Annotated in this window: 64 protein-coding genes, 2 tRNA genes and 1 pseudogene; 12 read left to right on the top strand and 55 right to left on the bottom strand. The window is 57.0% G+C overall.

Annotation, left to right across the window (positions count from 1 at the left end; genetic code table 11):
- Nucleotides 1-19 precede the first annotated feature (19 nt).
- The 15 genes from FN828_RS07820 to rpmC form a co-directional block, all read right to left on the bottom strand.
- Nucleotides 20-595, bottom strand: coding sequence for an adenylate kinase (locus FN828_RS07820; protein ID WP_142492851.1), 576 nt, complete (start codon nt 593-595; stop codon nt 20-22).
- Nucleotides 592-1953, bottom strand: coding sequence for a preprotein translocase subunit SecY (secY, locus tag FN828_RS07815; RefSeq protein WP_142492850.1), 1362 nt, complete (start codon nt 1951-1953; stop codon nt 592-594). The genes FN828_RS07820 and secY overlap by 4 nt, the downstream gene beginning before the upstream one ends.
- Nucleotides 1954-2062: 109 nt before the next feature.
- Entirely contained in the window at nt 2063-2530 is a 468-nt protein-coding gene (gene rplO, locus FN828_RS07810) for a 50S ribosomal protein L15 (protein WP_142492849.1), read from the bottom strand.
- 210 nt (nt 2531-2740) lie between these two features.
- Nucleotides 2741-2866: a hypothetical protein gene (locus FN828_RS20990; protein ID WP_268987205.1), complete on the bottom strand. Its 126-nt coding sequence runs from the start codon at nt 2864-2866 to the stop codon at nt 2741-2743.
- Nucleotides 2867-3077: 211 nt separating this feature from the next.
- Entirely contained in the window at nt 3078-3266 is a 189-nt protein-coding gene (rpmD, locus tag FN828_RS07805; RefSeq protein ID WP_142492848.1) for a 50S ribosomal protein L30, read from the bottom strand.
- 12 nt (nt 3267-3278) lie between these two features.
- Nucleotides 3279-3833, bottom strand: a complete 555-nt coding sequence (gene rpsE, locus FN828_RS07800) for a 30S ribosomal protein S5 (RefSeq protein ID WP_142492847.1) — start codon at nt 3831-3833, stop codon at nt 3279-3281.
- 120 nt (nt 3834-3953) lie between these two features.
- Entirely contained in the window at nt 3954-4313 is a 360-nt protein-coding gene (rplR, locus tag FN828_RS07795) for a 50S ribosomal protein L18 (protein WP_142492846.1), read from the bottom strand.
- Nucleotides 4314-4324: 11 nt separating this feature from the next.
- Nucleotides 4325-4858 carry a 50S ribosomal protein L6 gene (gene rplF, locus FN828_RS07790; protein WP_142492845.1) on the bottom strand — a complete coding sequence of 178 codons (534 nt, stop codon included), beginning with the start codon at nt 4856-4858 and terminating at the stop codon, nt 4325-4327.
- 11 nt (nt 4859-4869) lie between these two features.
- Nucleotides 4870-5262, bottom strand: coding sequence for a 30S ribosomal protein S8 (gene rpsH / locus FN828_RS07785; RefSeq protein WP_142492844.1), 393 nt, complete (start codon nt 5260-5262; stop codon nt 4870-4872).
- A 13-nt stretch (nt 5263-5275) separates the two neighbouring features.
- Nucleotides 5276-5581 carry a 30S ribosomal protein S14 gene (gene rpsN, locus FN828_RS07780; RefSeq protein WP_142492843.1) on the bottom strand — a complete coding sequence of 102 codons (306 nt, stop codon included), beginning with the start codon at nt 5579-5581 and terminating at the stop codon, nt 5276-5278.
- Between the two features lie 18 nt (nt 5582-5599).
- Nucleotides 5600-6163, bottom strand: coding sequence for a 50S ribosomal protein L5 (rplE, locus tag FN828_RS07775; RefSeq protein WP_142492929.1), 564 nt, complete (start codon nt 6161-6163; stop codon nt 5600-5602).
- Nucleotides 6156-6467: a 50S ribosomal protein L24 gene (gene rplX, locus FN828_RS07770; protein ID WP_142492842.1), complete on the bottom strand. Its 312-nt coding sequence runs from the start codon at nt 6465-6467 to the stop codon at nt 6156-6158. The genes rplE and rplX overlap by 8 nt, the downstream gene beginning before the upstream one ends.
- Nucleotides 6467-6835 (bottom strand): 50S ribosomal protein L14, encoded by a 369-nt coding sequence (gene rplN, locus FN828_RS07765; RefSeq protein WP_007427594.1) that lies wholly within the window; start codon nt 6833-6835, stop codon nt 6467-6469. Before rplN ends, rplX begins: the two co-directional genes overlap by 1 nt.
- An 88-nt stretch (nt 6836-6923) precedes the next feature.
- Nucleotides 6924-7151 carry a 30S ribosomal protein S17 gene (gene rpsQ / locus FN828_RS07760; protein WP_136338411.1) on the bottom strand — a complete coding sequence of 76 codons (228 nt, stop codon included), beginning with the start codon at nt 7149-7151 and terminating at the stop codon, nt 6924-6926.
- A 12-nt stretch (nt 7152-7163) separates the two neighbouring features.
- Nucleotides 7164-7364 (bottom strand): 50S ribosomal protein L29, encoded by a 201-nt coding sequence (gene rpmC, locus FN828_RS07755; RefSeq protein WP_142492841.1) that lies wholly within the window; start codon nt 7362-7364, stop codon nt 7164-7166.
- A 285-nt stretch (nt 7365-7649) separates the two neighbouring features.
- Here rpmC and FN828_RS07750 point away from each other — a divergent pair, with 285 nt between their 5' ends.
- The 3 genes from FN828_RS07750 to FN828_RS07740 all read left to right on the top strand — a co-directional run bounded on the left by FN828_RS07750 (nt 7650) and on the right by FN828_RS07740 (nt 10493).
- Entirely contained in the window at nt 7650-8546 is an 897-nt protein-coding gene (locus FN828_RS07750; RefSeq protein WP_142492840.1) for a hypothetical protein, read from the top strand.
- A gap of 252 nt (nt 8547-8798) precedes the next feature.
- Nucleotides 8799-9824: a calcium-binding protein gene (locus FN828_RS07745; protein ID WP_142492839.1), complete on the top strand. Its 1026-nt coding sequence runs from the start codon at nt 8799-8801 to the stop codon at nt 9822-9824.
- Nucleotides 9825-9872: 48 nt separating this feature from the next.
- Nucleotides 9873-10493 (top strand): 2OG-Fe(II) oxygenase family protein, encoded by a 621-nt coding sequence (locus FN828_RS07740; protein ID WP_142492838.1) that lies wholly within the window; start codon nt 9873-9875, stop codon nt 10491-10493.
- Between the two features lie 95 nt (nt 10494-10588).
- Here the strand turns inward: FN828_RS07740 and rplP are convergent, their stop codons facing one another.
- The 5 genes from rplP to rplB are packed head-to-tail and all read right to left on the bottom strand — an operon-like array spanning nt 10589 to nt 13231.
- Nucleotides 10589-11002 (bottom strand): 50S ribosomal protein L16, encoded by a 414-nt coding sequence (rplP, locus tag FN828_RS07735; RefSeq protein ID WP_142492837.1) that lies wholly within the window; start codon nt 11000-11002, stop codon nt 10589-10591.
- A gap of 13 nt (nt 11003-11015) precedes the next feature.
- A complete protein-coding gene (gene rpsC / locus FN828_RS07730) occupies nt 11016-11723 on the bottom strand; it encodes a 30S ribosomal protein S3 (RefSeq protein ID WP_142492836.1) in 708 nt (235 codons plus the stop codon).
- Nucleotides 11723-12103: a 50S ribosomal protein L22 gene (gene rplV / locus FN828_RS07725; RefSeq protein ID WP_142492835.1), complete on the bottom strand. Its 381-nt coding sequence runs from the start codon at nt 12101-12103 to the stop codon at nt 11723-11725. Before rplV ends, rpsC begins: the two co-directional genes overlap by 1 nt.
- 3 nt (nt 12104-12106) lie before the next feature.
- Entirely contained in the window at nt 12107-12385 is a 279-nt protein-coding gene (gene rpsS, locus FN828_RS07720) for a 30S ribosomal protein S19 (protein WP_142492834.1), read from the bottom strand.
- Between the two features lie 3 nt (nt 12386-12388).
- Nucleotides 12389-13231: a 50S ribosomal protein L2 gene (gene rplB / locus FN828_RS07715; protein WP_142492833.1), complete on the bottom strand. Its 843-nt coding sequence runs from the start codon at nt 13229-13231 to the stop codon at nt 12389-12391.
- A gap of 328 nt (nt 13232-13559) precedes the next feature.
- Here rplB and FN828_RS07710 point away from each other — a divergent pair, with 328 nt between their 5' ends.
- Nucleotides 13560-13802, top strand: a complete 243-nt coding sequence (locus FN828_RS07710; protein WP_142492832.1) for a type II toxin-antitoxin system ParD family antitoxin — start codon at nt 13560-13562, stop codon at nt 13800-13802.
- The gene (locus FN828_RS07705) at nt 13795-14100 is read left to right on the top strand and encodes a type II toxin-antitoxin system RelE/ParE family toxin (protein WP_142492831.1); all 306 of its coding nucleotides are present in this window, start codon (nt 13795-13797) and stop codon (nt 14098-14100) included. The genes FN828_RS07710 and FN828_RS07705 overlap by 8 nt, the downstream gene beginning before the upstream one ends.
- A 51-nt stretch (nt 14101-14151) precedes the next feature.
- Here the strand turns inward: FN828_RS07705 and FN828_RS07700 are convergent, their stop codons facing one another.
- The 22 genes from FN828_RS07700 to FN828_RS07600 form a co-directional block, all read right to left on the bottom strand.
- The gene (locus FN828_RS07700; protein ID WP_142492830.1) at nt 14152-14448 is read right to left on the bottom strand and encodes a 50S ribosomal protein L23; all 297 of its coding nucleotides are present in this window, start codon (nt 14446-14448) and stop codon (nt 14152-14154) included.
- Nucleotides 14445-15062 (bottom strand): 50S ribosomal protein L4, encoded by a 618-nt coding sequence (rplD, locus tag FN828_RS07695; RefSeq protein ID WP_142492829.1) that lies wholly within the window; start codon nt 15060-15062, stop codon nt 14445-14447. The genes FN828_RS07700 and rplD overlap by 4 nt, the downstream gene beginning before the upstream one ends.
- Complete coding sequence (rplC, locus tag FN828_RS07690) at nt 15059-15787, bottom strand: 50S ribosomal protein L3 (RefSeq protein WP_142492828.1); 729 nt, start codon at nt 15785-15787, stop codon at nt 15059-15061. The genes rplD and rplC overlap by 4 nt, the downstream gene beginning before the upstream one ends.
- A gap of 18 nt (nt 15788-15805) precedes the next feature.
- The gene (rpsJ, locus tag FN828_RS07685) at nt 15806-16120 is read right to left on the bottom strand and encodes a 30S ribosomal protein S10 (protein ID WP_058262002.1); all 315 of its coding nucleotides are present in this window, start codon (nt 16118-16120) and stop codon (nt 15806-15808) included.
- A 240-nt stretch (nt 16121-16360) separates the two neighbouring features.
- Nucleotides 16361-17536 (bottom strand): elongation factor Tu, encoded by a 1176-nt coding sequence (gene tuf, locus FN828_RS07680; protein ID WP_142492816.1) that lies wholly within the window; start codon nt 17534-17536, stop codon nt 16361-16363.
- 81 nt (nt 17537-17617) lie between these two features.
- A complete protein-coding gene (fusA, locus tag FN828_RS07675) occupies nt 17618-19735 on the bottom strand; it encodes an elongation factor G (protein ID WP_142492827.1) in 2118 nt (705 codons plus the stop codon).
- 21 nt (nt 19736-19756) lie between these two features.
- Nucleotides 19757-20227: a 30S ribosomal protein S7 gene (gene rpsG / locus FN828_RS07670; RefSeq protein ID WP_136338425.1), complete on the bottom strand. Its 471-nt coding sequence runs from the start codon at nt 20225-20227 to the stop codon at nt 19757-19759.
- Between the two features lie 12 nt (nt 20228-20239).
- Entirely contained in the window at nt 20240-20611 is a 372-nt protein-coding gene (gene rpsL / locus FN828_RS07665) for a 30S ribosomal protein S12 (protein WP_005980675.1), read from the bottom strand.
- A gap of 305 nt (nt 20612-20916) precedes the next feature.
- Complete coding sequence (locus tag FN828_RS20745; protein WP_221930537.1) at nt 20917-21048, bottom strand: putative rhamnosyl transferase; 132 nt, start codon at nt 21046-21048, stop codon at nt 20917-20919.
- Nucleotides 21048-21944 carry a DMT family transporter gene (locus FN828_RS07660; protein ID WP_142492826.1) on the bottom strand — a complete coding sequence of 299 codons (897 nt, stop codon included), beginning with the start codon at nt 21942-21944 and terminating at the stop codon, nt 21048-21050. The genes FN828_RS20745 and FN828_RS07660 overlap by 1 nt, the downstream gene beginning before the upstream one ends.
- Nucleotides 21945-22136: 192 nt before the next feature.
- Nucleotides 22137-26378, bottom strand: coding sequence for a DNA-directed RNA polymerase subunit beta' (rpoC, locus tag FN828_RS07655; protein ID WP_142492825.1), 4242 nt, complete (start codon nt 26376-26378; stop codon nt 22137-22139).
- 51 nt (nt 26379-26429) lie between these two features.
- Nucleotides 26430-30566: a DNA-directed RNA polymerase subunit beta gene (rpoB, locus tag FN828_RS07650; protein ID WP_142492824.1), complete on the bottom strand. Its 4137-nt coding sequence runs from the start codon at nt 30564-30566 to the stop codon at nt 26430-26432.
- 240 nt (nt 30567-30806) lie between these two features.
- A complete protein-coding gene (gene rplL / locus FN828_RS07645) occupies nt 30807-31184 on the bottom strand; it encodes a 50S ribosomal protein L7/L12 (RefSeq protein WP_142492823.1) in 378 nt (125 codons plus the stop codon).
- A 73-nt stretch (nt 31185-31257) separates the two neighbouring features.
- Nucleotides 31258-31773 carry a 50S ribosomal protein L10 gene (gene rplJ, locus FN828_RS07640; RefSeq protein ID WP_142492822.1) on the bottom strand — a complete coding sequence of 172 codons (516 nt, stop codon included), beginning with the start codon at nt 31771-31773 and terminating at the stop codon, nt 31258-31260.
- 242 nt (nt 31774-32015) lie between these two features.
- Entirely contained in the window at nt 32016-32714 is a 699-nt protein-coding gene (gene rplA / locus FN828_RS07635) for a 50S ribosomal protein L1 (RefSeq protein ID WP_142492821.1), read from the bottom strand.
- A 1-nt stretch (nt 32715) separates the two neighbouring features.
- Nucleotides 32716-33165 carry a 50S ribosomal protein L11 gene (rplK, locus tag FN828_RS07630; protein WP_142492820.1) on the bottom strand — a complete coding sequence of 150 codons (450 nt, stop codon included), beginning with the start codon at nt 33163-33165 and terminating at the stop codon, nt 32716-32718.
- Between the two features lie 103 nt (nt 33166-33268).
- Nucleotides 33269-33802, bottom strand: coding sequence for a transcription termination/antitermination protein NusG (gene nusG / locus FN828_RS07625; protein ID WP_142492819.1), 534 nt, complete (start codon nt 33800-33802; stop codon nt 33269-33271).
- A 191-nt stretch (nt 33803-33993) separates the two neighbouring features.
- The gene (gene secE, locus FN828_RS07620; RefSeq protein ID WP_142492818.1) at nt 33994-34191 is read right to left on the bottom strand and encodes a preprotein translocase subunit SecE; all 198 of its coding nucleotides are present in this window, start codon (nt 34189-34191) and stop codon (nt 33994-33996) included.
- Between the two features lie 142 nt (nt 34192-34333).
- Nucleotides 34334-34409, bottom strand: a tRNA-Trp gene (locus FN828_RS07615).
- Between the two features lie 104 nt (nt 34410-34513).
- Nucleotides 34514-35503, bottom strand: a complete 990-nt coding sequence (locus tag FN828_RS07610) for a zinc transporter ZntB (RefSeq protein ID WP_142492817.1) — start codon at nt 35501-35503, stop codon at nt 34514-34516.
- Nucleotides 35504-35636: 133 nt separating this feature from the next.
- Nucleotides 35637-36812 carry an elongation factor Tu gene (gene tuf / locus FN828_RS07605; RefSeq protein ID WP_142492816.1) on the bottom strand — a complete coding sequence of 392 codons (1176 nt, stop codon included), beginning with the start codon at nt 36810-36812 and terminating at the stop codon, nt 35637-35639.
- A gap of 156 nt (nt 36813-36968) precedes the next feature.
- Entirely contained in the window at nt 36969-37553 is a 585-nt protein-coding gene (locus FN828_RS07600) for a hypothetical protein (protein ID WP_142492815.1), read from the bottom strand.
- Nucleotides 37554-37700: 147 nt separating this feature from the next.
- Between FN828_RS07600 and FN828_RS07595 the strand changes: the two genes are divergently transcribed.
- Nucleotides 37701-39056, top strand: coding sequence for a cytochrome P450 (locus FN828_RS07595; RefSeq protein WP_142492814.1), 1356 nt, complete (start codon nt 37701-37703; stop codon nt 39054-39056).
- Between the two features lie 88 nt (nt 39057-39144).
- On the opposite strand, the gene FN828_RS07590 is transcribed toward FN828_RS07595, so the two are convergent.
- The 4 genes from FN828_RS07590 to hisA all read right to left on the bottom strand — a co-directional run bounded on the left by FN828_RS07590 (nt 39145) and on the right by hisA (nt 41308).
- The gene (locus FN828_RS07590) at nt 39145-39432 is read right to left on the bottom strand and encodes a Dabb family protein (RefSeq protein ID WP_142492813.1); all 288 of its coding nucleotides are present in this window, start codon (nt 39430-39432) and stop codon (nt 39145-39147) included.
- Complete coding sequence (locus FN828_RS07585) at nt 39429-39737, bottom strand: phosphoribosyl-ATP diphosphatase (RefSeq protein ID WP_142492812.1); 309 nt, start codon at nt 39735-39737, stop codon at nt 39429-39431. Before FN828_RS07585 ends, FN828_RS07590 begins: the two co-directional genes overlap by 4 nt.
- Nucleotides 39734-40495 carry an imidazole glycerol phosphate synthase subunit HisF gene (hisF, locus tag FN828_RS07580; protein ID WP_142492811.1) on the bottom strand — a complete coding sequence of 254 codons (762 nt, stop codon included), beginning with the start codon at nt 40493-40495 and terminating at the stop codon, nt 39734-39736. The genes FN828_RS07585 and hisF overlap by 4 nt, the downstream gene beginning before the upstream one ends.
- Nucleotides 40496-40585: 90 nt before the next feature.
- Complete coding sequence (hisA, locus tag FN828_RS07575) at nt 40586-41308, bottom strand: 1-(5-phosphoribosyl)-5-[(5-phosphoribosylamino)methylideneamino]imidazole-4-carboxamide isomerase (protein ID WP_142492810.1); 723 nt, start codon at nt 41306-41308, stop codon at nt 40586-40588.
- A gap of 159 nt (nt 41309-41467) precedes the next feature.
- Between hisA and FN828_RS07570 the strand changes: the two genes are divergently transcribed.
- Both FN828_RS07570 and FN828_RS07565 read left to right on the top strand, forming a co-directional pair.
- Entirely contained in the window at nt 41468-41851 is a 384-nt protein-coding gene (locus FN828_RS07570; protein WP_142492809.1) for a DUF2147 domain-containing protein, read from the top strand.
- A 104-nt stretch (nt 41852-41955) separates the two neighbouring features.
- On the top strand, nt 41956-42345 hold the full coding sequence (locus FN828_RS07565) for a DUF2147 domain-containing protein (protein ID WP_142492808.1): 390 nt from the start codon (nt 41956-41958) through the stop codon (nt 42343-42345).
- 93 nt (nt 42346-42438) lie between these two features.
- Here the strand turns inward: FN828_RS07565 and hisH are convergent, their stop codons facing one another.
- Both hisH and hisB read right to left on the bottom strand, forming a co-directional pair.
- Nucleotides 42439-43077 (bottom strand): imidazole glycerol phosphate synthase subunit HisH, encoded by a 639-nt coding sequence (gene hisH / locus FN828_RS07560; protein WP_142492807.1) that lies wholly within the window; start codon nt 43075-43077, stop codon nt 42439-42441.
- Between the two features lie 4 nt (nt 43078-43081).
- Nucleotides 43082-43669: an imidazoleglycerol-phosphate dehydratase HisB gene (gene hisB / locus FN828_RS07555; RefSeq protein ID WP_142492806.1), complete on the bottom strand. Its 588-nt coding sequence runs from the start codon at nt 43667-43669 to the stop codon at nt 43082-43084.
- Nucleotides 43670-43797: 128 nt separating this feature from the next.
- On the opposite strand from hisB, the gene FN828_RS07550 reads away from it, so the two are divergent.
- On the top strand, nt 43798-44037 hold the full coding sequence (locus tag FN828_RS07550; RefSeq protein ID WP_142492805.1) for an Lrp/AsnC ligand binding domain-containing protein: 240 nt from the start codon (nt 43798-43800) through the stop codon (nt 44035-44037).
- A gap of 176 nt (nt 44038-44213) precedes the next feature.
- On the opposite strand, the pseudogene FN828_RS07545 reads toward FN828_RS07550, so the two are convergent.
- The 4 genes and pseudogenes from FN828_RS07545 to rlmB all read right to left on the bottom strand — a co-directional run bounded on the left by FN828_RS07545 (nt 44214) and on the right by rlmB (nt 47589).
- Nucleotides 44214-44655 (bottom strand): annotated as a pseudogene (locus FN828_RS07545) (methylated-DNA--[protein]-cysteine S-methyltransferase).
- 148 nt (nt 44656-44803) lie between these two features.
- Complete coding sequence (locus FN828_RS07540; protein ID WP_142492804.1) at nt 44804-46012, bottom strand: hypothetical protein; 1209 nt, start codon at nt 46010-46012, stop codon at nt 44804-44806.
- A 117-nt stretch (nt 46013-46129) separates the two neighbouring features.
- Nucleotides 46130-46603 (bottom strand): CoA-binding protein, encoded by a 474-nt coding sequence (locus FN828_RS07535; protein ID WP_142492803.1) that lies wholly within the window; start codon nt 46601-46603, stop codon nt 46130-46132.
- 206 nt (nt 46604-46809) lie between these two features.
- Nucleotides 46810-47589 carry a 23S rRNA (guanosine(2251)-2'-O)-methyltransferase RlmB gene (gene rlmB, locus FN828_RS07530; protein WP_142492802.1) on the bottom strand — a complete coding sequence of 260 codons (780 nt, stop codon included), beginning with the start codon at nt 47587-47589 and terminating at the stop codon, nt 46810-46812.
- 135 nt (nt 47590-47724) lie between these two features.
- On the opposite strand from rlmB, the gene FN828_RS20475 reads away from it, so the two are divergent.
- Nucleotides 47725-47808: transfer RNA gene (locus FN828_RS20475), tRNA-Tyr, on the top strand.
- Between the two features lie 711 nt (nt 47809-48519).
- A complete protein-coding gene (locus FN828_RS07525; protein ID WP_142492801.1) occupies nt 48520-49719 on the top strand; it encodes a DNA polymerase Y family protein in 1200 nt (399 codons plus the stop codon).
- A gap of 187 nt (nt 49720-49906) precedes the next feature.
- Here FN828_RS07525 and FN828_RS07520 read toward each other — a convergent pair whose 3' ends face one another.
- Nucleotides 49907-51439 (bottom strand): hypothetical protein, encoded by a 1533-nt coding sequence (locus tag FN828_RS07520; RefSeq protein WP_142492800.1) that lies wholly within the window; start codon nt 51437-51439, stop codon nt 49907-49909.
- A 195-nt stretch (nt 51440-51634) separates the two neighbouring features.
- On the bottom strand, nt 51635-52234 hold the full coding sequence (locus tag FN828_RS07515; protein WP_142492799.1) for a hypothetical protein: 600 nt from the start codon (nt 52232-52234) through the stop codon (nt 51635-51637).
- Nucleotides 52235-52458: 224 nt separating this feature from the next.
- Between FN828_RS07515 and FN828_RS07510 the strand changes: the two genes are divergently transcribed.
- A complete protein-coding gene (locus tag FN828_RS07510) occupies nt 52459-52692 on the top strand; it encodes a hypothetical protein (RefSeq protein ID WP_142492798.1) in 234 nt (77 codons plus the stop codon).
- Between the two features lie 105 nt (nt 52693-52797).
- On the opposite strand, the gene FN828_RS07505 is transcribed toward FN828_RS07510, so the two are convergent.
- The gene (locus tag FN828_RS07505) at nt 52798-53514 is read right to left on the bottom strand and encodes a DUF3800 domain-containing protein (protein WP_142492797.1); all 717 of its coding nucleotides are present in this window, start codon (nt 53512-53514) and stop codon (nt 52798-52800) included.
- Nucleotides 53515-54033 lie beyond the last annotated feature (519 nt).

Below are 54033 nucleotides of genomic sequence, written 5' to 3'. Positions count from 1 at the left end.
TTCTGAATGCGTGTTGTTTTTAGTCCAGTATCGCAGCAATCGCTGCCTGAACTTCGTCGATCGCGCCCAGACCGTCGATCGAGGTCAAATTACCCTTTGCGTGGTAATACCCGATCAGCGGGGCGGTCTTTTTGTAATATTCCATCAACCGGAAACGAACGCTTTCTTCGTTATCATCGGCCCGGACAGGTTTGCCTGCGGCTGCTGCCTCTGCAGCGCGATTGACGATCCGCTTGACCAGCGTTTCGTCATCGACCTGCATTTCGATCACGGCATCAAGCTTTTCGCCCTTCTCTTCCAGCAGAGCCGCCAGCGCATCCGCCTGCCCCAACGTGCGGGGGAACCCGTCAAAGATGAAGCCGCCCTTTTTGTCGCCTTCCAGCTTTTCCCGGATCAGGCCGATCACGATTTCGTCGGTCACAAGACCGCCCGCATCCATGACCGCGGCCACACGCTTGCCCATTTCCGAGCCGCTGGCCTTCGCCTCGCGCAACATGTCACCAGTGCTCAACTGGATCATATCGCGGCTTTCAACCAGATGACTGGCTTGCGTTCCTTTGCCCGCCCCCGGCGGTCCAAGCAGAATAATATTCATCGACGTGACGGTCCCTTGCGTGCGCGTTTCTTACCTTTGCCGCGAAGCTGCGACTTTTCGATCAGACCTTCGTACTGGTGCGCCAAAAGATGGCTTTGCACCTGCTGGATCGTATCCATCGTCACCGAAACAACGATCAGCACCGAAGTCCCGCCAAAATAGAAGGGGATGGCGAATTGGCTACGCAGAACTTCCGGCAAGAGACAAACTGCCGCAAGGTAAGCAGACCCCAACACCAGAATCCGGTTCGTGACGTATTCCAGATATTCGGCGGTTTTCTTACCCGGACGGATACCCGGCACGAAACCATTCTGGTTCTTCAGATTGTCGGCCACCTCGTCCGGTTTGAACGACACGTTGAACGTATAGAAATACGCGAAGAACACGATCATCCCGATAAAGAAAGCCAGATACAGCGGTTGCCCCGGTCCGAAATAGGCCAACAGCGTCGACATGACCGGCCCCGTTTGCGAACCCGAAAACGTGCTGATCGTCGTCGGCAACAGCAACAGAGAGCTGGCAAAGATAGCCGGAATCACGCCTGCCGGGTTTACCTTGATCGGCAGGTGCGACGAGCCGCCGTCATAGACCTTCATCCCCACCTGACGGCGCGGGTATTGGATATGGATCTTGCGCAGCGCGCGTTCCATGAACACCACAAAGGCAATCACCAGCGCCACCATGATGAACACGCCAACGATCACTGCCGGGCTGATCGCGCCCGAACGCCCTTGGCTCAGGAACTGGGCCAGCGCGGCGGGGATTTCAGCGATAATCCCCACGAAAATGATCAAAGAGATACCGTTCCCAATGCCCCGGCTGGTGATCTGATCGCCCAGCCACATCATGAACATCGTACCACCAACCAGCGTAATCACACAGGACACCCGGAAATACAGCCCCGGATCGGTAACCAATTCCCCGGCTTCCAGCGACGCGGCCAGCCCATAGGCCTGAAGCGTAGCCAATGCCACGGTGCCGTAGCGGGTGTATTGGTTGATTTTCTTACGGCCTGCGTCCCCCTCTTTCTTCAACTGTTCCAACGAAGGAACCATCGAAGTCAAAAGCTGTACGATAATGGACGCCGAGATATAGGGCATGATGCCAAGGGCAAAAATCCCCATCCGGCCCAATGCGCCCCCGGTGAACATCGACAGGATGCCGCCCAGCCCCGATGCCGCGCCTTCCATGAAGTCGCGCAACGCGGTGCCGTCGATCCCCGGCACGGGAATAAAGGTGCCCAGACGGCAGACGATCAGAAGCCCTAGGGTGAACAGGATGCGGCTGCGCAGGTCCGAGGCTTTCGCCAACTGGGCCCAGCTTGTGTTCGCCGCCATTTGTTCTACTGCGGATACCATATGCGGTCTCTCTTATGTAGCAACGCCGCCCAGAGCGTTTTCCAGCTCAGGCGGCGTTCTTGGGAAAACTGGGTTGTATCTAAGCGGCCTGATCGCCGCCCACAACCTGTTATTCAGCCGCGGCGGCGACCTTCAGCGAGCCACCTGCTTTTTCCACTGCTTCGACGGCCGATTTCGAGGCGCCGGTCACTTCCAGATTTACGGCAGTGCTGATTTCGCCTTTGGCCAGAACGCGGATACCGTCCAGCTTGCGGCGCACCAAACCGGATGCAACCAGTGCATCCTCGGTGATGGCTGCCGAAGCGTCCAGTTTGCCAGCTTCGATGAACTTGGCAATCAGGCCCAGGTTCACAACGGCAAATTTCTTCTGGTTCGGTTTGTTGAAGCCGCGCTTGGGAAGGCGCTGGTACAGCGGCATCTGGCCACCTTCGTAGCCGTTGATCGCCACACCCGAACGCGATTTCTGACCTTTGATACCACGGCCAGCGGTTTTACCTTTGCCCGAACCGGGGCCGCGCGCTACGCGCTTTTTCTTTTGTGCGGCGCCAGCGTTGTCGCGCAGTTCATGCAATTTCATGTCGCTTCTCCTTTGCCGGAACTGCCCTCCAGCGACGGAGCGGGCAAACACGGCGTTTCTTGGTTGATTCTTTGTGCGGCCAACAGGCCACCGTGGGCGTATAGACCCCCAATTCCGGTGAATCAAGTGGGCAGCACATTTCCCTTAGCCAAAAGAAAAAGCGCCCCAGTGTCACTGTGGCGCCTTTCTCATAATCCCAAAAGATCGGGCTTAGCGGGTTTGCCGCAAGTAATCCGCCCAGCAGGGAACCGGGTTCATAACCGCGTCGGCGGTCAGCTTGCCAAAATTCCGCGCGGCTTTGCCGATGAAGCCCATGCTGCGTTTTGCCAGTGCCATGTCACATATCCATCTAATCAGTGTTTTCGTCTTGGGGCGGTGAATATGCTGCACTGCAGCTTTTTGCTATGCACAAAGAAGAAACCCCGCATTGCGTTTTCCGCATAACTTTTAGGCGGCGCGAAAACACCCGACACAAAAGCAAAACGCCCCGCAGACAACTGCGGGGCGTTTCGGAACTCATAGCGGCGCTTGAAAACGCCTTGGCTGATTAGCCGCGCTCTTCGATGATTTCGACCAGATGCGGGATCTTTGCGATCATGCCGCGGATCGAAGGAGTATCCTCCAGTTCGCGGGTCTTGTGCATCTTGTTCAGGCCCAGACCAACCAGGGTCTGACGCTGAATGGCGGGGCGACGGATCGGGCTGCCGATCTGTTTCACAACGATGGTTTTAGCCATGACTCGCGCTCCTTACGCTTCGGCGGCTGCCGGTTCATCCTTGCGCAGGATGTCGGCAACTTTCTTACCACGACGTGCGGCAACCGAACGCGGGCTGGCTTCTTTTTTCAGCCCGTCCAGAGTGGCGCGGATCATGTTGTAGGGGTTCTGAGAACCGATCGACTTGGAAACCACGTCTTTCACGCCCAGCATTTCGAAAACGGCACGCATCGGACCACCGGCGATGATCCCGGTCCCTTCCGGTGCGGTGCGCATGACGACTTTACCAGCGCCGTGACGGCCTTCCATGTCGTGATGCAGGGTACGGCCTTCGCGCAGCGGTACGCGGATCATGTTGCGCTTGGCTTGCTCGGTGGCTTTGCGGATGGCCTCGGGGACCTCTTTCGCTTTACCTTTGCCGAAACCAACACGGCCTTTTTGATCGCCGACAACCACCAGAGCGGCGAAGCCAAAGCGCTTACCACCTTTCACGGTTTTCGACACGCGGTTGATCGCAACCAGACGATCAGCGAATTCCGGGGCTTCTTCGCGCTCACGGCGATCCCGGCGGTTTTCACGTTCTGCCATAAGGACAGTCCTTTTCTTGGTGGCGCGGCATTGCGCCGTTCGTATCAATCCAAGTGAAAAGCCCGCCGCAGCGGGCTGATCCCGGATCATCGGGGGGGCAAGACTGCCCCCCGCAGGGTCTTAGAACTTCAGCCCGCCTTCACGCGCGGCGTCGGCCAGAGCCTTCACCTTGCCGTGGAACAGGAAGCCGCCACGGTCGAAGTAGCACTCTTCGACACCGGCTTTCTTGGCACGCTCGGCGATAGCCGCGCCCACCTTGGCTGCTGCATCGACGTTGTTCTTGCCAACCACGCCCAGATCCTTCTCCAGAGAGGAGGCGGCGGCCAGGGTGATGCCCTTCACGTCGTCGATCAGCTGAACGCTGATGTTCTTGTTGGAGCGGTGAACCGACAGGCGCAGTTTGCCGACGTTCACTTTCCGCTGCTTGTTCCGAACGCGCAGACGGCGCTTCAGAAACAGGGTACGTTTGCTGTTTGCCATTTTGCTCGTCCTTACTTCTTCTTACCTTCCTTGCGGAAGATATATTCGTTCTTGTACTTGATCCCTTTGCCTTTGTACGGCTCGGGGCGGCGCCATTCACGAATGTTTGCTGCAACCTGACCGACCAGTTGGGCATCGTCGCCCTCGATCACGATCTCGGTCGGCTTCGGTGCGGTCACGGTTACACCGGCCGGCACGTCGAAGTTAACCTCGTGCGAGTAGCCCAGGTTCAGCTTCAGGGTGTTGCCCTGCATCTGAGCCCGGTAACCCACACCAGTGATCTCCAGCTCTTTTTTGAAGCCGGTGGTCACACCTTTGACCATGTTCGACACCATGGTGCGCGACATGCCCCACTGCTGACGGGCGCGTTTGGATTTGCCGCGCGGCGTCACAGAAACAACATTGCCGTCCACGGTGATCGTAACATCATCGGTGGCGGTGAAGCTTTGGGTCGCTTTCGGACCTTTCACTTCGATGGTCTGGCCGGATACCGAAGCGGATACACCGCTGGGCAGTTCGACCGGTTTCTTACCAATACGAGACATTGCAGACCTCCTTAGAAGACGGTGCAGAGCACTTCGCCGCCAACGTTCTGGCTGCGGGCGCTTGCGTCCGACATCACACCTTTCGGAGTGCTGACAATCGACACACCCAAGCCCTGACGGACCGACGGGATGTCCTTGACGCCCATGTACACGCGACGACCGGGTTTAGAAACCCGCTTCAGTTCGCGAATGACCGGGGTGCCTTCGTAGTATTTCAAAGCGATTTCAAGGGTCGGATGACCGTTGACATCAGTGCCTTTTTCGTAGCCGCGGATGTAACCTTCGTCAGCCAGCACGTCCAGAACCCAACCGCGCAGTTTCGACGCCGGGGTCGAAACGGTGGATTTGCCGCGCATCTGAGCGTTACGGATACGGGTGAGCATATCGCCGATAGGATCGTTCATATCACTCTCTCCCTTACCAGCTGGATTTCACCAGACCGGGGATCTGGCCGAAAGAGCCAAGTTCCCGCAGCATGATACGGCTGACCTTCAGCTTACGATAGTAAGCGTGGGGACGACCGGTCAGCTGACAACGGTTGTGCAGACGGGTTGCCGAGCTGTTGCGCGGCAGTTTTGCAAGCTTCAGCGAAGCGCGGAAACGCTCTTCCATCGGCTTATCCTGGTCGTTGATGACCTCTTTGAGAGCAGCGCGCTTGGCAGCGTACTGTGCCACCAGACGTTCGCGCTTTTTCTCGCGTTCGATCATGGATTTTTTAGCCATAACTCTTCTCTCCCGCGCTTAGCTGTTGAAAGGCATGTTGAAATGCTTCAACAGCGCCTTCGCTTCCGCGTCGGTTTTCGCGGTGGTGGCAATCACGATGTCCATACCCCAGACTTCGTCAACTTTATCAAAGTTGATTTCGGGGAAGACGATGTGCTCTTTGATCCCCATGGCATAGTTGCCACGGCCATCGAAGGATTTACCCGGCACGCCACGGAAGTCGCGGATACGGGGCATTGCGATGGTGATCAGACGATCCAGGAATTCGTACATGCGGTCGCCGCGCAGGGTCACTTTCGCACCCATCGGCATACCTTCACGAACGCGGAAACCTGCGATCGAGTTACGAGCAATAGTGGTCACAGCTTTCTGGCCAGCAATCGCAGACAGATCCTCGACAGCGGATTTTGCTTTTTTGCTGTCTTTGACAGCTTCAGCACCGCAACCGATGTTCAGAACGATCTTGTCCAGCTTGGGGATCATCATTTCGTTCTTGTAGCCGAACTCTTCTTTCAGAGCGGCACGGATCGCTTCTTTGTACTGCGCTTTCAGACGCGGGGTATAGGTAGCAGCATCAAGCATCAATCACGTCCCCCGTGGTCTTTGCAAAACGGACCTTCTTGTCGCCTTCCATGCGGAAGCCAACGCGGGTCGGTTTGCCGTTTGCGTCCAGAAGTGACAGGTTCGACAGCTGGATCGGCAGTGCCTTGGGCAGACGGCCGCCCTGGCTGGTTTGGGTCTGGCGGGTGTGACGGATGGCAACATTGATGCCTTCCACAACAGCCTTGCCAGCTTTCGGGTCTACGGACTCGATGGTGCCTTGCTTGCCTTTGTCTTTACCGGCCAGCACGACAACCTTGTCACCCTTACGGAGTTTCGCAGCCATTACAGCACCTCCGGAGCAAGCGAGATGATTTTCATGAAGTTTTTCGCACGCAGTTCACGAACAACCGGCCCGAAGATACGGGTGCCGACGGGTTCGCCAGCGTTGTTCAGGATAACGGCTGCGTTGCGGTCGAAGCGGATGGCGGTGCCATCTTCACGACGAACTTCTTTGGCGGTGCGAACGACGACGGCCTTACGGACGTCACCTTTTTTCACACGACCACGCGGAATGGCTTCCTTCACGGAAACGACGATGATGTCGCCGACCGAAGCATATTTACGCTTCGAGCCACCCAGAACCTTGATGCACTGCACCCGGCGCGCGCCGGAGTTGTCAGCTACATCCAGATTTGTCTGCATCTGGATCATTTGGTTTCTCCCGACCTATGGGGGGACATGCAGATGTCCGTTCCCCCAGGGTTTCGCTAAAAAGCGTCGGGATCGTCTAAGGGTTAGCTTAGGCGATCACTTCCCAACGCTTGGTCTTCGACTTCGGTGCACATTCCTGAATACGGACGGTGTCACCAACGTTGAATTGGTTGTTTTCGTCGTGCGCCCGGTATTTTTTGGACTTACGAACGGTTTTCTTCAGAACGGGGTGCGTAAAGCGGCGCTCGACCAGAACGGTAACGGTTTGTTCGTTGGCGTTCGAGGTCACGGTGCCTTGGAGAATACGTTTGGGCATCTGTCAGGCTCCTTATTCAGCGGCCGCTGCGGCTTTTTCGTTCAGCACAGTCATTACACGGGCAACTTCGCGACGCACGGTTTTCACGCGCGCAGTGTTTTCCAGTTGGCCGGTTGCTTGCTGGAAGCGCAGATTGAACGCTTCTTTCTTCAGGGTGGACAGCTCTTCACGAAGCTGATCCAGCGTTTTTTCACGCAGTTCAGTGGCGGACATGTCGCCAATTCCTTCTTTTCCACACCAGCAGGCCCCTTATGACGGGTCACCCAAGGCTCTGGTGGATTCAAAACAAAATCTGCGAATCCCAGTCCCCCGGAATCCGCAAGATGCCGCTCTATAAGGGAGGCATCCCCAAGGGGCAAGGAAAACTTTGTATTTCCCATAAAAGACTATGCTTTGAGCGCCTCAGGGAACGCCACCGCATCTTTCGACTTGACGTGGCATTTTGCCACCCCCACACTCTCATACAGAGATTTTATTGTTAAGAGTTAGGAGACATCCATGGGTGCGTTCATTTTTCTGGCCTTCGGTGGCGCATTGCTGGCCACAATGTTTATGGGCTCTAACGATGATGACTCCGGCGAAGACCTCGTACCCGAAGGCGGGGATTTAGAGGGAACAGATGGCGACGACACGTTGACCATGGATGATACCGAAACCACCCCAGACATGCGCGGCAGTCTTCTGGATCTTGGTGCGGGCGACGATCTATCGGATGGAACCGGCACTGGTTTATTCGGCGCCGTGCATGGCGGGGATGGCAATGACACGATAACAGGCCCAGATTCGTGGGTTGGCCCCGGAAAGCCGAACGGAATAACCGATGGAATCTACGGAGATGCCGGGGATGATGAGATTACTGCCGTTTGGGAAACGAATGTCTACGGCGGGGATGGGAATGATACTATCAACTACGAACTGCCCTATGGCGCAGCGGATGGTAGTACCGCCGTGGATGGCGGAGATGGGGATGATTTGATCCGTATTGACGTCACGGCCAACGACTGGACCAACGCCGTTCCCGCCGCCAACTTCACTGGCGGCGAAGGCGCGGATGAGTTCGAGGTCAATTTGACGGCTCCTGCTCTTCCCTTTCCGGTAGCGGGCGTTCCCGAACCCGGCGAGAGTTATGAAGCCGGCACAGGCATCAGAATGGCCGATTTCACCCCCGGAGAAGACACCTTCCTCGTGACCATCTCCCCCGAAGACGGAACCAACTTTCTGTTAGCCAAAACAACAACCCATTCAATCACAACGTCTGATGGTGAACTCCGCTACTTCTCGGACCTGACGCTATCCTTCTCTGCTACGGCGACAACACCGGCCTATCAAACCAGCATCCGGTTCTATGATCTTCAGGATCTTTCTATGGACGACATTCGCATTCTTGTTGCATAGGCCATCGCTGCTTTTGGTTTTGAACTCGCGCGGGTCAGAAACGCACCGCATGAAATAAGCGGGGCGACACTTGTATCTCTTGCTGACCCGCCGTTACCGCCCGCAAAACCATCCGCGATTCAGAACCAATCCAACATTACTGTTTCCCCATACGGAACACCCTGCCGTCCTTGACGGATTGACAGCTAAAAAATGTACCAAATATGATTGTTTCATCTTTAAATGTTAAATAGTCACCTTGGGGGATTTACGATGGAACTATTTTTACTTCTTGGTTTGGGCGGGGCAGCATTATTGTCCCTTCTGTCGTCAAGCAGCGACAATGACACCGAAGATACCGATGACACCGAAGAGGTTGCCGAGGATGAACTCGTACTGGCGCAGGCAGGCGACAATATCTTAACAGGCGACGGCGACGACGTGATCCTGTCGCCGAACGTTCTGGATGGACCCGTTACCGTTCAAAGCGGCGATGGCAACGACATCATCAATATCGACCACGAAGGCAGAGAGCGTTCCGAAGTCAACGCCGGTGCTGGGGATGACATAATACGCTATGACGGGGATGCAGCCTTGTCCGGGGGCGACGGAAACGACACCATTGAATCCATGGGCACCTGGAACAGGCTTAGCGGCGGGGATGGTGATGATCTTCTGACGTCACATGAAACAGAAAACAGCATCTATGGCGGCGAAGGTAACGATACCATCGAGGTCGAAACCCTGCGCTTTGGACACTACTATGGCGGCGAGGGCGACGACACTTTCGAGCTTGGGTTTGATTACGAGTTTCGGTACGACATTGACGACACCATCAGCGGCGGTGCCGGCGATGACGTGTTTCACATCACCAATCGGTCTATCCGCGTCGACGATACCGTCACCTTCCCGGCAGATGAGGAACCCCATGCATATGAATTCAACGTAGCCGGTGACGAAGGCGCCGATACGTTCGAGGTGACGCATGAGCTTGACATCAGAGCCTCCTCCTCGACGGATGACGATTTCTATGCGACCAACTCGACAATCATACGGGACTTCGACCCAGACGAAGACACGCTGATCGTCACCCCGAACGAGCTTGGCGTTTATACTGGTACGCCAAAAATGACTGTCGAATCCAGCGGCCCCAATAGCTACAATGGTATGTATGACAGCGTTGTCCAACTGGACTACACACAGGAAGACACCGGCGTCACGGCGACTTGGCGGCTTCACGTCATGTCGACGCGGGCTTTGACTGGCGATGACGTGGTTCTGAACCTCGCTGCGGCCTAAGCATTCGTTTCTATCGCACGATCAGGGGCAATGCGGTAAGAGGCGATCATGATACAGATAGAATCTCTCTTCGTGACCCGCCTTTACCGCGCTGCCCTGTCTGAATTCGGCCCCAAGGTCGATCCGGACGAACTGGAAGCGTCCTGTTATTCAATTGCCGAAGATGACGAGGCAGGCCAGCAATGGTGCGAGGAAAACGGGTATCCCGGTTATACGTCCTACGCCTCGCTGACCGATCTGGGCTGGCGCTTTCCGATCTTTGCCGATGTGATCAAGGCACTGGATCAGCATGTCGCGGAATTTGCCAAGGATCTGGAATTTGATCTGGATGGCCGCAATCTGGTGCTGGAAGATCTGTGGATCAATATCCTGCCCGAAGGCGGCACCCATTCATCCCACCTGCACCCGCATTCCGTGATTTCCGGCACCACCTATGTGGCCATGCCCGAAGGTGCATCTGCCCTGAAACTGGAAGACCCACGTTCGGCCCGGATGATGGCCGCCCCGGCCCGCCGCAAAGATGCCCGGCGTGATCTGCAAACCTTCATCTATGTGAAGCCCGAAGTCGGTGATGTGCTGCTCTGGGAAAGTTGGCTCCGCCACGAAGTCCCGCTGAACATGTCCGAAGATGATCGGGTATCGGTCAGCTTTAACTATAAATGGGAATAACGGCAGCAGGCCGGTGCGATCCCCCACCACTTGCCCCGACAACAAAAAACCCGCCGATCACTCGGCGGGTTTTTTAATTTCAAGCGGTGAAAACCTTACCAGTCTTCACGAACCACAACCCGGGTCTTGATCGGCAGCTTCATCGCGGCCAAGCGCAGTGCTTCGCGTGCGATTTCTTCGTTCACACCGTCGATCTCGAACATCACGCGACCGGGCTTCACTTTGCATGCCCAGTAGTCCACCGAACCTTTACCTTTACCCATACGAACTTCGGTAGGTTTCGAAGTCACAGGGGTATCCGGGAAGATGCGGATCCAGACACGGCCCTGACGTTTCATGTGGCGGGTCATCGCGCGGCGGGCCGCTTCGATTTGACGAGCCGTCACACGCTCGGGCTGGGTGGCTTTCAGGCCGAACGAACCGAAGTTCAGATCGCTACCGCCTTTTGCCAGGCCTTTGATCCGGCCTTTGTGCATTTTGCGGAATTTTGTACGTTTAGGCTGAAGCATCGTTCAGGTCTCCTTAACGACGGCCGCCGGCGCCACGGGGCGCGGGACCATCCTGGATTTCCTGGGCGCGACGGTCACGAGCCTGCGGGTCGTGTTCCATGATCTCGCCTTTGAAGATCCAGGTTTTGATGCCGATGATGCCATAAGGCGTCGAGGCTTCTGCGGTTGCATAGTCGATGTCAGCGCGCAGGGTGTGCAACGGCACACGGCCTTCGCGATACCACTCGGTCCGTGCAATCTCGGCACCGCCCAGACGGCCCGACACGTTCACACGAATACCCAGTGCGCCCATGCGCATTGCGTTCTGCACACCACGCTTCATGGCACGACGGAAGGACACGCGGCGTTCCAACTGCTGAGCAATCGATTCAGCAACCAGCTGAGCATCCATCTCGGGCTTGCGCACTTCGACGATGTTCAGGTGCAGTTCCGAGTCGGTCATCTTCGCCAGCTTCTTGCGCAGCACTTCGATGTCCGCACCTTTCTTGCCGATGATGACACCCGGACGCGCGGTGTGGATCGTGACGCGGCATTTTTTATGCGGACGTTCGATGATCACACGGGCCACGCCGGCCTGCTTGCACTCTTCCTTGATGAATTCGCGGATTTTCAGGTCTTCCAGCAGAAGATCCCCATAATCCTTCGAATCTGCGTACCAACGGCTGTCCCAGGTGCGGTTGACCTGAAGGCGCATGCCGATCGGATTAACTTTCTGACCCATTAGGCTTGCTCCTCAACTTGACGCACCTTGATGGTGAGTTCCGAGAACGGCTTCATGATCTTGCCGAAACGGCCACGTGCCCGCGGACGACCACGTTTCATGACCAGGTTTTTGCCAACAAAGGCTTCGGCCACGATCAGTTCATCGACGTCTAGGTTGTGGTTGTTTTCGGCGTTCGCAATTGCGGACTGAAGACATTTCTTCACATCCTGCGCGATCCGCTTTTTCGAGAAGGTCAGGTCCGTCAGGGCCTTGTCCACCTTCTTGCCGCGGATCATTGCGGCGACCAGATTCAGTTTCTGCGGGCTGGTACGAAGCATCCGGACTTTGGCCATTGCTTCGTTATCTGCCACGCGGCGGGGGTTCTTTTCCTTGCCCATGACTTATTTCCGCTTCGCTTTTTTGTCAGCCGCATGGCCGTAATAGGTACGGGTCGGCGAGTATTCACCGAATTTCTGGCCGATCATGTCTTCGGTCACGTTGACCGGAACATGTTTCTTGCCGTTGTAAACACCAAAGGTCAGACCCACGAACTGGGGCAGAATGGTGGAACGACGCGACCAGATTTTGATGACTTCATTACGACCCGACTCGCGGGATGCTTCGGCTTTCTTAAGCACATAAGCATCCACGAAGGGGCCTTTCCATACAGAACGTGCCATGTCTTAACGGCCCTTCTTCTTGGCGTGACGCGAACGCAGAATAAGCTTTTGCGACGCCTTGTTCTTGTTGCGGGTACGCGCACCCTTGGTCGGCTTACCCCAGGGGGTAACCGGGTGACGACCACCCGAAGTCCGGCCTTCACCACCGCCGTGGGGGTGGTCGATCGGGTTCATAACCACACCACGGACCGACGGACGGATGCCTTTGTGGCGCATACGACCGGCTTTACCGTAGTTCTGGTTGCTGTTGTCGGGGTTCGACACGGCACCAACGGTTGCCATGCATTCCTGACGGACCAAGCGCAGTTCGCCCGAAGACAGACGGATCTGAGCATAGCCACCATCGCGGCCCACGAACTGAGCATAGGTGCCTGCGGCGCGGGCGATCTGACCGCCTTTACCCGGCTTCATTTCGATGTTGTGGACAATGGTACCGATCGGCATACCCGAGAACGGCATCGCGTTCCCCGGCTTGATGTCGGCCTTTGCCGAAGCGACAACCTTATCGCCAACAGCCAGACGCTGCGGTGCGATGATATAGGCCTGTTCGCCATCTTCGTATTTGATCAGCGCAATGAACGCGGTCCGGTTCGGGTCATACTCGATCCGTTCAACGGTTGCCGCGATGTCGAATTTGTTACGCTTGAAGTCCACGATACGATAGAGGCGCTTTGCCCCACCGCCTTTGCGGCGCATCGTGATCCGCCCGGTGTTGTTCCGGCCGCCGTTCTTGGTCAAACCCTCAGTAAGGGCTTTGACCGGACGTCCTTTCCACAGCTCCGAACGGTCGATCAGAACCAGCCCACGCTGGCCCGGCGTCGTCGGTTTATACGACTTGAGTGCCATGCTTTCTGTCTTCCGTTTTGTGAGGCAGGCTGTCGCCTACCCTATGGTTTTAGCCCCCCGAAGGTGGCCGTCTTGATAGGGCCCCGAAGGTCCCTGATTCCAAAAAGTCAGCAGCCCCGGAACGAATCCGGGGCCGTAGATTGCGCGTCTTTAGCAGGGGATGGCGGGGGTGTCTATAGGGAGAAGATGCGTAGGGTGGGTTTTCAACCCACAAAGGGGTGCAAGGCATTCGGGCGGTGGATTGGAAACCCACCCTACCTCTGGCATGGCGGCCACTCACCTTGACAAACTTTGTCATACCCCTATCTTCGCAGTCAGGAGATCCCCAATGGCGACGATGAACGTATCCCTTCCCGACCAGATGAAAGACTGGGTCGAAACCCGGCTCGAGAACGCATCTTTCAGCAATACAAGCGACTATGTTCGCCATCTGATCCGTCGCGATCAGGAAAGAGAGCAGGCCATTGCAGAATTACAGTCTGCGGTGAACAAGGGGCTTGAGAGCGGGCCGGCTCAGAACTTCGACTTAGGTGAGTTTCTGTCGCGAATGCACACGAAACACGGTGTCTGATCTCACGCTCGACATTCTGCCGCAAGCAGATGCTGACCTCGAGGATATCTGGCTCTATACAGCGCAAACTTGGTCCACTGCGCAAGCCGATCACTATATTATCGCGCTGCACAAATCATTCATGTTACTTTGCGACATGCCGACCATCGCCCACGAACGGCCCGAGATCACCCCACCTGTGCGCGTGTATCCCAGCGGGCAGCATTACGTGATCTATCGTGTGGCGGGCGAAACCCTCACCGTACTTCGCGTTATCCACAATAGACGTAATTGGCAGCCCCTTCTCGAGGAAACGTAAAAGCCCCCCAGCTTACACCGGGGGGCTTTTAATCTCACAGAAAGCGCGATCTTACAGACCAGTGGTCACGTCGATCGTGTTACCCTCTTCGAGGGTCACATAGGCTTTCTTTACGTCTTTACGCTTGCCCAGTTGGCCGCGGAAACGCTTAACTTTACCCTTGGTGACGGTGGTGTTCACCGCTTTCACCTTCACACCAAACAGGGACTCAACGGCCTCTTTGATCTGGGGTTTGTTGGCGTCGATGGCGACCTCGAACACGACAGCACCGTTTTCCGAAGCCATAGTGGCCTTCTCGGTGATGACCGGCTTGCGGATCACGTCATAGAGTTCTGCTTTGGTGGTCATTTCAGACGAGCCTCCAGAGCTTCGATACCTGCTTTGGTGATCACCAGAGTGTCACGCTTCAGGATATCATACACGTTGGCGCCCATCGACGGCAGGATGTCCAGACCTTCGATGTTGCGGGCTGCTTGCAGGAAGCCTTCGTTGACCGTTGCGCCGTCGATGATCAGCGCGCGCTTCCAGCCCAGGTTTTTCACCTGCTTGGCCAGAGCTGCGGTTTTGCCTTCAGCTTCTGCATTCTCGATCACGACCAGCGCGCCTGCTTTGGCTTTCGCCGACAGTGCGTGCTTCAGGCCCAAAGCGCGGAACTTCTTGGGCAGGTCGTGGGCGTGGCTACGCGGGGTCGGCCCCTTGTAGATACCACCCTTGCGGAAGATCGGTGCCTTACGCGAACCGTGGCGTGCGCCGCCGGTGCCTTTTTGGCGATAGATCTTCTTGGTCGAGTAGCTCACTTCCGACTTGGTCAGCACTTTGTGGGTACCGGCCTGCGCTTTGTTACGCTGCCAGCGGACCACACGGTGCAGAATGTCAGCGCGGGGTTCCAGGCCGAACAGGTCGTCGGACAGTTCCACCGAACCGGCATTGCCGCCGTCCAGATTGATCACGTCAAGTTTCATGCTTCACCCCCTTCGGCGGGCGCTTCTTCGGCCGGAGCCGCAGCAACAGCAGCCGATTTCAGAGCTGCCGGGAACGGTACGTTCTCGGGCAGTTTCTTCTTCACGGCATCCTTGATGGTGACCCAGCCGCCCTTGGAGCCGGGAACGGCACCTTTGACCATGATCAGGCCACGGTCGGCGTCGGTTTTCACGACTTCCAAGTTCTGGGTGGTCACGCGAACGGCACCCATGTGGCCTGCCATTTTCTTGCCTTTGAACACCTTGCCCGGATCCTGACACTGGCCAGTCGAACCGTGCGAACGGTGGCTGATCGACACACCGTGCGAGGCGCGCAGACCACCGAAGTTGTGGCGTTTCATGGCACCGGCAAAGCCTTTACCGATCGAGGTGCCTGCAACGTCCACTTTCTGACCGGCAATGTAATGCTCGGCCGAAATTTCGGCGCCAACTTCGATCAGGTTGTCTTCGGTGACGCGGAATTCGGCCAGCTTACGCTTCGGCTCGACTTTCGCAGCAGCGAAGTGGCCGCGCATCGCTTTGGAAACGCGTTTCACCTTGGCCGCGCCTGCACCCAACTGAACGGCGGTGTAGCCGTCTTTGTCGGTGGTGCGCTGTGCGACAACCTGAAGGTTTTCCAGCGAAAGAACAGTCACAGGGATCTGACGACCGTCTTCCATGAACAGGCGAGTCATGCCCATTTTCTTGGCGATAACACCAGAGCGCATCTTACATACCCTCCGATCTTACGATTGCAGCTTGATTTCGACGTCCACACCAGCGGCCAGGTCGAGCTTCATCAGCGCGTCCACGGTCTGGGGGGTCGGATCAACGATGTCGAGCATACGCTTGTGCGTACGGATCTCGAACTGGTCACGGGATTTCTTGTCGATGTGAGGGCCACGCAGAACGGTGAACTTCTCAATCTTGTTCGGAAGCGGGATCGGGCCACGGACCTGAGCGCCAGTGCGCTTTGCCGTGTTCACGATTTCCTGGGTGCTGGCGTCCAGAACCCGGTAATCGAATGCCTTCAGCCGAATGCGAATGTTTTGGCTTTGCATTACATCTGCCTTTTCATAGGCGTTGGAGTTGAGAGGAGGACCTACGCGCATCGTCGACCCTCATCGAACCCAAACGGCGGGAATCACCCCGCCGCCATGTTCTTGATAAGAACCCGCGCTCCTTACAGGGGTGCAGGCCATGTGGCAAGGGGGAGTTTGGCGGAATTTCTCAAACCAGCCCCAAAAGCAAAAGGGCCGCTGTTTCCAGCGGCCCTCTGTAGTCTTGGCGAGATCGTCGGATCAGGCCAGAATTTTCGACACAACGCCCGAACCAACGGTACGGCCACCTTCGCGGATAGCGAAGCGCAGGCCTTCTTCCATTGCGATCGGTGCGATCAGCTCGGCCGACAGTTTCAGGTTGTCGCCAGGCATCACCATTTCAGTGCCTTCCGGCAGGATGCAGGTCCCGGTCACGTCGGTGGTCCGGAAGTAGAACTGCGGACGGTAGTTCGCAAAGAACGGGGTGTGACGACCGCCTTCTTCCTTGGTCAGAATGTAGACCTCGGCTTCGAACTTGGTGTGCGGGTTAACCGAACCCGGCTTACACAGAACCTGACCACGCTCAACTTTCTCGCGGTCGATACCGCGCAGCAGCGCGCCGATGTTGTCGCCTGCTTCACCGCGATCCAGCAGTTTGCGGAACATTTCAACGCCGGTACAGGTCGTGGTCTGGGTGTCTTTGATCCCAACGATTTCGATCGAATCGCCAACGTTGATCACGCCACGTTCCACACGACCCGTCACAACAGTACCACGGCCCGAGATCGAGAACACGTCTTCGATCGGCATCAGGAACGGCTGGTCAACAGCACGTGCCGGGGTCGGGATGTACTCGTCAACAGCCGCCATCAGTTCGCGGATCTTGTTTTCGCCGATTTCAGGATCGCGGCCTTCCATTGCGGCCAGAGCCGAACCTGCAACGATCGGAATATCGTCGCCCGGGAAGTCGTAGGTCGACAGCAGCTCGCGGATTTCCATTTCCACCAGCTCCAGCAGCTCTTCGTCGTCAACCTGGTCAACTTTGTTCATGAACACGACCAGCGCAGGCACACCAACCTGACGCGCCAGCAGGATGTGTTCGCGGGTCTGCGGCATGGGGCCGTCAGCTGCGTTCACAACCAGAATGCCGCCGTCCATCTGCGCAGCACCGGTGATCATGTTTTTCACATAGTCAGCGTGGCCGGGGCAGTCGACGTGCGCGTAGTGGCGCGACTCGGTTTCGTACTCAACGTGCGCGGTCGAGATCGTGATCCCGCGTGCTTTTTCTTCCGGTGCGCCGTCGATCTGGTCGTAGGCTTTGAAGTCACCAAAATATTTGGTGATCGCTGCGGTCAGCGTGGTCTTGCCGTGGTCAACGTGACCAATCGTGCCGATGTTGACGTGCGGCTTATTACGCGCAAACTTTTCCTTTGCCATGATGGCCTCCTTTAAACGTGAGCGGTGCGCGGATCGCGCACCCTACGGGGTGGGTAGGGTGGGCCTGATGGCCCACCGCTGTTATGCGTATTTCTTCTGGATCTCGTCCGAGATGTTCTGCGGAACCGGATCGTAATGGTCGAACTGCATCGTGAACTGCGCGCGGCCCGAGGACATCGAGCGCAGGGTGTTGATGTAGCCGAACATGTTGGCCAGCGGCACGAATGCGTTGATTGCAATCGCGTTGCCACGGTTTTCCTGACCGGACACCTGACCACGACGAGAAGTCAGGTCGCCGATGATACCGCCGGTGTATTCTTCCGGGGTCACGACTTCGACCTTCATCACAGGTTCCAGCAGTTTCGCGCCAGCTTTTTTCATGCCTTCGCGCATACCGGCACGGGCTGCGATTTCGAAGGCCAGAACCGACGAGTCAACATCGTGGAAAGCACCGTCGATCAGCGCCACTTTGAAGTCGATCACAGGGAAGCCAGCCAGCGGGCCCGAGTCCATGACGGATTTGATGCCTTTTTCGACGCCCGGAACGTATTCCTTCGGCACCGAACCACCAACGATCTTCGACTCGAACGAATAGCCTTCGCCCGGCTCGGTCGGGGTGATGACCATTTTGACGCGTGCGAACTGACCCGAACCACCCGACTGTTTCTTGTGGGTGTAGTCGACTTCGGCTTCGTGGCTGATGGTTTCACGGTAAGCCACCTGCGGCGCACCGATGTTGGCCTCAACCTTGAATTCACGCTTCAGACGGTCCACCAGAATGTCCAGGTGAAGTTCGCCCATGCCTTTCATGATGGTCTGACCGGATTCCAGATCAGTTTCCACACGGAAGGAGGGGTCTTCGGCTGCCAGACGGGCCAGACCCGCCGACATTTTTTCCTGGTCGCCTTTGGTCTTCGGCTCGACGGCGATTTCGATCACCGGCTCGGGGAAGGTCATGGTTTCCAGAACCACCGGCTCTTTCACGTCGCACAGGGTATCGCCCGTGGTGGTGTCTTTCAGACCCGCCAGCGCGATGATGTCGCCTGCAAACGCTTCTTCGATTTCCTCACGGTTGTTGGAGTGCATCATCATCATACGACCGATGCGCTCTTTCTTCCCTTTGGTCGAGTTCAGAACCGAGTCGCCTTTGTTCAACACGCCCGAATACAGACGGGTGAAGGTCAGCGAGCCAACAAAGGGGTCGTTCATGATTTTGAACGCCAGACCGGCGAAGGGCATCGCATCGTCCGCACGGCGGGCAATGTTACGAACTTCTTCTTCGTCACCGGGTTTGAAGCCCATATAATCGACAACGTCCAGCGGGCTGGGCAGATAGTCGATCACGGCGTTCAGCAGCGGCTGTACACCTTTGTTCTTGAACGCGGAACCGCCCAGAACCGGCACGAAATGCAGGGCCAGCGTCCCCTTGCGCAGCAGTTTGCGCAGGGTGGGAACGTCAGGCTCTTCGCCTTCCAGATAGGCCATCATTGCGTCGTCGTCTTCTTCGACAGCAGCTTCGACCATCTTGCCGCGCCATTCGGCGGCCATGTCTTGCAGGCTTTCGCGGATGTCTTCCTGAACCCAGGAGGCACCCAAGTCATCGCCGCGCCAGACCCATTCTTTCATGGTGACCAGATCGACCAGACCTTCCAGCTCGGTCTCGGCACCGATCGGAATACCAACCGGAACCGCGCGGGCGCCGGTGCGGTCTTCGATCATGCGAACGCAGTTGAAGAAGTCCGCGCCGATTTTGTCCATCTTGTTGACGAACACGATACGCGGAACCTTGTAGCGGTCAGCCTGACGCCACACGGTTTCAGTCTGCGGTTCAACACCGGCGTTTGCGTCCAGAACGCAAACGGCACCATCCAGAACCGCCAGCGAACGTTCAACTTCGATAGTGAAGTCAACGTGGCCGGGGGTGTCGATGATGTTCAGGCGGTGCTTTTCAGTCTCAGCATTTTCACCGTCTTCGGTGCGTTCCCAGAAAGTCGTGGTCGCAGCCGAGGTGATGGTGATCCCGCGTTCCTGTTCCTGCTCCATCCAGTCCATGGTGGCTGCACCATCGTGCACCTCGCCAAGGTTGTGGGATTTGCCGGTGTAAAACAGGATGCGTTCCGAGCAGGTGGTTTTCCCTGCGTCGATGTGCGCCATGATACCGAAGTTACGGTAACGGTCGAGCGGATATTCGCGTGCCATTGGTTCAAAACCTCTTGGGGATTACCAGCGATAATGGCTGAACGCTTTGTTCGCGTCGGCCATCTTGTGGGTGTCTTCGCGTTTCTTGACCGCGGTGCCACGACCGTTGACCGCATCCAGCAGTTCCCCTGCCAGGCGTTCTTCCATCGTGTTTTCGTTGCGGTTGCGCGCTGCCGAAATCAGCCAGCGGATCGCCAGGGCTTCGCGGCGCTCGGGGCGCACTTCGACGGGCACCTGATAGGTGGCACCACCCACACGACGCGAGCGAACCTCGACGGCGGGCTTCACGTTATCCAGTGCTTCGTGGAACACTTCGACAGGGGCGCGTTTGACTTTGCCTTCAACGCGCTCCAGCGCGTTGTAAACAATACGTTCTGCGACCGACTTCTTACCGTCGATCATCAGGTTGTTCATGAATTTGGTCAGCACGCGATCGCCATACTTGGCGTCGGGCAGAACTTCGCGTTTTTCAGCGGCGTGACGGCGGGACATCTGTTAATCCTCTTATTTCGGACGCTTCGCGCCGTATTTCGAACGACGTTGCTTACGATCTTTGACGCCTTGGGTATCCAACACACCACGCAGAATGTGGTAACGGACACCCGGAAGGTCTTTTACACGGCCGCCACGGATCAGAACCACAGAGTGTTCCTGAAGGTTGTGGCTTTCACCGGGGATGTAGCTGATCACCTCGTAACCGTTGGTCAGGCGGACCTTCGCAACTTTACGCATAGCCGAGTTCGGCTTCTTCGGCGTGGTGGTGTACACACGGGTGCAGACGCCGCGTTTCTGCGGGCACTGTTCCAGGTGCATGGACTTCGAACGTTTGACTTTGGGCTGACGCGGCTTGCGGATCAGCTGTTGGATCGTTGGCATTGGGTGTTTCCCCGTTTCCTACTCAAGTGCTGCCATTGGCCGAAACCGCAGGCGATGACAATTCAGACACGCATGACGCGCCCACATAGACAAAAACCGCAATCGTTTCCATTCCGAGGCAAACGACGCGGTGAGTTTGCAGAGGATCGGGGCGGCAAAGTTGCCCGGATCTTGGCCACTACAATGTTGAATTCGACGAAAGGGACATTTGTCCCCTGTGCCGGATGTTGCGCCGTATAGGGGGAGTCGCGCAGGTTGTCAACAAGCGCAGGGGTTTTCAGGTTCCTGAACGGCCCCCGCGCAGATTACGCCCGCAGCAGCCCCCCACCCTTCCGCAATGCGGCCAGATCGGCCTGTTCGGGTTCTTTTTGAAACGCGCCGGGGGCCGAAGGATAGGACCACCGACATAAACCTTGTACTTGTACCTCTACCGCCATCAGCGTTCCTTTTGTCGGATCCGTTGGGCCAGTTGCCTTTCTCTGTACAGCATAAAGACGCCGCTGCCCACAACGATCGCCGCGCCGATCAGGGTCAGCGGGCGGGGCCAGTCGCCAAAGACGAACCAGCCCAGCGTCAGCGCCCAGATCAGCCCGGTATAGCGGAACGGTGCCACGAACGAGATTTCCCCCACCCGCATCACCATCACTGACAGCACATAGCCCCCCATCACCATTCCCGCCGCGCCAAGGATCAGCAGGGTGTTGGTCTGGTTCAGCGGCACCCAATCCACGGTCACGCTGGCCGCGCCAAAAAACAGCGTCACCGAAAATGTCGTGGCAAATGTGACCATCATGGAAGGGGTCGCCCCGCTCAGCCGACGGGTGGATAAATCGCGCAGCACCACGAAAGCAACCGAGATCAGCGCATAAACCGAATAGATATTGAACCCTTCTGCCCCCGGTCGCACGATCAGCATCACCCCGCACAGACCGATCAGAATGGCCGTAATCCTGCGCCAGCCCAAGGCTTCGCCAAAAAACAGCGCCGCGCAAAGCGTGACCAGCAACGGCAGGGATTGCAGGATCGCAGTGACATTGGCCAACGGCATGTTGAACAGCGCCGTCAGGAAAAAATAGGCCGCGCCGATTTCCCCGATCATCCGCAATACGATCAACCCCCGGTCACGCGGCGGGATACGCAGATGCAGCGCCCCCATCTTCCACGCCAAAACACCGCTGAACAACGTGGTCAGCACCCCGCGCAGCACCAAAAGCTGGAACAGTGGCACCTCTCCGGCCAGGGCTTTGACAAACGTATCGTTCAGGGTGAATGCCGCCATGCTGCCCATCATCAGCACCGCGCCGCGGGTATTGTCCGAAATCGAAAGGGTCATAAAATCTCCGAAGGTGTGGCGGGCCGGGTCTGTACGCCTGCCAACGCCCGGAAAGCTTTGCGCATTCTTGTGCCGCGCGTCCAGCCCCACCGGAATAATACGGCCCCTGCCCCGCTCGGTTCCCAAACAGCACCAAAGAAAAGGCCCCCGAAGTTTTCGGGGGCCTTTCAGAAATTGAACCGTCAGTGCGAATTATTCTTCGCGGCTTTCGGGCGTGCTTACCAGCGTATCGAAAACATCACCGCCGACAATATCGTCCACCGGGGCTGCCAGTGCTGCGGCGGCTTCGGCTTCTTCGCGGCGGGCTTCGATCACCACATTGTCACGCGTCTGCGCGATATGGCGCACGCGCATGGTGGCCCCGCCGGTCCCTGCCGGGATCAGACGGCCCACGATGACGTTCTCTTTCAGGCCAACCAGTTTATCGCGCTTGCCCTGAACCGAAGCTTCGGTCAGCACACGGGTGGTTTCCTGGAACGACGCCGCCGAGATGAACGAACGGGTCTGCAACGAGGCTTTGGTGATCCCCAGCAGGATCGGTTCACCCGATGCCGGACGCCCACCTTTGTCTTCGACCTTCTTGTTCGCAGCGTCGAATTCAGCCTTGTCGACATGTTCGCCCTTCAGCAGCGTGGTATCGCCACTGTCAGAGATTTCCCACTTCTGCAACATCTGGCGCACGATCACTTCGACATGCTTGTCGTTGATCTTCACACCTTGCAGGCGGTACACGTCCTGAACCTCGTCGATCATGTAGTTCGCCAGCGCCTCGACACCCATGATGGCAAGGATGTCGTGGGGGGCCGGGTTCCCGTCCATGATGTAGTCCCCCTTCTGCACGAAGTCGCCTTCCTGCACCGGGATGTGCTTGCCCTTGGGCACCATGTATTCGACGGGTTCGCGGCTGTCGTCTGCCGGTTCAATCGTGATACGACGCTTGTTCTTGTAGTCACGACCAAAGCGCACGTACCCATCAATTTCGGCGATGATCGCGTGATCTTTCGGACGACGGGCTTCGAACAGTTCCGCCACGCGGGGCAGACCCCCGGTGATGTCCTTGGTCTTGGCACCTTCGCGCGGGATACGCGCAACAACGTCACCGGCGCGGATGGTCTGACCATCTTCGACCGACAGAATTGCATCCACCGACATCGGATAGGTGATCGGGTTGCCAGCGTCATTGCGGACTGGTTCGCCGTCTTCATCCACCAGAATGATTTCCGGTTTCAGTTCGTTGCCTTTGGGTGCGGTGCGCCAGTCGATCACGATCTTCTGTGTCATACCTGTTGCATCATCGGTTTCGTCGCGCACGGCGATCCCGCTGACCAGGTCCACATATTTGGCAGTCGCGTCTTTTTCGGCAATGATCGGCAGGGTGTAAGGATCCCATTCGAACAGCTTATCGCCACGCGACACTTTCTGACCTTCGGTCACGAACAGCTTCGTACCATAGCCCAGTTTGTGGCTGGCGCGTTCTTCGCCGGTTTCCGACATGATCTTCAGCTTCATGTTCCGGCCAATGGTCAGAACTTCGCCGTTGGCGTTGGTCAGAAGCTGCGCGTTTTCGAATTCGATCACGCCCTCTTGCGAGGCCTCAAGGAACGACTGCTGACCACCCTGCGCCACGCCGCCGATGTGGAAAGTCCGCATCGTCAGCTGAGTGCCGGGTTCACCGATCGACTGCGCCGCGATGATCCCAACCGCTTCACCCACGTTCACGCGAGTACCACGGGCCAAGTCACGGCCATAGCAGTTGGCGCAAACGCCATCATCCGCTTCACAGGTCAGCGGGCTGCGGATACGCGCGGTCTGAACGCCAGCTTCTTCGATGGTGTCAGCCATACGTTCGTCGATCAGGGTGCCTTTCGCGACCAGCACTTCTTCGGTGCCGGGGCGCAGGATGTCCTCTGCGGCCATACGGCCCAGAATACGATCCCCAAGCGAGGCCACGACTTCGCCATCGTTCACAGCCGCTTCGGCAGTGATCGAACGGTCGGTGCCACATTCCACCTGACGCACGATGCAATCCTGCGCCACGTCCACCAGACGGCGGGTCAGATACCCCGAGTTCGCCGTTTTCAGTGCCGTGTCCGACAGACCCTTACGGGCGCCGTGGGTCGAGTTGAAGTATTCAAGAACGGTCAGACCTTCCTTGAAGTTCGAGATGATCGGCGTTTCGATAATGTCGCCGTTCGGCTTGGCCATCAGGCCACGCATCCCGCCCAGCTGCTTCATCTGCGTAACAGAGCCACGCGCACCAGAGTGAGCCATCATGTAAACCGAGTTCGGCTCCATGACCGCGCCATTTTCGTCCCGCTTTTCAGCCGAAATGGTGCCCATCATAGCGTCAGTGACCTTGTCGTTACACTTCGACCAAGCATCGACGACTTTGTTGTACTTTTCGCCCTGAGTGATCAGACCGTCCATGTACTGCTGTTCAAAGTCTTTCACCTGATCGCGGGTTTCTTCGACCAGTTCCCACTTGTTGTCGGGGATCACCATGTCGTCCTTGCCAAAGGAAATCCCGGCTTTGAACGCTTCGCGGAAACCCATGGTCATGATCTGGTCACAGAAGATCACAGATTCTTTCTGACCACAGTAGCGGTACACGGTGTCAATGACGCGCTGCACGTCTTTTTTCCGCAGCAGCGTGTTCACCAGTTCAAACGGTGCCTTGGCGTTCTGCGGCAGCAGTGCACCCAGACGGACCCGGCCCGGCGTGGTTTCAAAGCGCTTCAGCACTTCGTTACCTTCTTCGTCGATCTGCGGGATACGCGCGGTGATTTTCGCGTGCAGGTGAACCGCACCCGAATCCAGCGCATATTGCACCTCGTCGATCGTGCCGAAGACCATGCCTTCGCCCTTCATGCCTTCGCGTTCGATGGTCGTGTAGTACAGACCCAAGATCATATCCTGCGACGGAACGATGATCGGCGCACCGTTGGCGGGCGACAGAACGTTGTTCGTGGACATCATCAGAACGCGGGCTTCAAGCTGTGCTTCCAGCGACAGCGGCACGTGAACAGCCATCTGGTCCCCGTCGAAGTCAGCGTTGAACGCCGAACAAACCAGCGGGTGAAGCTGAATTGCCTTCCCTTCGATCAGCGTGGGTTCAAACGCCTGAATACCCAAACGGTGCAGCGTGGGCGCACGGTTCAGCATGACGGGGTGTTCGCGGATCACCTCGTCCAGAATATCCCAAACTTCGGGACGCTCTTTTTCGACCAGCTTCTTCGCCTGCTTCACGGTGCTGGACAGGCCTTTGGCCTCCAGTCGCGAGTAGATGAAGGGCTTGAACAGTTCCAGCGCCATTTTCTTGGGCAAACCGCACTGATGCAGTTTTAGTTCCGGCCCGGTCACAATCACCGAACGACCCGAGAAGTCGACGCGTTTCCCCAAAAGGTTCTGACGGAAGCGACCCTGCTTACCTTTCAGCATGTCGGACAGCGATTTCAGCGGGCGCTTGTTCGCGCCAGTGATCACGCGGCCACGACGACCGTTGTCAAACAGCGCGTCCACGGATTCTTGCAGCATCCGCTTTTCGTTCCGCACGATGATATCGGGCGCGCGCAGTTCGATCAGGCGTTTCAGACGGTTGTTCCGGTTGATGACGCGGCGATACAGATCGTTCAGGTCGGACGTTGCGAAACGACCGCCATCCAGCGGCACCAGCGGGCGCAGTTCCGGCGGGATCACCGGAATCACGGTCATCACCATCCATTCCGGGCGGTTGCCGGATTCAAGGAAGGATTCAACCACTTTCAGGCGCTTGATGATCTTCTTGGGCTTCAATTCGCCAGTGGCTTCGGCCAGATCGGCACGCAGCTGTTCGGCTTCGGCCTCCAGATCAATCTGGGCCAGCATGTCACGGATCGCTTCGGCACCGATATTAGCGGTGAACGCATCCATGCCATAGGCGTCCTGCGCGTCCATGAACTCTTCTTCGGTCATCATCTGGCCGTATTGCAGGTCGGTTAGACCCGGTTCGATGACAACGTAGTTTTCAAAGTACAGAACGCGTTCCAGATCACGCAGCGTCATGTCCAGCATCAGACCGATCCGGCTGGGCAGCGATTTCAGGAACCAGATATGCGCCACAGGCGCGGCCAGTTCGATATGGCCCATGCGTTCGCGGCGAACCTTTTGCAGCGTCACCTCGACACCGCATTTTTCGCAGACAACGCCGCGATATTTCATGCGCTTATATTTGCCGCACAGACATTCGTAATCTTTGATCGGGCCAAAGATACGCGCACAGAACAGACCGTCACGTTCGGGCTTGAACGTGCGGTAGTTGATGGTTTCCGGCTTTTTGATCTCGCCATAGGACCACGACAGGATACGCTCGGGCGATGCCAGCGACACCTTGATTTCGTCAAAGACCTTCGGCGGGGTCAGCGGGTTGAACGGGTTGTTCGTCAGTTCCTGGTTCATTTTGATACCTCAAATCGTGCAGATGGGTGGGGGGAATTGGGCACGAGGCCCTTATTCCTCACCCTCCGCATCCAGGAGTTCCATGTTCAGGCCGAGGCCGCGGACTTCTTTCACGAGCACGTTAAAGCTCTCAGGCACACCAGCCTCGAAGTTGTCCTCGCCCTTGACGATCGATTCATAGACCTTGGTCCGGCCTGCCACGTCATCCGACTTCACGGTCAGCATCTCTTGCAGGGTGTAGGCGGCACCGTAAGCTTCCAGCGCCCAGACCTCCATTTCCCCGAAACGCTGGCCACCGAACTGCGCCTTACCACCCAGCGGCTGCTGTGTGACAAGCGAGTACGGCCCGGTCGAACGAGCGTGGATTTTGTCGTCCACCAAGTGATGCAGTTTCAGCAGGTATTTCACACCCACCGTCACCGGACGCGCGAATTGTTCGCCGGTACGACCGTCGAACAGGATCGACTGACCCGATTCCGAGAAACCGGCCCGCAGCAGGGCGTCGTTCACGTCTGCCTCTTTCGCACCGTCGAAAACCGGGGTCGCGATCGGCACACCGCGGACAACGTTGCCTGCCGCTTCCAGAAGCTGCGCCTCTTCCATGTTGGCGATGCCTTCGTCATAGACATCGTCGCCATAGGCGTGGTGCATCGCTTCGCGAACCGGGGTCAGGTCGCCCGAACGGCGATACTCTTGCAGGGCATCGTCGATTTTCAGGCCCAGACCGCGTGCGGCCCAGCCCATGTGGGTTTCCAAGATCTGACCAACGTTCATACGCGACGGCACACCCAGCGGGTTCAGACAGAAGTCAACCGGCGTACCATCGGCAAGGAACGGCATGTCCTCCATCGGAACCACGCGCGAAATCACACCCTTGTTCCCGTGACGACCGGCCATTTTATCGCCCGGCTGAAGCTTCCGCTTCACAGCGATGAAGACTTTGACCATCTTCATCACACCCGGCGGCAGATCATCACCCCGGCGGACTTTTTCAACCTTGTCCTCGAAACGATGCTCCAAGGCACGTTTCTGCACTTCATATTGCTCGTGCAGCGCCTCGACGATCTGGGCGTCGGCCTCTTCGGCCAGCGCCAACTGCCACCACTGACCACGGGTCAGGCTGTCCAGCAATTCCTCGGTGATTTCCGAGTTCGCCTTGATGCCTTTGGGGCCTTTCACAGCCACTTTGCCCAAGATCATACCCTTCAGACGGGCATAGATGTTGCGATCCAGAATACCCAGTTCGTCGTCACGGTCACGGGCCAGACGTTCGACCTCTTCCCGTTCGATTTGCAGGGCACGTTCGTCCTTGTCCACACCATGACGGTTGAACACGCGCACTTCGACGACAGTCCCGTAATCGCCCGGCTTCACGCGCAGCGACGTATCGCGCACGTCCGATGCCTTTTCGCCAAAGATGGCGCGCAGCAGCTTTTCTTCCGGGGTCATCGGGCTTTCGCCCTTCGGCGTGATCTTACCAACCAGAATGTCGCCCGGTTCCACATCGGCACCGATGTAGACAATCCCGGCTTCGTCCAGATTGCGCAGGGCTTCTTCACCGACGTTCGGAATGTCGCGGGTGATTTCTTCCGGCCCCAGCTTCGTGTCACGGGCCGCGACTTCGAATTCCTCGATATGGATCGAGGTAAACACGTCGTCACGCGCAATCCGTTCGGAAATCAGGATCGAGTCTTCGTAGTTGTAACCGTTCCAGGGCATGAACGCGACGATCACGTTTTTACCCAAGGCCAGTTCGCCCATATCCGTGGACGGGCCGTCAGCGATCACTTCGCCTTTTTGAACGGTATCGCCCACCTTCACCAGCGGGCGCTGGTTGATACAGGTGTTCTGGTTCGACCGTTGGAATTTGCGCATCCGGTAGATGTCCACACCAGCGTCGCCCAGTTCCAGATCTTCGGTGGCGCGGATCACGATACGCTGCGCATCGACCTGGTCGATGATCCCTGCGCGTTTCGCCATGATCGCCGCACCCGAGTCACGGGCCACGATTTCCTCAATCCCGGTGCCGACCAGCGGGGCCTCTGCACGCAGCAGCGGAACCGCCTGACGCTGCATGTTCGAACCCATCAGTGCGCGGTTAGCGTCGTCGTTTTCCAAGAACGGGATCAGCGAGGCAGCAACCGACACCAACTGTTTCGGCGACACGTCGATCAAATCCACGTTCTCACGAGGTGCCAACGTGTAATCGCCGGATTGACGGGTCGAAACCAGATCGTTCACGAACTTGCCGTCGCCGTCCAATGTCGCGTTGGCCTGCGCCACCGTGTGACGCATTTCCTCGGTCGCGGACATGTAGTGAACCTCGTCGGTCACTTTGCTGTCCTTCACGACGCGGTACGGAGTTTCGATAAATCCGTATTTGTTCACGCGGGCAAAGGTCGCCAACGAGTTGATCAGACCAATGTTCGGACCTTCCGGCGTTTCAATCGGACACATCCGGCCATAGTGGGTCGGGTGAACGTCGCGCACCTCAAACCCTGCACGTTCGCGGGTCAGACCGCCCGGCCCAAGCGCGGACAAGCGGCGCTTATGGGTCACTTCGGACAGCGGGTTCGTTTGGTCCATGAACTGCGACAACTGCGAGGAGCCGAAGAATTCGCGCACAGCCGCAGCAGCCGGTTTCGCGTTGATCAGATCCTGCGGCATCACCGTGTCGATTTCGACCGAGGACATACGTTCCTTGATCGCGCGTTCCATGCGCAGCAGGCCGACGCGATACTGGTTTTCCATCAATTCCCCGACCGAGCGCACACGACGGTTGCCCAAGTGGTCGATGTCGTCGATGTCGCCCTTGCCGTCGCGCAGTTCGACCAGCGCCTTGATACATTTCACGATGTCATCGCGGTCCAGCGTGCGCTGGGTGTCAGCCTTTTCCAAAGCCAGACGCATGTTCATTTTCACGCGGCCAACAGCAGACAGGTCATAGCGCTCGGAATCAAAGAAAAGCGTGTCGAACAGGGCGCTTGCAGCCTCTTCGGTCGGCGGTTCACCCGGACGCATCACGCGATAGATGTCCATGAGCGCGGTTTCGCGGTTCATGTTTTTATCTGCCGCCATGGTGTTGCGGATGTACGGACCAACGTTCACGTTGTCGATGTCCAGAACCGGAATTTCGGTGATCCCGGCTTCCAGCAGGTCTTGCAGGCTGCCGCCGGTGATATCGCCGTCTTTGTCCAGATCCAGCGTCAGTTCATCGCCAGCTTCGACATAGATCGCGCCGGTTTCTTCGTTGATGATGTCCTTGGCGACATATTTACCAACGATATGTTTGAACGGCACCAAAAGTTCGGTGATCTTGCCTTCGTCGATGATCTGCTTGACCGCGCGCGGGGTCATTTTCTTGCCCGCTTCGCAGATGATCTCGCCAGTGTCGGCATCGACCAGATCATAGGTCGGACGGGTGCCGCGCACACGTTCCGGGAAGAATTTCGTCACCCAGCCGTCACCCTTGCGCAGGGTATACGTCACGGTCTGATAGTAAGCATCCATGATGCTTTCCTGCCCCAGACCCAGCGCATACAGCAGCGTCGTCACCGGCAGTTTGCGGCGACGGTCGATACGGGCGAATACGATATCCTTGGCGTCGAATTCAAAGTCCAGCCACGAGCCGCGATAGGGAATGATGCGGCAGGCAAAAAGCAGCTTACCCGAGCTGTGGGTCTTGCCCTTGTCATGGTCAAAGAACACACCGGGCGAGCGGTGCATCTGGCTGACGATCACGCGTTCGGTGCCGTTGACGATGAACGTGCCGTTCGGGGTCATCAGGGGCATATCGCCCATGAACACGTCTTGTTCCTTGATGTCCTTCACCGATTTGGCGCCGGTATCCTCGTCGACATCAAATACGATCAGACGCAGCGTGACCTTCAGCGGGGCGCTATAGGTCATGTCGCGCTGCATACATTCTTCGACGTCGTATTTCGGCTTTTCCAGCTCGTATTTCACGAATTCCAGAATGGCGGTTTCGTTGAAATCTTTGATCGGGAAAACCGATTGGAATACGCCCATGATGCCTTCGCCGTCGGTCGGCTGGGGCGCATCACCAGAGCGCAGGAAAAGATCATACGAGGACTTCTGAACCTCGATCAGGTTCGGCATCTCCAGCACTTCGCGGATCTTGCCGAAATATTTACGCAGACGTTTCTGGCCAAGGAAGCTCTGAGCCATGGTCGATGTCACCTTTCGTGTCTCACCTGAACGCGCATGCCGTCGGGCCCCGGCTGCACGCCCATCCGAAACAGGGATGTTCTGATCAATTCCCGGCCCTTGTCCCACCAAGGGCCTCCCGATCTTTGAACCTCTCCCAGGAAAGGGCTTTGCGAAAAAGCCCTTTCCAAGACAGGTTTAGCTGGACCCGGAAAAATCCGGGCCCAGCCTGAACAAACTTCCGGGTTGCCCCGGCGTTTATTACTTGAGCTCGACCTTAGCGCCAGCTGCTTCCAGCTTGCCTTTGATCTCTTCGGCTTCGTCTTTCGAAACCTGCTCTTTGACAGCTTTGCCGCCTGCTTCGACCAGCTCTTTGGCTTCTTTCAGGCCCAGGCCGGTGATGCCGCGAACTTCTTTGATCACGTTGATCTTCGAAGCGCCGGCGTCGACCAGGATCACGTCGAATTCGGTTTGCTCTTCAGCGGCTGCGGCACCGGCGTCTGCCGGGCCTGCCATGACGACAGCGCCACCGGCTGCGGGCTCGATGCCGTACTCGTCTTTCAGGATGGTTTTCAGTTCTTGTGCTTCCAGCAGCGTCAGGTTGACGATTTGCTCAGCAAGTGCTTTCAGATCAGCCATTTTACTGTTTCCGTTCGTTTAGATGTGTTGTTCCAACGCAAGGGTTTTTACCCTACGCAGATCATAAGGTTGCTTACGCAGCCGCCTTGTCCTCGATGGTGGACAAGATGGATGCGATATTCGAAGCAGGTGCGCCAATGGCGCCGGCGATGTTCGATGCGGGTGCGCCGATGCAGCCAACGATCGAGGCAATAAGTTCCTCGCGCGACGGCATTTTCGACACGGCTTCGACACCGGCCCGGTCCAGAGCGTTCTCGCCCATTGCACCGCCAAGGATTTCAAACTTTTTGTTATCCTTGGCGAAGTCCTCGGCCACCTTGGCTGCTGCCACGGGGTCCTCGGAATAGGTCAGAACGGTCATGCCCGTCAGCAGGTCACCAATGCTTGCGCAGGGTTTCCCTTCGAGGGCGATCTTGGCGAGCCTGTTCTTGGCGACACGTACGGCACCGCCCGCGGCACGCATGCGTGCGCGAAGGTCCTGCATCTCAGCAACCGTGAGACCTGCGTAATGGGCTACGACCACCACGCCAGAGCTTTCAAAGATCTGGCCGAGTTCCTCGACCACCTTCTCTTTTTGTGCTCTATCCACAGTTTCACTCCAAATTTGGGGGTTTCCCCCCGGCTCAGTTTTGGCGAGTTGCCCCACCGTTTCGGGTCCAATTTCAGGGTCCCGAGGCCAGATCACCCGAGGGTTACACACCCAACGGTCAATTCGTCTCGTTCCCCATCTCAGGAAGGATTTATTCAGGCATTTGCCTGAACCCTCCGTCTCGGACAGGACGGGGCGTTACCGCCCCGCCATCGACATCGGGTTGCCCCAACGAAGAATTCTTATTCGCCAGTTGCGCTGGCCAGATCAACGGATACGCCCGGCCCCATAGTCGAGGACAGCGATACCTTCTTCATGTAAGCGCCTTTGGCACCGGCGGGTTTCGCCTTGGCCACAGCACCCACGAAGGCACGGACGTTTTCAACCAGCTTGGCTTCGTCAAACGAGGCTTTGCCCACGCCCGCATGTACAACACCGGCTTTTTCCACTTTGAACTGAACTTCGCCACCTTTGGCTGCTTCCACGGCCGCTTTCACGTCCATGGTCACGGTGCCAACTTTGGGGTTCGGCATCAGGTTGCGCGGGCCCAGAATTTTACCCAGACGACCAACGATCGGCATCATGTCCGGGGTCGCAATGCAGCGATCGAATTCGATGGTGCCGCCCTGAATGGTTTCCATCAGGTCTTCTGCGCCAACGATGTCCGCGCCAGCGGCTTGGGCTTCGTCTGCTTTCGGGCCACGTGCGAACACTGCAACGCGCATGGTTTTACCAGTGCCGTTCGGCAGGCCAACCACGCCGCGCACCATCTGGTCCGCGTGACGAGGGTCAACACCCAGGTTCACGGCGATTTCGACGGTTTCGTCGAATTTCGCGTTTGCGTTGGCTTTGATCAGTGCAACAGCTTCTTCGACCGACAGGTTTTCCTTGCCAGCAAAGGCTTCACGGGCTGCTTTGGTGCGTTTTCCGACTTTTGCCATCTTACTTCACCTCGATGCCCATGGACTTGGCAGAGCCAAGGATGATCTGCATTGCGCCGTCAACGTCATTGGCGTTGAGGTCTTTCATCTTGGCTTCTGCGATTTCACGCACCTGCGCAACAGTCACGGTCGCGATGGTTTCACGGCCGGGCTTCTCTGCGCCTTTGGGGCGGTTACGCTTGCCAACCGGCTTCAGGCCAGCCGCTTTTTTCAGGTAGTAAGACGCGGGCGGCGTCTTGATGTCCATGGTAAAGGACTTGTCCTGATAGTAGCTGATCACGGTCGGGCACGGCGCACCGGCTTCCATTTCCTGCGTCTTGGCGTTGAACGCCTTGCAGAATTCCATGATGTTGATACCGCGCTGACCCAGCGCAGGGCCGACGGGCGGCGACGGGTTGGCTTTGCCTGCAGGGATCTGCAGCTTCAGCGTACCTACGAGTTTCTTGGCCATTTGGCCTCTCCTTCTATCCAACGCCCACGGAACGCGATCCTTGGGCACTTAGTTGTGTGGTCCGGTCCCGACGCGCGCGCCGCGATCCTCCCACAGTTCAGTCTCAGGCCAGTTTAGTAACCTGAGTGAATTCCAGTTCGACCGGGGTTTCCCGGCCAAAGATCGACACCGCTACCTTCAGGCGCTGGTTGTCGTCGTCGACTTCTTCGATCATGCCGTCGAAATCTTCGAACGGACCATCGTTAACCTTCACCTTCTCACCCACCTCAAAGTGGATCAGCGTGCGCGGCGCTTCTTCGCCTTCCTGCACACGGTTCAGAATCTGGTTCACCTCGGCGTCACGCATCGGCATCGGGCGGCCCTGCGGACCAAGGAACCCGGTAACACGATTGATCGAACTGATCAGGTGATATCCCCGGTCAGACATCTCCATACGCACCAGAACGTAGCCGGGCATAAAGCGGCGCTCGCTGGTGACTTTCTTGCCACGGCGCACTTCGATGACTTCTTCGGTAGGAACCAGAACTTCTTCGATCTGATCTTCCAGACCGTTTTCAATCACAGCCGTTCTGATTTGTTCGGCGATTTTCTTCTCGAAATTCGAGAGTACGCTCACCGAATACCACCGCTTCGCCATGTCGACTCAGTCCTTGCATCCTACGACCCGAAGGCCACATTCTTTCGTCTTTTTTAGGCCGCAGCCCGTCCCATACCGAAACAAAAATACGGCGTGCAACTCGAATCGCCACACGCCATTTTTCGGATGAGGCCTGTCACCTACCCCTAAGACTGAAATTAATCAACCCTTACAGGGAAAAATTCAGGGCGTCAGCCAAACAGCGACAGCACCCCGCGCAACCCACCACGGATTGCCATATCCACCAGCGCAAAGAACACTGCCGTCAGGCTGGCCATGATGAACACCATGACAGTGGTCAGCATCACCTCCCGGCGGGTCGGCCAGGACACCTTGCCCACTTCCGAGCGGACCTGCTGAACGAATTGAAGCGGATTGGTACGTGCCATATGCGTCGTCTTCTTCATCTAGGGAACGTGGCCCACATACGCGGACCGGCGCGGGATTTCAAGGGTTGCCACACGACAACCGCAAAGCGCCTGCCTGTTGGCCGTTTTCACAGCCAATGATAAGATCACAGATACAAGGAAATGGCAGGGGCAGCAGGGTTCGAACCCGCGACCTACGGTTTTGGAGACCGTCGCTCTACCAGCTGAGCTATACCCCTAAGGCCGTGCGCTGATTAGGACAGCCACGCGCCAAGATCAAGGGGCTTTTCGCGGACAAAGACATAAACTTGCGCCTTCCGTGTACGGCGGTGCGGTTTCGGTCCTATCCACCGCGCCCAATCCAGCGCAGACGCCACAATAACAGCAATTGCAGCAGCACCAGCGCCCCCATTGCCAGACACAGCCACAAAAAAGCATTGCGATCTTCCAGCCCCGGCAGACCGCCCACATTGACTCCGAACAGCCCGGTCAAAAAACCCAGCGGCAAAAAAATCGCGGAAAGAATCGACAGCACGAACATATTGCGGTTCAGGCGGTCCGATAACTGCCCTGATAATTCTTCACGTAGAATCATCGCCTGATCACGCAATTCATCCATATCTTCGACGACACGGATCATTTTCAACTGCTCTTCCTGAATTTCCCGATGGGTGGGCGGGTCCAGAAAATCCAGCCGCGCCAACCCGACTGCCGACAGCGCATCCCGCTGCGGCCCCAGAAACCGGCGGGCCGCGATGATTTTCAGCCGCATATCGACGACCTGTTTCCGCAACCCTTCAGAGCTGCCCGAGATCACCTGATGCTCCATCTCGACAGCACGGGTATCCAGATCCTTCTGAAAGTTCGCGATATTGAAGGTCAGATCCTCGACCAGCTTCACCAGAAACGCACCCGCATCTGCTGGTCCCTCGCCTGTGGTCATGGCCTCGTTCATGCGTTCGATTGCCATGACGCGCTTGCGCGAAATGGTCACAATCCGGTGCGCGTCAATCCACATGCGGACGGACACCATATCTTCGGGGTCTTCGCCTGCGTTGAAGTTCATGCCACGCAGGATCAGAATCATGCCATCCCCCAGCACCGTCATCCGGGGGCGGGTGTCGACATCCAGTAAGGCCTCAATCGCTTGTGGGTCCAGATAATCCAGATGCCGGGCAATCCATTCGTCCGCGCCGGATTGTTTGCCGTCCAGATGCACCCAAGCCGGGACATCATCGCGCAAGGCACTCAGCAGGCTACGCTCTGTCAGAACATTGCCCCTTTCCGGCCCGGACAACGCATGAGCAAAAAGAACAAAAGAAGGCGGCGGCATCAGTAAAATCCCGGAGACTATCAGTCCCCATAAGATACACCGCTACGCCACCGCATCAACCGGGCCTGACGCCCCAAAAGTAAAAGGGCCGCTGTTTCCAGCGGCCCTCTGTAGTCTTGGCGAGATCGTCGGATCAGGCCAGAATTTTCGACACAACGCCCGAACCAACGGTACGGCCACCTTCGCGGATAGCGAAGCGCAGGCCTTCTTCCATTGCGATCGGTGCGATCAGCTCGGCCGACAGTTTCAGGTTGTCGCCAGGCATCACCATTTCAGTGCCTTCCGGCAGGATGCAGGTCCCGGTCACGTCGGTGGTCCGGAAGTAGAACTGCGGACGGTAGTTCGCAAAGAACGGGGTGTGACGACCGCCTTCTTCCTTGGTCAGAATGTAGACCTCGGCTTCGAACTTGGTGTGCGGGTTAACCGAACCCGGCTTACACAGAACCTGACCACGCTCAACTTTCTCGCGGTCGATACCGCGCAGCAGCGCGCCGATGTTGTCGCCTGCTTCACCGCGATCCAGCAGTTTGCGGAACATTTCAACGCCGGTACAGGTCGTGGTCTGGGTGTCTTTGATCCCAACGATTTCGATCGAATCGCCAACGTTGATCACGCCACGTTCCACACGACCCGTCACAACAGTACCACGGCCCGAGATCGAGAACACGTCTTCGATCGGCATCAGGAACGGCTGGTCAACAGCACGTGCCGGGGTCGGGATGTACTCGTCAACAGCCGCCATCAGTTCGCGGATCTTGTTTTCGCCGATTTCAGGATCGCGGCCTTCCATTGCGGCCAGAGCCGAACCTGCAACGATCGGAATATCGTCGCCCGGGAAGTCGTAGGTCGACAGCAGCTCGCGGATTTCCATTTCCACCAGCTCCAGCAGCTCTTCGTCGTCAACCTGGTCAACTTTGTTCATGAACACGACCAGCGCAGGCACACCAACCTGACGCGCCAGCAGGATGTGTTCGCGGGTCTGCGGCATGGGGCCGTCAGCTGCGTTCACAACCAGAATGCCGCCGTCCATCTGCGCAGCACCGGTGATCATGTTTTTCACATAGTCAGCGTGGCCGGGGCAGTCGACGTGCGCGTAGTGGCGCGACTCGGTTTCGTACTCAACGTGCGCGGTCGAGATCGTGATCCCGCGTGCTTTTTCTTCCGGTGCGCCGTCGATCTGGTCGTAGGCTTTGAAGTCACCAAAATATTTGGTGATCGCTGCGGTCAGCGTGGTCTTGCCGTGGTCAACGTGACCAATCGTGCCGATGTTGACGTGCGGCTTATTACGCGCAAACTTTTCCTTTGCCATTCCTTTGGCGCCTCGTGCTTTGGGGGCCACCGTCGGCCCGGTTTGATCTATCGGGGGCCGATTTATTGGTTTGAGGAACGGAAATCAAGCCTTGCTTCACGCGCAACGCCACCAGAAAAGGCTACCGTTGCAGCACATCCATACGCTTCCGGCCTGTCAGCTTTCATCCGGGGCGGCTTCGACATCAGGCATCGGGGTCGCGTCGGGCTTGAACCAGCCCTCCTCGGTGTTCTTTTTGACCAGATAATCCTGAATCATTTTCGCGGCATTCCGCGACAGATTTAGCATCTGCTGCTCTTTGCTTTGGGTCAGGCCGGACCCCACCAGCGTATCCCCGGAAAAGGTTTCCAAAACCGTGATCTGTTCTGGTTTTTCGTTCAGCTTCTTACCCTTAGCGTCATCCCATACGGTCAGGTTGATGATCAGAACCGATTTTGGCGATGCGACGATGGGAATACCGGGCTGGGCCAGAACATACCCTTCGACGGACACGCCGAAATGGAACAGCTTGTCGCCCTCGTATCGGTCGAACCGTTCGGCAATCGCCCCATGCAAAGAGGCAATCCACTCTTCTTTGCTGGCTTCGCGTGAAACCGGGCCTTTGACCATTTTGGGGGCGACCACAACATTGTGACCCAACTGGAATGTCCCCAAATCCACCGGCGCCTTGTCCAAGTCGTTGGAATTCGTACAGGCAGTCAGCCCAAACAACAGGGCGAACAGGATCAGAATACGCGACATGGGCAAGCCTCCAACAGGTCCATCGGTTCAGGGGATAAAGTACTTGCCGCACATGCGCAATCGCCACGGGCGCAACCATCGTACAGCTTTGCCGCTTGGCCAGTGTCGCGCTATATCGCAGTAAAAGCTTCCTGATCGGACTTCGCCATGACCGCCCACAGCCTGCCTGTCCATGTCCCGTTAGTCACACAACCGCTGGGTCTGTGGGGAAGCCTGACAGCCGCGCGGCGCAATATCCTGTCTATCATCCCGGAAATCGCCACTCGGCAGCCTATGGTTTCAGGAAAAACCGGAAAACGCTGGCACATGGTCATGGACCCGGACGCCCTGAAACAAGTGCTGCTGGAAAAACTGGACGACTATCCAAAATCCGATGTCACCAAGAATCTGCTACGCCCCGCCATCGGAGAATCGCTGTTTGTCGCCGAAGGCGCACATTGGCGCTGGCAACGACGGGCCGCGGCCCCGGCCTTTTCGCACAGGAATGTCTCTAACCTTGCCCCGATCATGAGTAAGGCGGCAGAAAACGCCTGTCGCCGGATCACCAATGCCGGGCCACATGCCATCGACATACATGATGAAATGGTCCGCGCCACATTCGAAGTCATCAGTGATGTCACCTTTTCCGGCGATGATGGGTTTGACCGGGACGCCACCCACCGCGCCATCGACAACTACATAGACCAAACCGCCCGCATCAGCCTGCTGGATATGCTGGGGGCGCCTGATTGGGTGCCCCGCCCCGATCGCATTTTTGCCGGACGCGCCGTCAAACAGATGAAAGCCGTTGCCGACCGGGCCATCCAAACGCGCAAAACCCGCCCACAATCCGGTATTCCCGATCTGCTGGACCTGTTGCTTTCTGGTCAGGACCCTGAAACCAAACGCACCATGAACACGGCAGAATTGCGCGACAATCTGCTGACCTTCATTGTGGCCGGGCATGAAACCACGGCGCTGACATTGGCGTGGGCGCTGTATCTGTGTGCGTTCGACCAAACCATCCAGTCGCAAGCGCGGGCAGAGGCGCAGGCAGCCCTTGGCTCCTTATCCCCGGCAACGGCTGATGACCTGCCGGCCCTTCCCCTTATCCGCAGGATCGTAGACGAGTCACTTCGGCTATACCCACCAGCGGCGCTACTGTCCCGCACGGCCCAAAGGGCCGATACGCTGGGCGGGCGCGAAATACGCTCCGGCGATACGGTTATTCTTCCGATTTACGCCCTGCACCGGAACCATTTGCTTTGGGACAGTCCCGATACCTTTGCACCGGATCGTTTCATGGATCGCAAAACAATACGCCGCTTCAGCTATCTGCCTTTCGGCGATGGGCCGCGTATCTGCATCGGGGCCAGTTTCGCGCTGCAAGAGGCCGTGATTATCCTTGCCAGCTTGCTGGCCCGGTTCCGCTTCACCCCGGTTCCCTGTCGCACCCCCAGCCCTGTCATGATCCTGACACTACGCCCCAAAGGTGGGGTTTGGCTGCGGGCCGATCCCGTCTGATGGTATCAGGCAGCGCTGCGCCCCGTGGGGGACGTATCCCAAAGCAATTGGATCAAGATGAAAACCAAACCCAAAGGCGGTTCAGCATTCAGGCCAAAAAGTCAGCCGAAATACGTTGATCCCGCAACGGACGAACCACATCAATAGATCGCTGATATAGGGGATGTGCCTTGAACGCAGCCAAGGCGGCCTGATCGGCAAATTCAGCATAGACCACCAAATCCACCCGCGTGCCGGGAATCGGATCAGTTTGCAGATTGCGCCCCACCTCGAACCGCGTGGCCGCCGGAATACCCGCCAGCAACATCAAGCCATCGTGAATTGCCTCGATATCCTCGGGGCGTTTGGCCGAAAAGAAAACCACGTGCCGGATCATTTGCGGGCAGCTTTTTCCGCGATCCCCGAAACACCTTGCCGCCGCGCCAATTCCGCCATCACATCGGACAACGGAACGTCACGCGATTGCAGCATCACCAGCAGGTGAAACAACACATCTGCCGCCTCGGATGTCAGGCGGGCCTTATCGTCTTTGACGGCTTCGATAATGGCCTCGACCGCTTCTTCGCCGAATTTTTCAGCGCATTTTTCGGGGCCTTTGGCCAGCAGCTTCGCGGTCCAGCTGGTGTCCGGGTCTGCCTTGGCGCGTTGGGCGATCACTGCCGCCAGATCATCAAGTGTCATTCGATCCTCATGGGGATGCCCGCGGCGGCCATGTGTTCCTTGGCTTCGCGGATGGTGTAATCACCGAAATGGAAGATAGACGCGGCCAATACCGCGCTGGCCCCGCCTTTGGTGACGCCATCAACAAGGTGATCCAGATTACCCACCCCGCCCGATGCAATCACGGGAATGTCCACCGCGTCCGAAATCGCCTTGGTCAGCGGCAGATTGAATCCGGCGCGCGTGCCGTCACGATCCATTGACGTCAGCAGGATTTCCCCCGCGCCTTTTGCGGCAACCAGTTTGGCAAATTCCACAGCGTCGATGCCGGTGGATTTGCGCCCGCCATGAGTGAAAATTTCCCACTTTCCGGGGGCCACGGTTTTCGCGTCAATCGCTACAACAATGCACTGGCTGCCGAACTGATCGGCGGCTTCGGCGACAACATCGGGATTGGCCACAGCGGCAGAGTTGAAACTGACCTTATCCGCCCCGGCCAGCAACAGGTTGCGCACATCCTGCACCGTGCGCACGCCACCGCCCACAGTCAGCGGGACATAGCACTGTTCAGCAGTGCGCTGCACCACGTCAAACATGGTGCCACGGTTTTCGTGGGTGGCGTGAATATCCAGAAAACAGATTTCATCGGCCCCGGCGGCATCATAGGCCTTGGCCGATTCCACCGGGTCCCCGGCGTCCACCAGATCGACAAAGTTCACGCCCTTCACAACGCGCCCATCGGCCACGTCCAGACAGGGGATGATACGGGTTTTCAACATAGGCCAGTCCTTTGTGGCGGCAGGGGTTGGGGGCGTTGCCCCCGCCATTCTATGAATGGCTCCCCCAGAGTATTTGCGGCAAGATGAACCTTATCCCCGCAGAAGTTCAAGCGCCTCTTGCAGGTCAATCGCACCATCGTACAGCGCCCGGCCAGAAATGGCCCCGTTCAACGGCGCGCCACAGGATTTCAGCGCCCGCAGATCATCCAGCGACGATACCCCCCCCGAGGCGATCACGGGAATGGACACGGCATTCGCTAAAGCAGCGGTTTCGTCGACATTCGGCCCCTGCATCGCACCATCGCGGTTGATGTCGGTATAGATGATGGCCGCAACCCCCGCATCTTCGAACGAGCGCGCCAGATCGGTGGCATTCACATTGGTTTCTTCGGCCCAGCCTTTGGTGGCGACCATGCCGTTGCGGGCGTCGATCCCCACCGCCACATGCCCCGGAAAGGCGCGACAGGCTTCGCGGACCAGATCGGGGTTTTCTACCGCGACCGTCCCCAGAATAACCCGCTGCAAGCCCCGCGACAGCCAGCGTTCGATCGTGGCCATATCACGGATACCTCCGCCCAGTTGGGCCGGAACCTTGGTCTGTTGCAGAATTTCCTCGACCGGGCGGGCATTCACTGGCTCCCCGGCAAAAGCCCCGTTCAAGTCCACCAGATGCAGCCATTCACAGCCCGCGTTGACAAACTCCATCGCCTGCGCGGCGGGATTGTCGTTGAACACGGTCGCTTGCTCCATCTCGCCCTTGTACAGGCGCACGGCCTTGCCGTCTTTCAGGTCAATCGCGGGATAGAGGATCATGGGACGCATCCATTTCTTTTCAGGAACTCTTGCGCCGTTTTGCATGGGACGCGGGGAAATGCAACTTTTCGCCCGCTATTTGCATTTCCCCAATGTCAGGCTTGATCGGAATCGCCCCATCGGGTCAGGATCAAACGCATATTCGAGGAGGAATGAGCCATGAAAAAACTGGTACTGGCGGCCGCAGCTTCGGTTCTGATGGCGGGGGCGGCGTTTGCCGATCCGGTCTTGGGCATCTGGAAAACACAGGTTGACGATGGTGCCTATGCCTATGTCACCATATCCGAATGCGGGGCAAAAGTTTGCGGCGTCATTTCCCGCACCTTCAATGCGGACGGGGAATATAAATCCGGCAATATCGGCAAGAAACTGGTCTGGGATATGCAGCCCGAAGGCAATGGCGCCTATCGCAACGGCAAAATCTGGCAACCCTCCAAGGACAAAGTGTACAGTTCCAAAATGGACCTGTCCGGCAATACGCTGAAAGTGCGCGGCTGCATTGGCCCGATTTGCAAAAAACAGACGTGGAGCCGCGTAAATTAACGGCAGGTCAGCCCAACAGCCCGGTTTCACAGGTTTGTGTCACAGGGCTGTCGCGCCAGCCATGATATGCTTGCCCTATCTATTTCACGATAGGGCGAGTCGTCATGCGGCGCGTATTTTTGGTTCTGGTACTTTGCTTGTTTCAGGTCTCTCCCGGCTGGTCAGAGCCATTGCTGGGCCTGTGGCTGACCGCGCCCGACCGCAAAGGACAGGTGGCCCATATCCACGCCACCCCCTGCGGCGTGGCACTGTGCGGCACGATTCTGCGAACATTCGACCGACAGGGAAACCCCGTCACGACCCCTAATCTGGGCAAGCGCGTGTTCTGGGACATGCAACCCACAGCGCCGGGGCGTTACGAAGGGCGCGGATGGTTGCCGTTAAAAAACATGCAGTTTGACGGCCAAATGCACCTGCAAGGCAACAAACTGACAGTACGCGGCTGCATCGGCCCACTGTGCCAATCCCAGACATGGACACGAGTGCCGGGCTAAAACAGCCCGGAACGTGCCACATCGGGTTCTTTCTTGGTAAAAATATCCAATCCTGCTCCAGCCACCGGCACAACGTCAGCGCTAGGGGCCGTGTTACGGACGCCAGTTCAGGAAATTGGCGATCATATGCAGGCCGGTTTTCTGGCTTTTTTCAGGGTGGAATTGCATCCCCAGCATATTATCCCGGCCCACGATGGCCGTGATCTGCCCAGCATAATCCACATGCGCCAGCAGATGCGCCGGATCCGCCACACGAAAATGATAGCTGTGAACGAAATAGGCGTGATTGCCGGTTTCGATCCCATTGAACACCGGATGCGCGTGGTCGATCACCAAATCGTTCCACCCCATATGCGGCACCTTTAACGCCGGGTCGGCGGGGTCGATCTTGACCACCTCGCCGCCGATCCAGTCGAAACCGGGGGTTTCGCTATATTCCAGACCGCGCGTCGCCAGCATCTGCATTCCGATGCAAATCCCCAAAAACGGTTTGCCCTGCCGGATCACAACGTCTTCCATCGCCTCGAACACGCCGCGATGGTCGAACAGCGCCGCGCGACAGGCCGGGAATGCCCCGTCGCCCGGCAGCACGACACGATCCGCGTTTCGGATCACCTCGGGGTCCGAGGTCACGATAACCTGCCCAGCCCCGGTTTCCACGGCCATGCGCTGAAATGCCTTTTCAGCCGAATGCAGGTTGCCGCTTTCGTAATCGACAATAACGGTGGTCATGCGCTTACAACGCCCCTTTGGTGGACGGGATCGCATCGGCCTTGCGCGGGTCGGTTTCTACTGCCAGCCGCAAAGCGCGGGCAACCGCCTTGAACGCCGCTTCGGCAACGTGGTGGGCATTGAACCCATGCAGTTGATCCACATGCAACGTGATCCCGCCATGAGTGCTGAACGCCTGAAAAAATTCGCGGACCAGTTCGGTATCAAACGTCCCGATTTTCTGCGCGGCAAAGGTTACATTCCACACCAGATAGGGCCGCGCGGACAGGTCCAATGCGCAACGCACCTGTGCATCATCCATTGGCAGGTGACATTCGCCATAACGACGAATGCCTTTCTTATCCCCCAAGGCCTGCGCCAAAGCCTGCCCCAGCGCGATACCGGTGTCTTCGACGGTGTGGTGGTCATCAATGTGATAATCGCCCTTGGCCCGGATGGTGAAATCAATCAGCGAATGCCGCGCCAGTTGATCCAGCATGTGATCGAAGAACCCCACGCCGGTCTGGTTGTCATAGGCCCCGGTGCCGTCCAGGTTCACCGTCACCGAAATTTCGGTTTCTGCCGTTTTGCGGGTGATCGTGGCTGTGCGCATGATGCTCTCCAAATCTGTCCCGCGCCTTATAGGCCGCACCTGCGCCCTTGTCCAAGCCTATAGCGCCCCTTGCGCCCCTTGCATTGCTATGACAGCTTGGCCGCACCCAAGGGATACGAGGCACCACCATGACCACCTGCGTTTTCATTCAGATCCGCTGCAAACCCGGCACCACCTATCGCGTGGCCGAAGAAATCGTGCTGCGTGAAATCCATTCAGAACTGTATTCCACCAGTGGCGATTTCGATCTGATGATGAAGCTGTATATCCCCGGCGATCAGGATGTGGGCAAATACATCAACGATCATCTGCTGGATATTCCGGGCATCGAACGGTCGCTGACCACCCTGACGTTCAAGGCATTCTGACCGCCTGCTACACTGCACTGGTGGCACTGCTTGCCCCCTCAATGCCCCCAGCGCGCGTTGCATTTGTCCTATGGCCCGATTTAGGGAATAAGGCCCTTGGTCGGTCTATGTGTGGAAAACTGCGAAACTTGAGTATTTTGGGTAAGGTGAAGCCAGAGGACCGACTAAGAACAGGGTCAGATCAGTAATCCGCCCGCCCCCTCGTGGCGCAACAGCCAAACCTTGGTTTCCACTCCACCACGCCTGGAAAACCCGCCCAACCCGGTCGCCGCCAAAACGCGGTGGCACGGGATCAGAATCGGGATCGGGTTGCCCCCCCCCTGCTCAACCGCCTGTGCCGGCCCCCCAGATCGCGGGCCAGTTCGCCATAAGTGCGGCAATTGCGGCGCAGACCTGTTGCTGAAACGGGCTGGCATCGACGCGCAGAGGCAGATCGAACCCACGTCGGGTGCCTGCAAAATAATCCGCCAACTGTACGGCGGCAGCTTCCGAAAGCGGGCTGGTCCGGGTCTGCGACACAGGAGCGGCAGAACGGTCCCACTGACACCCAGTGATGGCACCGTCCTGTTCAGTCAGCGTGACCGGGCCGGTCGGGGTATCGAGGGTGAGTTTACGCATAACGGCAAGGTGCGGGGAACGCCCGTCCGGCGCAAGGCGGAAAATCAGGGACGGCGCGCCAGCAACAATACCGGCGCGTAATGCATAACAACTTAAAAAGGCCCGCGAATTTTCGCGGACCTTTGCTACATTGGTCGCCATTCCGGCGTTATTGAATAACTGCTGGGCCTCTGCCTCTGGCAGCGATGGCCGCCCTTTCAGCCGCTTCAATACGCGCCGCTTGGGCTCGAATAGCCGCAAGCTCGGCTGCGGAACGGGTACGGGCATTTCGCGCATCTATCGCCAATTGCCGTTCATTGAAAGAACGGAATTCTTCTTGGCTCACGCAGTTTTTGCCCGGTATCGAATACGTGCACGGAACATGTTCCCGAAGTGTCATGACACTACCGGACGATTTGGTGCGCGCCATTGCCATGGCTTGCCTGCGCATTTGATTATTATAGCTTTTCTCGCCGTAAACCGTGCGATCAAGATTATTCAACGCGACGTTCAGCGCTGGATTCTTGCTGTTCACAATCCGTGACGTTGGCGTATAGGTCCGAAGCGATTGCCCTAGGCCGGGGCGGGTCATGGGATTGTCATTTGAAACCGCCACAAGGGCGCTGGCAAACGCATCAAGGGTTGCTTTGCGGCGCTTGGCATCAACGGATTTCCAATATGCAATCCGCTCGTAATCACGAGAGGCCTTGCGCTGCAACAAGGCCACTGTTTTGTCCGGGTTCCGGAACTTCTCCATCTCGAGATTAAGAACCGCATCATTCGTAATCTCATATTTCAGATAGTGACGCATGACATTCAAATCTGTCGCAAGCTCTCTCTTGTCCTTTGCAGTTGTAAACTTACCGGACTGATACTGCTTCACCAGATCCTTGCCCAACACTTCAAAAAACGCGAGTTCGACATCGCGGTCAGCTTGCATGTTCGGATAGCGTGTTGTCCAGCACTCTGCGCGATCACCAATCGTACCGATCACGCCCGAATAATAGGCCTTGACCTGCTTGGCTGTGTTCAGAATCGGCCGTTCGCCAAGGGGGGCATCCGCTGTACCGCAGACCTGCCGCAACTGTTTACCGGTTGAGAACTGCAACCGTGCACTGGTCAAATCAACCTTCTGATCAAACGAAAAATTGCGAACAGATTCGAGATGCTGAACGATATGTCCGCTTGGCGCACGCCCCTTTTTCTTCATCGCATCATCCGAAAAGGAACCGAAGGTTGCATCTGACGACGACGCCGCAGTGGATAGTTGCGGCTTCTGCGCAAGCCCCGGCTGAGCCGCACCATCAACACAGGCCGAAAGCCCAAAACACGCACAAACTAAAGCTAGCCCTTTTAGGCTATTTTGAATTTTTGACATCACTGTGCCTGCCCATAAATACGCTAACGTATTTATTTTTATATACTAAAAACCCAATCAAACGATAGAGCGCCACCCAACAATGTCAAACACAAATACACATTTTACATGCTGGTTTCAGAGCTTCGACGAAATCACCCCGGTGGCGAAACCACCCATGCGCAGTTCCCCGAACAGACGTTGATATTCGATCTTGGGGCAGCGGTTCATAACCACATCCACACCCCGCGCCCGCGCTTTTTCAGCGGCTTCGGCATTTTCCACGCCGATCTGCATCCAGATCGTTTGCAGTTCCGGGAATGCCGACAATGCCTCGTCCACGATAGGGGGAACGTGATCGGACCGGCGGAAAATATCCACCATATCCACACCGCCTTCGATTTCGGACAGGGTGGCACGCACGGTTTGCCCATACAGGATTTCGCCTGCATGGCCGGGGTTCACCGGAATGACCTCGTACCCCTTGAGGCCCATATACCGGGCAACATAGTTCGAAGGCCGCACCGGATTCATCGACACCCCCACCACGGCCACGCGCCGGGTGCGCTTCAGAATCGTTTTCAGGAAATCGTCAGAATAATGTTCGCTCATGCCCTAGGGTTATCGCGCCCAGTCCGTGCTGCATAGGGTCAGAAACCCATCGGCGTAAAAAAACACCCCAGGGGCAGCCTGGGGTGCAAGTCACGGAACGAGGGACAGTGAATGGAGCCGCAGGGGTTCCGGCCCCGCAGTTCGCATTACATGTATGATCGCATGATCAGATATAAAGAGGGTGTCAAAAACCTGTGAACACCGCGTTAACGCGGTTGAGACGCATAAAGCGCCACCGCTGCCGCGTTGGACACGTTCAAAGACCCGAACCCCCCGGCAAAATCAATCCGCACCAATGCATCGCAGGTGTCGCGGGTCTTTTCGCGCAGGCCCGGCCCTTCGGCCCCCAGCACCAGCGCCACGGGGCGATCACGTTTGCCCTCTAGCGCGGTTTCGATGGTCTGATCCGCCTCGCCCGCCAGCCCCAGCACCAGATAGCCCATTTTTTGCAGGGCTTCGATGCCTTCGGCCAGATTGCGGATACGCAGATAAGGCTGCCGTTCCAGCGCCCCGCTAGCGGTTTTGGCCAAAGCGCCGGTTTCCGGGGCGGAATGGTGGCGGGTGCCAATCACCGCGCAGGCCCCGAACACCTCGGCCGAGCGCAGAATCGCCCCGACGTTATGCGGATCGGTCACGCGGTCCAGCACCACCACGCGGGGCGGCAGGTCGGGTTTGCCAATGCAAACATCCTCTAACCGGCCCCAATCCAGCGGTTTCACTTCTAACGCGGCGCCCTGATGCACCGAATTGGCATCAATCGGTACATTGAATTTGCGCGGGTCCACCAGTTCGGGTGTCATGCCGCTGGCCTCGATCGCATCGGCCAGCTTGTCATGCGCGTTTTTCGTCACCACCAGCCGCAGCTTTTCACGGCGGGGATTCTGCAACGCATCGCGCACCGCATGAAGGCCGAACATCCACACGGTTTCAGAGGCGGACGCCTTCTTTGCCTGCTCTTTTTCGACGACCCATTTGGGCTTTTTCATCGTGCTGATCCCCATGTTTGGCGTTGCGGGCTGTAATGCGCCGCGCAGCAGACAACTGCAAGGAATTTTCCTGTTGACGCCCCCCGCCGACACTTGTAATCACCCCCACACGTTCTGAGGCACGGCCGCAGACACGGGCGACGAGCTGCAAGGTGCGGCAGCGGACTGTAACTCCGCCGGGGAGACCCATGCCTGGTTCGATTCCAGGGTCGCCCACCATAGCCTTAATTTTTCGTTTAAAATCAAGGCTAAGGTGTCCCGCAGGCACACAAACCCACCCAAATTAAATCAATGACTTACGTATCGAGTGTCCCGCAGTTTTTGATTGCGATCTTGGCCATAGAGGGAGCTCTGGGTAAAATTGAATCCCCCCCTTTTTTAATCACCCCCCCCTATTCCGACCGATTTTTACGTGCATCCTTTGTAGGCTTAAATGCAAACAGCCCCCCCCCATTTTTTTGCGCATGCACACAATTAGCCTGAAGTTGACCGGCCTTTCATTTTGTCCAATTGGAGCGCATAAAAATATCTGCATATCCATCTTCAGCGCCCAGCTGCCTCCCCAACCAACGACCGTATGGTTCTAAGCGTGCGCCAAAGTTCCGACTGTCGAAGTTCGGGAATTGGGTGTTGCGCCGCCTTAAGGAAAGCAGAGCGCAGTAGAGCGCCCCGCGAGATACGCGCAGCCAGCCAATCCAGCGCCTCCAGAACGTCCGGGGTTGCTGGATCTTCCTCTTGGCAATTCCTTACAGCCTCCGCCAGCCTCAACAGGCACAGCGCCGTGCGCTCACCCGGCTCGACCGCCTCTGACCAGTCACCACCAAATGCTACGTTAGATAATTGCTGTTTTCGGTCCATGTTCCACCCCTTGCAGAATGAGAACATATATAGAACATTTGACGGTGAATTACCATTCGGCAGGTTTTGTGGATGACACTTCTACGAACGCTATACATCGACATGAACAGCTTTTTTGCATCGGTCGAACAGCACGAAAACCCGGCACTGCGCGGCAAGCCAGTGGCTATCACCGCTATCGATTCGACCAGCGGAGCCTGTGTGGCTGCCAGTTACGAGGCCAAGGCGCACGGCATCAAAACCGGCACGTCTGTCCGAGAGGCTCGGCAGCTCTGCCCTGGAATCACTTTCCTACCATCCCGCCATCGGCTGTATGTCCGCTACAACCTGCGCATTGCGGCAATTCTGGATGAGATGGCAGAACTGGAACGCATCAGATCTGTCGATGAATTTCAGCTGGTGCTGTCTGGGCCGCATCGCACTATTGATGGTGCATTCGATCTGGTGCGTCGCATGAAGCGTCGGGTTGCCACCGAGATCGGCCCGGCTATCCGCTTTTCGGCGGGCATGGGGCCAAATCACCTACTGGCAAAAATCGCAGGCAAGCTGGAAAAACCGGATGGCTGCCAGTGGCTGGCCCCGGAAAACATGCCCGACCGGCTGGCACATCTGGCACTGGATGATCTACCCGGCATATCGCGCGGCATCCTGCAAAAACTGCACCGCGCCGGGATCATGGACATACCTGCACTATACCGGCTTGATCCGCGCCACGCGCGCGCAATTTGGCGGTCAGTCGAGGGGGAGCGATTTGTGCGCGCTCTGCAGGGCATGGACATACCGCTGACCAGCACCTCACGCCATGGATACGGCAACAGCAAAGTTCTGGCCCCGGACAAGCGCCGCGTCCGCCCGGCCTATCTGGTGGGGCGCTGGCTACTGGCAAAAGCGACAGCACGAATGCGGCGGGATGGACGGGTTGCGACTGAACTGATGCTCAGCGTGCGCCGCGCGGACGGGGGGTGGAGCGATAGCATCAGGTGCCGTCCATCATCGGACACAGCTTATTTCCTGTCGCTGCACCGCGACTTGTGGGAGCGCCATATTGGCAAGCGCGGACCCGGGGCGATCCTGTCCGTCAGCATTCATCTGGGGCATGTCGCAGACCTTACACGCCGCACTGGGGATCTGCTATTACCGCTGGGGCCTGCCGAAAAGACTGCCGGTGAACGGGCCTCTGACGTGATTGACCTGATCAACCGACGGTATGGGGCCGACACCATCCGCCATGGGGTGCATCTGCCTCATCCGGGTTTTTTTGAGAGGGGGTGACAATGGGCGGATACCGGTCATTCGCGGCACCCGCAAACGCATCCTGTCTAAACTACGAAAGCGGCCTTCAGGATGGAAGCTCGACGGGCTAACATGCTGCACTTGGCACCAAGGTCAGCAATGCGCAGAAAGCGGATTTTGCAGAGTCCAGTCCGAGGCTTCAGAAAACCGGCGGCAAGGGACGGGACTACTTGTCTGTCTCAATCGGTGCTTCCGTTAAAATCTGTTCGTCGTACAGCTTTCTTTCCATGAGGCGCACAATACGCGGGTCCGCAATTGAATACTCATTGGACGGCTTTCCTCCCACCCCGCCTTCCGCTTCCCGCTTTCCGCTTAGACTTACCGCACCCGCGTCTTGCCATTTTAAGATACGATTTGTTGCGGCAGGAGCACTGATTTTGAAGGCAGCTTGCACTTCTTTGTTAATGAAGGTGGATTTGTTTAGCCTTAAAATCTGACTAAGAACTTCTTTATCGTATATCGACCAAATGACATCAGAAACGTATTTGTCCATGCCGTTCACGAAGTCTTCAGCCTCCAGAAAACGATGCTCTTGCTGTGAAGAATACTTGGAGTCGAATTCTCGCACGACTGTATCCAACAACCGAATTGTTTCTCGTGGTGACTTCACCGCCAGGTCTATGATCTCGCCAATCTTTTCATCACTGATGCTTTCATCAGCTGCTAATTCTGAAAAACGGGATAAGCGATTCGAGCTAAAAAATGATATACGAGTGTCAATCATTTTTCGGAGGAAGTCCGCCGTCCATGAAACCTCGCTGTGTGCCAGTTTGTCGAGCCGAACTGAAAGCGTACCATTGGCAAATAGGCCCTTAACTCTATCCCACAAAAAGAACTGCCATCCTAAACCTTCTACCTCCATTAACTGAACGTGCGACAGCAACGGAAAGATGAGACGCGCAGAGGCTTCGGGTGAATTCTGAGTCATAGGATGTTCATCAACCTTATCGACAAACACAGACACTCCCGAAAATCCAAATACTCTCGTTAATTCAACCAACTTCGCGAGCAAAGCAGTGCCTGAGATAATGGCGCCATTTTCATTGAACATGTCGGCAACTTGAGACCTTATACTCTCAGTATTGGCATGTTTCTCTGAAAGGCCAGAGGCAACCACGCTGACGAGTTCAGCAATCGAAGACCATTTTTTCTGAATCCAGTTTTTTGTTTGACTCTTCCAATTTTGCCTTAGAATCGCCATAGTTTGTGCCTGGCTAACCCTACGATTTGCCTCGGGGACCCGCAGGTAAAAGGCCTGTACCAAGACAACCACCAAATTAAGTTCTTCAGGCTCCAAGAGTTCTACTATGTCCTCAGCATCATCTTGATCGGAGATCCATAGCAAAATTGTTTCAATCACCCGAAAGGCGAGCTCTTTCAGCAGAACATCGGAAGAAATGTCATTGACAGAACCAACCTCCAGAACTCTGGAGAAATCGATGTAAGGAACCGCAAGTGGGACGGTCTTATTCGTAGCGTGCAATTTCCAGAGTTCTCGCTCGGTTGCAAGCCGCGTAGCCGACTTACCTCCGCCCCGAGCACCGAATAGTAAATGTGTGGATGGTGTCTGCGCGCGCTTTTTGGCGACTTCAAAGTAGGGAGGAACTACCGCATAATCGAGGATGTCCGGTTCATTCTCCGCGACGTATTGCTCAAATGGGCTTGAGTCAAATTTGAAGTTATTTTCGAATGTTGGCACTCGACCTCCCCCTCCGACCTAGGAGACTCAGAATTTCATCCCCCAAGTTCATGAACAAGCACGCGCAGCGCAATGTCAATGTCAGTTCGGGGCTGGCTGCCGTCATCGACTTCGATGTCAGTCCACCCAAAGCGCCAAAAATAATGCGCTGCACCGCCGCAAGGCAGCCTCGAGCCCTTTGCGGTCCGGAGGCGGCTAAGCAGGCCATTCGATCAGGGCCATGGTATGGAGACTTCGCTGCATTTCTTCGCGCTTCGCATCATCTTGATGGCGGAATGCCCAACCAATTTGGAGAATGTCCCCGATGATGCGTGCGGCTAGCTTAGCAATCTCAGGAACTCCTGACACCTCAATCGACCACCCCATCGGCTCGAAATGCACGAACTGGTTCCGAATATCCCTGTGAAAGCAGCGCAACCGATTCAGCTCCGTTTCGCTGATCACGACACCGGCGGTGTTGCTGCGATCCCCTGCCGAATGAGGTTCTCGCACTGCTGCAAGTAGGTCTGGAAGCCCCATTAAATGGGTCTTGGGCGGTTTCGCTTTCAGATTGGTACGCGAGTTCTCAAAATAAGCCAGCCACTCGCCGGCGTTAGGCTTGGTGACCGCACCCACCGGTGCCGCAGTCGTAGTGAGATGACATACGCAGGCGCCTTGCAGCGCCGAATGCAACGCCAGCACCACCCACTTCCATGCTAGGGGGTCGTCGCCCACAACCTGAGCGGCGCGAATAACATGGCGGATCGATCCCGCTACATCCTCCGCCTCATCCATCCGGATCCAATTCTCCACCATGGGTCCCTCGCCGTCATTCCGCTTGTAGAGAGCATAGACCAATCGAGGGTGATATGAACATATGGTCGCTTTCGGGCGGCGGGTTAGCGAGCCTTTATAGCCGACTTGGTGTCGAAAACGTGTCATCCGCCAAATGTCGGCTCCATCCCGCTCTGCAGACCTTTACCTTTCAAAAATGCTGCACGATGCACGAATGGCCGGTTCGGTGAAGCTGCGACGCAGCAATGATGGCTTTCGCGGGCGTCCGGTTTGGGCCGGGAACGACGGCGCAATGGTTCGGACCTGGCAAGTGCCACGTTGCACTGCCGCAGGTCGGCTTCGAGCCCTTTTTGACGGTTGCTGCGTCATGTGCAAACGGCGGCTATGCGCAGGAAAGTGCGCTTTGCAAAGTCGTGGCACGAACCGCCTCCTTGCCGTTCGTTGATCACGATTTTGATGTCAAAGAAGAGAAACCTTGAATGTCAGGCAGCGCATAGTATGCTGATGTCAGCTCGCGGCAGCCGAAACGGCTGGCTAGACCGGTCTCCTCGGGAGGACCGATAGGCTGTCGCGTGTGGATTATCTTAACAGTTGAAGTTCCAGATAGAGAACTGCCGCTCGTCTCGTGGGGTGTCTGTCGACAGGTCCGTAATCGGGCTTTTCGCCATCACGTATTCTCGCAGGTCAGACTTCACCGCTTTTACCGTTCTGTCTTCACGATGCGCAGCCATCGCACCTATGATCACGTCAGTCATTTGCAGAAGACCGACCTTCTTTGATGCAGTTGGGTGGATTTCTCTAAGGCAGTTCGGTTTTGCGCTGTACATCTTATATGCTCGCGCACAAATCCCGTTTCTGTAGTCGCCAATTTGATCAGAATCCGGCCCATGATCCGGGAACATGACTATGCGCCACTTGCTTCCATACCGCCTGCAAACTTCGTGCAGCATAAGCTGGTAGTACATCTTATTGACAGACAACTGCGGCGCGCCACGTCCTTTCTTGTGGTGATCGAATTCATTAAAATCGACGATAATCGCATGGAAATGCATATAGTGCAGGTCGATCGCCTCATAGAAAAGGTCGACCAAGGCCTCATAAGTCGCCTTCTTCCTGCCACCGCGATATTCACTCCACTTGAACTCGCTCTGCATACCGATTCCATCCTTCAACGACTGGACCTTGCCGTTTAGGAGGTCAACCATGTGAGCCTTGACAGCAATGCCGCCGACGACAGCATACTTGTTGTCACCCGCGTAGCTGCTGCAGTCGCAATAGTAGTGGAGTACGTCCAGCGCCATCTATATCTCGTTGTTGCCAAGGTTCGCTGCAATAAGATAACTATACCCGCAGTGGGTGTGAAGCTCGACTTGTGGAAGCGTAACCTGAGAACTGCGTTTATTCGAAAACGCGCAGTGAACGTCCTGTCTAAGCCCGACGTGCTAGACCGCGACGTCCGCGTTGGGCTGAGAGCGGCCATCGCTCAGGATTATACGAACGGCAACTTCGTCCCGCTCTGCCGACCTTCGGTAGGTGAAATTGTTGCGCATCGCTTCAAATGGCCGGAAATACGGGCGGCAGCGCAGCATCTGAGCTGGCGAAGGACGGCAGTCCAAGGGCCGGTCATGCAGAGCAACAACGGGCGCGCAACATGCTGCGCCCCCGTTTACCCGCTCTCACAGCAGTCCCGTCCGCACTTCCCTGTTGGAAATCAGCAACTCGCTAACCTGCTTTGCCCCCGCTTTGGCGATGGTATAGGTCAGGTTCACAGCCTCGATATGGAACCCGGAAAACAGTTCCCGCACTTCGGGCCTATCGTT

The organism is Thalassovita litoralis, assembly GCF_900182725.1.
In the GTDB taxonomy this organism is placed as follows: Bacteria; Pseudomonadota; Alphaproteobacteria; order Rhodobacterales; family Rhodobacteraceae; genus Thalassobius; species Thalassobius litoralis.
This window is presented reverse-complemented; position numbering and strand designations above follow the sequence as displayed.

What these genes read in the sequence shown, in the direction of transcription:
- nusG (WP_142492819.1), bottom strand. Translation starts at nt 33,802, where the DNA reads ATGGCGAAGCGGTGGTATTCGGTGAGCGTACTCTCGAATTTCGAGAAG.
- FN828_RS20745 (WP_221930537.1), bottom strand. Translation starts at nt 21,048, where the DNA reads ATGGCGGTAGAGGTACAAGTACAAGGTTTATGTCGGTGGTCCTATCCT.
- FN828_RS07565 (WP_142492808.1), top strand. Translation starts at nt 41,956, where the DNA reads ATGCGGCGCGTATTTTTGGTTCTGGTACTTTGCTTGTTTCAGGTCTCT.
- FN828_RS07700 (WP_142492830.1), bottom strand. Translation starts at nt 14,448, where the DNA reads ATGACCACCAAAGCAGAACTCTATGACGTGATCCGCAAGCCGGTCATC.
- rpoB (WP_142492824.1), bottom strand. Translation starts at nt 30,566, where the DNA reads ATGGCTCAGAGCTTCCTTGGCCAGAAACGTCTGCGTAAATATTTCGGC.
- rpsH (WP_142492844.1), bottom strand. Translation starts at nt 5,262, where the DNA reads ATGAACGATCCTATCGGCGATATGCTCACCCGTATCCGTAACGCTCAG.
- secE (WP_142492818.1), bottom strand. Translation starts at nt 34,191, where the DNA reads ATGGCACGTACCAATCCGCTTCAATTCGTTCAGCAGGTCCGCTCGGAA.
- hisA (WP_142492810.1), bottom strand. Translation starts at nt 41,308, where the DNA reads ATGATCCTCTATCCCGCGATTGACCTGAAAGACGGCAAGGCCGTGCGC.
- FN828_RS07740 (WP_142492838.1), top strand. Translation starts at nt 9,873, where the DNA reads ATGATACAGATAGAATCTCTCTTCGTGACCCGCCTTTACCGCGCTGCC.
- rplV (WP_142492835.1), bottom strand. Translation starts at nt 12,103, where the DNA reads ATGGGCAAGGAAAAGAACCCCCGCCGCGTGGCAGATAACGAAGCAATG.
- rlmB (WP_142492802.1), bottom strand. Translation starts at nt 47,589, where the DNA reads ATGAAAAAGCCCAAATGGGTCGTCGAAAAAGAGCAGGCAAAGAAGGCG.
- FN828_RS20990 (WP_268987205.1), bottom strand. Translation starts at nt 2,866, where the DNA reads ATGGCACTGGCAAAACGCAGCATGGGCTTCATCGGCAAAGCCGCGCGG.
- hisH (WP_142492807.1), bottom strand. Translation starts at nt 43,077, where the DNA reads ATGACCACCGTTATTGTCGATTACGAAAGCGGCAACCTGCATTCGGCT.
- FN828_RS07585 (WP_142492812.1), bottom strand. Translation starts at nt 39,737, where the DNA reads ATGACACTTGATGATCTGGCGGCAGTGATCGCCCAACGCGCCAAGGCA.
- FN828_RS07515 (WP_142492799.1), bottom strand. Translation starts at nt 52,234, where the DNA reads ATGGTGGAGAATTGGATCCGGATGGATGAGGCGGAGGATGTAGCGGGA.
- hisB (WP_142492806.1), bottom strand. Translation starts at nt 43,669, where the DNA reads ATGCGCACAGCCACGATCACCCGCAAAACGGCAGAAACCGAAATTTCG.
- hisF (WP_142492811.1), bottom strand. Translation starts at nt 40,495, where the DNA reads ATGTTGAAAACCCGTATCATCCCCTGTCTGGACGTGGCCGATGGGCGC.
- FN828_RS07540 (WP_142492804.1), bottom strand. Translation starts at nt 46,012, where the DNA reads ATGTCAAAAATTCAAAATAGCCTAAAAGGGCTAGCTTTAGTTTGTGCG.
- rpsL (WP_005980675.1), bottom strand. Translation starts at nt 20,611, where the DNA reads ATGCCAACGATCCAACAGCTGATCCGCAAGCCGCGTCAGCCCAAAGTC.
- rpsN (WP_142492843.1), bottom strand. Translation starts at nt 5,581, where the DNA reads ATGGCTAAAAAATCCATGATCGAACGCGAGAAAAAGCGCGAACGTCTG.
- FN828_RS07710 (WP_142492832.1), top strand. Translation starts at nt 13,560, where the DNA reads ATGGCGACGATGAACGTATCCCTTCCCGACCAGATGAAAGACTGGGTC.
- FN828_RS07820 (WP_142492851.1), bottom strand. Translation starts at nt 595, where the DNA reads ATGAATATTATTCTGCTTGGACCGCCGGGGGCGGGCAAAGGAACGCAA.
- FN828_RS07660 (WP_142492826.1), bottom strand. Translation starts at nt 21,944, where the DNA reads ATGACCCTTTCGATTTCGGACAATACCCGCGGCGCGGTGCTGATGATG.
- rplL (WP_142492823.1), bottom strand. Translation starts at nt 31,184, where the DNA reads ATGGCTGATCTGAAAGCACTTGCTGAGCAAATCGTCAACCTGACGCTG.
- tuf (WP_142492816.1), bottom strand. Translation starts at nt 17,536, where the DNA reads ATGGCAAAGGAAAAGTTTGCGCGTAATAAGCCGCACGTCAACATCGGC.
- rpoC (WP_142492825.1), bottom strand. Translation starts at nt 26,378, where the DNA reads ATGAACCAGGAACTGACGAACAACCCGTTCAACCCGCTGACCCCGCCG.
- rplO (WP_142492849.1), bottom strand. Translation starts at nt 2,530, where the DNA reads ATGAAATTGCATGAACTGCGCGACAACGCTGGCGCCGCACAAAAGAAA.
- FN828_RS07745 (WP_142492839.1), top strand. Translation starts at nt 8,799, where the DNA reads ATGGAACTATTTTTACTTCTTGGTTTGGGCGGGGCAGCATTATTGTCC.
- rpsG (WP_136338425.1), bottom strand. Translation starts at nt 20,227, where the DNA reads ATGTCCCGCCGTCACGCCGCTGAAAAACGCGAAGTTCTGCCCGACGCC.
- rplE (WP_142492929.1), bottom strand. Translation starts at nt 6,163, where the DNA reads ATGCTTGATGCTGCTACCTATACCCCGCGTCTGAAAGCGCAGTACAAA.
- rplF (WP_142492845.1), bottom strand. Translation starts at nt 4,858, where the DNA reads ATGTCTCGTATTGGTAAGAAACCGGTCGAACTGCCCAGCGGTGTATCC.
- rpsC (WP_142492836.1), bottom strand. Translation starts at nt 11,723, where the DNA reads ATGGGTCAGAAAGTTAATCCGATCGGCATGCGCCTTCAGGTCAACCGC.
- rpsE (WP_142492847.1), bottom strand. Translation starts at nt 3,833, where the DNA reads ATGGCAGAACGTGAAAACCGCCGGGATCGCCGTGAGCGCGAAGAAGCC.
- FN828_RS07590 (WP_142492813.1), bottom strand. Translation starts at nt 39,432, where the DNA reads ATGATCCGGCACGTGGTTTTCTTTTCGGCCAAACGCCCCGAGGATATC.
- rpsS (WP_142492834.1), bottom strand. Translation starts at nt 12,385, where the DNA reads ATGGCACGTTCTGTATGGAAAGGCCCCTTCGTGGATGCTTATGTGCTT.
- rpmD (WP_142492848.1), bottom strand. Translation starts at nt 3,266, where the DNA reads ATGGCTAAAACCATCGTTGTGAAACAGATCGGCAGCCCGATCCGTCGC.
- rplC (WP_142492828.1), bottom strand. Translation starts at nt 15,787, where the DNA reads ATGCGCTCTGGTGTTATCGCCAAGAAAATGGGCATGACTCGCCTGTTC.
- rpsJ (WP_058262002.1), bottom strand. Translation starts at nt 16,120, where the DNA reads ATGCAAAGCCAAAACATTCGCATTCGGCTGAAGGCATTCGATTACCGG.
- FN828_RS07570 (WP_142492809.1), top strand. Translation starts at nt 41,468, where the DNA reads ATGAAAAAACTGGTACTGGCGGCCGCAGCTTCGGTTCTGATGGCGGGG.
- FN828_RS07510 (WP_142492798.1), top strand. Translation starts at nt 52,459, where the DNA reads ATGATGGCTTTCGCGGGCGTCCGGTTTGGGCCGGGAACGACGGCGCAA.
- rplP (WP_142492837.1), bottom strand. Translation starts at nt 11,002, where the DNA reads ATGCTTCAGCCTAAACGTACAAAATTCCGCAAAATGCACAAAGGCCGG.
- fusA (WP_142492827.1), bottom strand. Translation starts at nt 19,735, where the DNA reads ATGGCACGCGAATATCCGCTCGACCGTTACCGTAACTTCGGTATCATG.
- FN828_RS07600 (WP_142492815.1), bottom strand. Translation starts at nt 37,553, where the DNA reads ATGTCGCGTATTCTGATCCTGTTCGCCCTGTTGTTTGGGCTGACTGCC.
- rplR (WP_142492846.1), bottom strand. Translation starts at nt 4,313, where the DNA reads ATGGCAAACAGCAAACGTACCCTGTTTCTGAAGCGCCGTCTGCGCGTT.
- tuf (WP_142492816.1), bottom strand. Translation starts at nt 36,812, where the DNA reads ATGGCAAAGGAAAAGTTTGCGCGTAATAAGCCGCACGTCAACATCGGC.
- rpmC (WP_142492841.1), bottom strand. Translation starts at nt 7,364, where the DNA reads ATGTCCGCCACTGAACTGCGTGAAAAAACGCTGGATCAGCTTCGTGAA.
- rplX (WP_142492842.1), bottom strand. Translation starts at nt 6,467, where the DNA reads ATGGCTGCGAAACTCCGTAAGGGTGACAAGGTTGTCGTGCTGGCCGGT.
- FN828_RS07525 (WP_142492801.1), top strand. Translation starts at nt 48,520, where the DNA reads ATGACACTTCTACGAACGCTATACATCGACATGAACAGCTTTTTTGCA.
- FN828_RS07550 (WP_142492805.1), top strand. Translation starts at nt 43,798, where the DNA reads ATGACCACCTGCGTTTTCATTCAGATCCGCTGCAAACCCGGCACCACC.
- rplN (WP_007427594.1), bottom strand. Translation starts at nt 6,835, where the DNA reads ATGATCCAGATGCAGACAAATCTGGATGTAGCTGACAACTCCGGCGCG.
- FN828_RS07595 (WP_142492814.1), top strand. Translation starts at nt 37,701, where the DNA reads ATGACCGCCCACAGCCTGCCTGTCCATGTCCCGTTAGTCACACAACCG.
- FN828_RS07750 (WP_142492840.1), top strand. Translation starts at nt 7,650, where the DNA reads ATGGGTGCGTTCATTTTTCTGGCCTTCGGTGGCGCATTGCTGGCCACA.
- FN828_RS07535 (WP_142492803.1), bottom strand. Translation starts at nt 46,603, where the DNA reads ATGAGCGAACATTATTCTGACGATTTCCTGAAAACGATTCTGAAGCGC.
- rplK (WP_142492820.1), bottom strand. Translation starts at nt 33,165, where the DNA reads ATGGCCAAGAAACTCGTAGGTACGCTGAAGCTGCAGATCCCTGCAGGC.
- FN828_RS07610 (WP_142492817.1), bottom strand. Translation starts at nt 35,503, where the DNA reads ATGCCGCCGCCTTCTTTTGTTCTTTTTGCTCATGCGTTGTCCGGGCCG.
- rplB (WP_142492833.1), bottom strand. Translation starts at nt 13,231, where the DNA reads ATGGCACTCAAGTCGTATAAACCGACGACGCCGGGCCAGCGTGGGCTG.
- FN828_RS07505 (WP_142492797.1), bottom strand. Translation starts at nt 53,514, where the DNA reads ATGGCGCTGGACGTACTCCACTACTATTGCGACTGCAGCAGCTACGCG.
- rpsQ (WP_136338411.1), bottom strand. Translation starts at nt 7,151, where the DNA reads ATGCCCAAACGTATTCTCCAAGGCACCGTGACCTCGAACGCCAACGAA.
- rplD (WP_142492829.1), bottom strand. Translation starts at nt 15,062, where the DNA reads ATGAAACTTGACGTGATCAATCTGGACGGCGGCAATGCCGGTTCGGTG.
- secY (WP_142492850.1), bottom strand. Translation starts at nt 1,953, where the DNA reads ATGGTATCCGCAGTAGAACAAATGGCGGCGAACACAAGCTGGGCCCAG.
- rplA (WP_142492821.1), bottom strand. Translation starts at nt 32,714, where the DNA reads ATGGCAAAAGTCGGAAAACGCACCAAAGCAGCCCGTGAAGCCTTTGCT.